Genomic DNA, 54,112 nt, shown 5'->3' on the forward strand with positions numbered 1-54,112 from the left:
GCAGCGACCGGCGCCGCCGAACCCTGCAGGCGCAGTCTCAGCTGATTCAGCACCTCACCCCAAGGAAAGGCCGCTCCCGGATCTTGCTTGCGCTTGATCTTGCGTCCCTGACAGCTGAACGACGCCTGATCCACCTCTTCATGGCCCCGCAACGCCAGCAGTCCGAGCCGATGTCGGGTCAGGATCTCCGCCAACAGATCGACCAAGGCGCGAATCTGCGGTTCAGGAAAGCGGTCCTTGCCATCGCCATCGTTGACCAATTCGATGCCGATCGAATCGGCGTTCTGGCCCCTCGCGTGAAAGGCCACTGCCGACTCAGGCACCATGCGCACCCGCTGTCCATCTCGGCCGATGATGTAATGGATGCTGATCTTGCCCTGATTGGCCCGGAAGTGCTTGACGATGCCCGAGAGCGAGCCGCCCTTGAAGCTCCTCGCCGGATCGCAGTCAGGCCCGCCAGTCGCGTGGATGATCACCCGCTTGATCGGCTCTTGGCGGGGCTCGCCAGGGACCGGGACCGTTTCCATGGCCTGCGACGATGGCGTCAGAACAAGGGTCAGGACAAAGATCAAAGCAGCGCGACACAGCGCGCCGACACGCGATGATTTTGGTTTGACCACCTCGATCACCTCCGCTATTCTTGCCAGTCTTCGCAGATGTCGGGCGCGTAGCTCAGTGGGAGAGCACTGCCTTCACACGGCAGGGGTCGCTGGTTCGAACCCAGCCGCGCCCACCATTCAATTCAATCGCTTGCATCGCCTTTACAGCCCCCTTTTCTGATCCTGAGCAATCGTCGCGCTTCCTGCATCTGTCGTCTTAACGCGAATCTCAGGCGATCTCATATACCGGGTGCTGCTCGCTGATCCTACACAACGCGACCCGACTACCGTAGCGATCGTCTGCTTCCTAGCCCGACGATGTACTGTTGGTGATCGAGATCTGCGCCAGCTCGCTGCGCTACGGCCAGGAGGTCAAGTGCCCCTGTACGCAGCCCACCGCGTCCCCGAGGTCTGGCTGGTCGACCTCCAGCCACGCTCAGGCTTCCAGGGCCTGCTTAATGACCCAACTTATCGACTCAGCTTTCAACGCAGAGGAGAACACATCGTGGATACTGGCTCTTTCAAAGCCCTCGAGTTACTGGTCATCGTCGGCGTCGTCGGCTACTTCTACATCAACCAGCGCAACAACTTGCAGCGTCTCAAGGAGGAGCGCGAGGCAAAGCAGACCAAAGACGCGAACGAGGCCAACGCGACAAAGGCGACAAAGGCGACAGAGGCGACAGAGGCGAACGTGACCAACGCCGACAAGACACCGCCAGCCAACGACTGATGACGATGTCTGCCACCGCAGAGACCCTCTACCAACGTCACCGCCTCAGCGTCGATGACTATGAGCGCATGGGCCAGGCCGACATCCTCGGCGAAGACGACCGCGTCGAGCTGATCGACGGGGAGATTATTGATATGCCGCCAATCGGCAGCCCACATGGCGGTGCCGTCAAGCGCATCGCCAATCGTCTCGCGCGCGCATTCAGCGAGACCGATGCCATTCTGGCCGTGCAAGATCCTTTCCGACTCAGCGACTTCTCCGAGCCCGAGCCCGATATCGCCCTGCTCCGTCCGCGCGATGACTTCTATGCCAAGAGCCATCCAAGGCCCGCAGATGTGCTGTTGCTGATCGAGGTCGCCGAAACCTCGCTGCGCTACGATCGCGACAAGAAACTGCCGCTCTACGCACGCGCCAGCATCCCAGAATGCTGGCTGGTCGACCTCGCCGGCCAAGCCCTTTGGCGCTATCGCGACCCCGGCCCACAGGGCTACGCTCAGGCCAGCCAGGCCGCGGATCTTTCCGCGCTGTGCCCTCTCTGCCTGCCACAAGCTGTGATCGATCTAACCGGCCTGTTCTAGCGAGAGTCTAGCGAGAGGCCGCTGCCATGGCTCAGATTTAGCGCCCCCGTGTCCAACGCCCACGACTGCATCCGCCTGCGCGGCGTCCGTCAGAACAACCTCAAAGACCTTGATCTCGACCTGCCGCTCGGCGAGCTGATCGTCGTTACCGGCGTCTCGGGCTCCGGCAAATCCTCGCTCGCCTTCGACACCGTTTACGCCGAAGGCCAGCGCCGCTATGTCGAGACCTTCTCGCCCTATGCCCGCCAGTTCCTCGACCGAATGGACCGGCCCCAGGCCGACCGCATCGAGGGTATCCCGCCGGCGATCGCGATCGACCAGACCAACCCGGTGCGGACCTCGCGCTCCACGGTCGGCACCATGACCGAGCTGACCGATCACCTGAAGCTCTTGTTTGCCCGTGCCGCGCAGCTGTTTTGCCATGGCTGCGGCCGCGAGGTCCGGCGCGACAGCGCTGAAGCGATCTGGGCGACGCTCCAGCGCCGCGTCCATGCGACAGAACCGACCGACCACAAGCCTCATCGCCAGCCTGTTCAGGATCACTCGCGAGCACCGGCAGCGGGCAGCGCACCCATTGCGACGCTCGAGACAAGCGAGCGCAACAAAGCGTCACCCCCTGTGCTCGTCTGTTTCGAACTCGCGATACCAGACGGCCTCAGCCCCGAACAGCTCAAGGAGCTGCTCGCGCAGCAGGGCTACATCCGCTTCCTGCATGAGGACGACAAACGACTCGAGGTCATCCAAGACCGGCTGCGGCTTGATGAAGATAACCGCAGCCGCACCCTAGAAGCACTCGAGGCGGCGCTCGCGCATGGCGGCGGCCGGGTGCGGGTCTATCCACTCGATGCCGAGCGCAAGCCAGGCCAGCCCTGGCACTTCTCGCGCGACCTGCACTGCCCCGACTGCGACATCGACTACCGCGACCCGATCCCGAGCCTGTTCTCATTCAACTCGCCGGTCGGCGCCTGCGAGACCTGTCGCGGCTTTGGTCGCGTGATCGGCATCGACTGGGACCTGGTGGTCCCGGACGCGCGCAAGTCGCTGCTCGATGGTGCCATCAAGCCGATCCAGTCCGATGGCTATTCGGAAATCCAGGAGGACCTGATCGCCTTCGCCCATCGGCGCGGCATCCCGACCGACATCCCCTGGTCCGAGCTGACCGAGGCGGATCGACAGTGGGTCCTAGAGGGCGAAGGCGACTGGGACGACGACCCGCACAAGCGCGTCTGGTATGGCATCCGCGGCTTCTTCGCCTGGCTCGAAGGGCGCAGCTACAAGATGCATGTGCGGGTGCTGCTCTCGCGCTATCGCAGCTACGATCCCTGCCCCGACTGCGGCGGCGCGCGACTCAAGGACAGCGCCCTCGACTTCCGCATCGGCGATCATGCGCTGGCCGATGCGGCGATGGATCGACGTCAACGCTTCCGCCATGCGCGCAGCCGCTTGCCAGAGCAGGCCTGGCTCGGCCTCCCCGGCCTGAACATCCAGGATCTGATGGTGTTGCCGATTGTGGACTTAGCGCACTTTTTCGATGCGCTCGACCTACCTGGCAGCCTGGATCAGGCGATGGAGCTGCTGCTCGCGAACATCCGCTCACGGCTGCACTATCTGACCGAGGTTGGGCTCGGCTATCTGACCCTAGAGCGCCAAACGCGCACGCTCTCGGGTGGCGAGGTGCAGCGCATCAACCTGACCACCGCGCTCGGCACGGCCTTGGTCAATACCCTCTTCGTGCTCGACGAGCCTAGCATTGGCCTGCATCCGCGCGACCTGGATCGAGTCGTGCGCATCCTCGAGCGGCTGCGCGATACTGGCAACACGCTCTTGGTCGTCGAGCATGATCCGCAGCTGATGCGAGCCGCCGACCGCATCCTCGACATTGGCCCAGGCCCCGGTGAGCGAGGAGGTCAACTGGTGTTTCAGGGGGCGCCGGCAGCCTTGATGCAGGAGCCCGCATCGCTGACCGGCGACTTCCTCGCCGGCCGGCGTCAGGTTGCCGAGTCACGCGATCCGCAGCCACCAAGGCCAGATGAGCCCAAGTTGCAGATTCGAGGCGCGCGCGAGCACAACCTCAAGGAGGTCGACTTAGCGCTGCCGCTGCAACGGTTGGTCGTGGTCACCGGCGTCTCCGGCTCCGGCAAGTCGACGCTGGTGCAGCAGGTGCTGTTCCATCATCTGGCCAAGCAGAAGGGCCATCCGGAGGGGCCGCTCGGCGACTGCAGCGCGGTCGAGGGCGAAGCCTTGATCAAAGACGTGGTCATGGTCGATCAATCCCCGATCGGCCGCAGCTCGCGCTCAAACCCCGCCAGCTACGTCGGCGCGCTCGACGCACTCCGCAAGCTGTTCGCGGCTGTGCCACTGGCGCGCGAGCGTGGCTTCAAGGCCGGCCACTTCAGCTTCAATGCTGGTCCCGGCCGCTGCCCGACCTGCTCTGGCTCCGGTTTCGAGCAGGTCGAGATGCAATTTCTCTCCGACGTCTACCTGCGCTGCCCAGACTGCAATGGGCGCCGCTACCGACCTGAGATCCTGGAGGTGCGTTTACCGCTGCTCGCCTCGCAGCCGGCCGAGGCAGAAACGCGCAAGCCGGCCATCATGAGCCAGACCGGTTCTGCAACAGCTGACGCCGGTGCCAGCGGCGACGGCCACCCGATCGGACGCGCAAGCCAGGCCGAAAGCGCCATTGATGCTGCGAGTGATGCTGCGAGTGATGCCACCACTGCTACCGCCAATGATGACTCTAGCAACGCCTCCAGTCAGGCTTCCAGTGATGCCTGCAATGATGCCGCCAGTGCCAGCGAGGCAGCAGGAGGGGCGAGCCTGATCGATGCCACGCCGCCGATCGGGCTAGCGAAAGGCCCCAACATCGCCGATGTGTTGGAGATGACGGTCGCAGAGGCGCTCATGGCCTTCCCCGATCAGCGCGAGCTGCAGCGATCCTTGCAGCCGCTTGTCGATGTCGGCCTGGACTATCTGCGCCTTGGCCAGCCGGTGCCGACCCTCTCAGGTGGCGAGGCGCAGCGCCTGAAACTGGCCGGTCATCTGGCGAAGACCGCGGGCCGCAAACCAAAGCGAAACACTAAGGATAAGGATAATGACCAGGGCAAGGATAAGGATAAGAGCGAGCAGGACAACAATGCTTCAAGCAGGCTTCAGCCCGGCCTGCTATTCCTGTTCGACGAGCCGACCACCGGTCTGCATTTCGCCGACATCGCCACCCTGCTTGGTGCCTTTCGGCGCCTCATCGACGCTGGCCACTCGCTGATCGTGATCGAGCACAACGTCGATCTGATACGCGCTGCCGACTGGATCATTGATCTCGGCCCGGAGGGCGGCGATGGCGGCGGCGAGATCGTTGCCTGCGGCACACCAAACATGATTGCTGCCGATCTCAGCAGCCATACCGGACGCGCGCTGCGCGAAGCGACTGCGCCGCATCACGCGCCCGAGCTGGCGCCAGCCGTCGCCGAGATACCAGTCGGCTATTCGACCCCGCTCGCGGATAGTCAGCAGGCCCCGGCTGAGTCATCAAGTCAGCAGACGCGGGCTGAGGCATCGAGTCAACAGATCCGGATCGAGGCATCGAGTCAGCAGGCTCAGCCCGAGGCATCGATCCTGATCCGCCACGCCCGCGAGCACAACCTCAAGGATCTGACCCTCTCGATCCCCCGCGGCCAGTTCATCGTCATCACCGGGGTCTCGGGCAGCGGCAAGAGCACGCTGGCCTTCGACATCCTGTTCGCCGAGGGCCAACGCCGCTACCTGGAGTCGTTGAACGCCTATGCCCGACAGTTCGTGCAACCGGCGGCGCGCGCCGATGTGGATGCCCTCTTTGGCATCCCGCCCACGGTCGCGATCGAGCAGCGTAGCAGCCGCGGCGGACCCAAGAGCACGGTCGGCACCACCACCGAGATCCACCATTTCCTGCGCCTGCTCTATGTCAAGCTCGGCATCCAGCATTGTCCCGAATGCCAGGTCCCGATCCGGCCCCAAGGCCGTGCCGAGATCCTGAGCCGCATCAGCGAGGATTTCCGCGGACGGCGTTTACGCTTGCTAGCGCCGTTGGTGATTGCGCGCAAGGGCACTTACGCCGAGCTCGCCGACTGGGCCAAACGGCGCGGTGCTGAGCATCTCTTCGTCGATGGCGAGCTGCAGCCGGTCGACCCCTGGCCCAAGCTCGACCGGTTTCGCGATCACTGGATCGATCTGCCCTTTGCGCCGATCGAGATCGATGGCTCGCACCAAGACCTGCTCTCCGAGCAGTTCGATCAGGCCCTTAGCATCGGCAAGGGGCTGGTGCGCGCCTTGCCTGCTGAGCACCTTGAACCCAGTCCCAGCGGAACTCCTGGTCCCACCGGCGCCAACGGACAGGAGATCAACACGAACGACCAAGCGGCGCCGCGCACCTATTCGACGCAACGTACCTGCCCTAGCTGTGGCACCGGCTTTGATGAACCTGATCCGCGTCTGTTCTCCTACAACTCCAAGCATGGCTGGTGCCCGACTTGCTTCGGCACCGGGCTCAAGCTAAGCGGCTTCGATGCCGAGCAGAGCGGCGAGGAAGGGCAATGGCTTGCCAGCGACGGCAGCAGCCAAACACCCTGCCCCAGCTGCCAGGGTCAGCGACTCCGCCCGGAAGCGCTCGCGGTGACCTTTCGCGAACGCTCGATCGCCGAGCTATCGGCACTCAGCGTGACCGACGCCGGCCAGCTCTTCGCCACGCTGACGCTGAGCGAGCGCGAGGCCGCCATCGGCCGCGACCTGCTCGCCGAGCTGCGCGCCCGCCTCAGCTTTCTCGACCGCCTCGGTCTTGGCTATCTGAGTCTGGACCGGGCCGCGCCCACCCTCTCTGGCGGCGAGGCCCAGCGCATCCGGCTCGCGGCGCAGCTCGGCTCCAACCTGCGTGGTGTCTGCTACGTGCTCGACGAGCCGAGCATCGGCCTGCATGCACGCGACAATGAGCGACTGCTCGAGACCTTGAGCGAGCTGAAAGACAAGGGCAACAGCCTGATCGTAGTCGAGCACGATGCCGCCACCATGCGCCGTGCCGACGAGATCATCGACCTTGGCCCCGGGGCCGGCATCCATGGTGGCGAGATCGTTGCCCGCGGCAATGCCCAGGCGCTCGCCGCCAACCCAGCCTCGCTGACCGGTCGTTATCTCGCGCGCGGCCGCATCGAGTCTTTGCTTGAGCAGGCGCCACTGCGATCCGCACAGCAGTCCGAGCAGCAAGACGGCAAGGACCAGTCCAGTCTCGGCCGCGATCAACGGCCCCAGCATTCGAGCCCATCGCAGACCAGATCGCAAACGAAACACCGGATGCCGGCTGTGGTGAAGCACTGGCTTCACATCGAAGCGGCCTCGCTGCACAACCTGCAACAGCTCAATGTCCAGATCCCGCTCACCCGCTTGGTTTGCGTCACCGGCGTCTCTGGCTCCGGCAAGTCGAGCCTCGTGCGCGATGTACTCGGCGCCTCGCTCAAGGCCTTGCTCAGCCAACCATCCGGCGGCACTAGCAGTAAGGGCAGCAAGGGCACCAACAGCAGCAGCAGCGGCAGCCGCGCCCCCAAGGCAGCGATCAGCCATCTCAACGGCTGCAGCGGCTTAGGCGGCTGGCAGGCCCTAAGCCGCGTGCTCGAGGTCGATCAAACGCCGATCGGCAAGACCCCGCGCTCCTGCCCAGCGACCTACATCGGCATCTGGGATCGCATCCGCCGTCTGTTCGCGGCCACACCCGAGGCGCGCATGCTCGGTTGGGGACCAGGCCGCTTCTCCTTCAATACCGGCGACGGTCGCTGCCCGGCCTGCGAGGGCCAAGGCGTGCAACGCATCGAGATGAGCTTTCTGCCGGATGTCAAACTCCCCTGTGAGGTCTGCGACGGCACCCGCTTCAATGCCGAGACCCGACGTATCCTATACCTGGCGAAGGACATCGGCGAGATCCTGGCCATGAGCGTCGATGAGGCTGTCGCGCTCTTTCACGCGCATCCAGGCATCCGGCATCCGCTCGAACTGCTGCAGGCGGTTGGGCTCGGCTATCTGGCGCTCGGCCAAGCCAGCCCGACCCTATCCGGCGGCGAGGCGCAGCGCCTGAAACTGGTCACCGAGCTGGCCAAGGCGCGCCCGACGGCCGATGGCAGCAGCAGTCGTCCAACCCTCTATCTGCTCGACGAGCCGACGGTTGGCCTGCACATGGCCGATACCGAGCGCCTGATCGGCGTGCTGCGACGCCTGGCGGAAGCCGGCCATTCGGTCTTGGTGATCGAGCACGATCTGGACCTGATCGCCGCCGCTGACTGGGTGATCGACCTCGGCCCTGAGGCTGGGGCCGAGGGCGGACGCATCGTTGCCGAAGGTCATCCCGCCGAGCTGATCGCCCGCGGGGTCGGCTACACCGCCGAGGCGTTGCGCCAGCATGCGATGGCCGAGACTCAGTCGCGATAGAGTCAGTCGCGATAACGACCGGCCATGAACGAACGCCCCGCGGTTCAGAGATCAATACTCAGATTCTGCTCGCTGACCTTGCGCTTCAACGCCTGGCGCCTTGACTGCAGCCAGGGCGTCGGCTCGACGATCCCCTGCCAGCCCCAACGCAGCCAGTCCAGCAAGCGCCAGGCGAGCCAGAGTGCCCAGGCCAGCATCAGCAGCCGGTAGATCCAGATCGGCGCCGAAACCACAGTGACCGGTGCCGTCTTCTCGCCGTTGCGATCGAGGTACCAATTCAGCGCGGTTGCGCTCGAGCCATTGCCGGCGACCTGCATCGACGGACTCCCCAGCAGCCCCTGTTGCACGGCGACTAAGAGCGCACCGAGTGCGACCATGGTCAGCCCCACCAGCGCGACCTGAGTGAGATTGAACCGCCAAGGCGCGATCGCTGTTCCGAGCCGCCGACGCGCGCCGAGCGCAAACAGCCAGAGCACGACGAGCGCGCCGACCCAGACCGAGACCTGACTGAGGCCAACGCCAAGCAAGAGCCAATCAGTGAAGCCCAGCGGTGTCAGACGCGCGCGAACGAGCAACAACGCGATGATGCCAATCACCACCAATAGGCCCCAGAACTGCACGGCCGGACCGATGCCAGGTCCCGAGGTCCATAACAGCCAGCGATCGGCGCCGAGCCGTACCTGGGTTTCGGCATTGACACCAGCCACGCCGAGACCCACCAGGCTCGGGCGATAGACCAGGCCGAGCCCTTCAGACGCCACCCAATCGAGCGCGATCTCCTGCGTGCCTGGCGTCAATGCCAGGTCGACCGCGTTGCCCTGGGTGATCAATGGCCATTGCTGCCCATCAACGCTCAGTCGAGTCGGCTCGGCCCCCTGCGGGAGCCGCAACAGATGCCGACCGCCCTGACTGCTGCGCAGACTCAGCTCGAGCCGGGCCTCGCTCGAGTGCAAGCCTGGCCGCACCTGATAGCGGCTGCGATCCAAGGTCAGGGTTGGCCCAGCGACCGCCAGCGGCCGTGACAGACTCAGGCGCAGCACCTCGCCCGGCCAGGGCCGATAGGTCGGCAGCCAGGAAGCGTTACCCGCGGGTGGCTGCACGGCCGGCACGCCCTCCGCGCTCAGGTGCCAGATCGGGCTGACCTGGAGACGCCATGCTTCGGTCAGCCGTGGGTCCGTCGACGCGTTGAGCACCAGATGATCAACTGGACGCAATGCCGAACTCCAGCGCATGCGTGCACGTCCTGGTGGCAGCGAGACCAGAACCCCGGCCTCGTTGACCTGGGCCCCAGCCGTCGTCACCGACTCACCTGGAATCAAGCCCACTCGCACGCTAACCGGCTGGTCGAGCGACGAAAGCCGCTCGACCTCGGTCGTCAGACCCCAGTCTAGCCCGAAGCGCAGCGTCCGCGTGATCTTGAGCAGCGGCGGTAACCTGGTCTCTGCGTTCGACGCATCCGGTAAACCGGATACATCCGACGATAGGCCCGCATCGAGGCCGTTGCTCGGCATGGTCGGCACGCGATCATTGCGCAGCGCAATCGGCACACCGCCTTCACGGCTAAGACGGCTAAGCCGAAGCTGGTCGCCGGGAACACCATCCGCACCAACGCCCTCCAGCCGCCAGCCTGCATCAAGACTCAACTCGACCAGGCGCGGACGCAACGGCAGCGGGATCTCGATCTGATCAGCGCTGCCCAGCGGCCCGGACAACAGCAGCAGATGGCGACCTTGCGGCATCGGTGCCGCAAGCTCGCCATTGGGCCGTCTCAGCAGGCGACCCAAGGCCGCACCGTCCAACTGCACCAAGGCCGGCGACCAGCCACTGCGGGCGCCGGGAACCGGCAAGGCCACCGCCGCAGCAGCGTCTACGGCCAGCAGCAGGCGCAGCTCAGTCGCCGATGCATCCAGCACCAACTGCGCGATCTCGGCGCAGTTTGGTACGCAATCCGGTGGCTCCAACAGCCGCTCTCGCAGCTGGTCGAGCAGCGCTGCCGAAGGGAATGCGGCATTCGCCAGCGCAGGCACCAGATAGCGATCGGGCTCAGACTCGTGCTCCGCAGCAGACCAAGACGCTGCGAGAGCGGGACTCGGCGCTAGCCAGATGCCGGCGCTGGCGATCAGGCCAACCCCGATCAGGGGCAGGACCCTGCCCTGATCTGCCTTCAGCCGCATCGGTAGCCGATCAGCGAGCCGCAGCCCCAGCAGCGGTACAAGCAGCAGCGTGACGATCGCCAGCACCAGCGTCGCCGAGGCTGGCAACAACCAGAGTCGCAACCGATGCTCGGGCGGCATCGGCCCGCTCCAGCTCAGCTCAAACCGGCTCCAGGTCCAGTTCGGCACCCCAACACCGGTCTGCAGCTGCGCCTGAGGATCGAGGCTTGGCAGCGGCTTCGGGATCACATCCGGGGCAGCCTCAGACAGCGCCCCGGAACGCTTGCTCAGCATCGCCCCGGCTGCCGCTGCCGCCGGTGCGCTCTGCGGTAAGTGGCTCGCGTCGAGATCCGCGACGCGTCCAACGGCGCCATCAGCAAAAATCCCCAGGCCAACCAGACCACCGCCATGGGATTCCAGCTGCGGGAAGAGTCCATCGCGCATCTCACTGACCAGAAAGGGGATTGCAATCAGTGCCAGGGTCAGCAGCGCGAGCCGATAATAGAGCCGCACCAGTCCACCCAGCCAACTCGGGCCGCGCTGGGCGGCCAGCGTTTGCGCATCGACAGCACCCGCGCTCGCGCCCGGCGACGGGCCCGGCGCCATGCTGGGCGTCATATTGGGCGTCATGCTAGGCGCAGAGCCAGGCGTCACGCTAGGCCTCTGATCGGGCGTCGAGTCGGAGCCGGAACGCCCCGGCAGCAGGCTGACCAGCGCCGCCGCGGCGATCAGGTTCAGCCAGGCCCACCGCGGTGCGCCTGGCTCCTGCCAGGTCAGCACCAGTGTCAGCAACGCCAGCAGCCCCCAAGGCCAGCCCCAGACGCGTGCAACGGCCAATGCCGCGATCAGCACCAGAAAGATATCCAGCAGCGTCCAGCGCGCGAGCCAGCTATCGGGCAGATTATCGACGCCGTCGACGGCGAGCAGATCCCAGCCGGGCGGCAGATCGAGCCAGGTCCTGGCACTGCTCAACGGCAGGCTCCAACCCGAGCCGGGGACATCCAACTGCCAACCGACCGGACCGCTGTCGATACGTGCGTCCGCCGTCAGCTCGAGCCGACCAGCGCGCAGCTCAACGCCTTCGCGCTGATCCTGCCCAGCTAAACCCTGCCCATCTATACGGGTGATCAGCCGTGGCTCGCCGTCGACGCGCACCTGCCCGAGCACCAGCGGCGGTTCGGCATCGATCCGCCAGCGCTCCTGCACCACACCACTGAGCCGATCGCGCAGACTCAGCCCAGCGCCATCGAAGTCCAGCCGCAGGGAACGCTCGAGACGAACCTGATCCACCCCTGAGGCGCCACGGCTCAGCTGTTCGAGCCTGAGGGTCTGTCCGGCCTGGAGCAGATAGGCTGGCAGCTGTTGCCAGGCTGGCGGCAGGCGAGTCTGGCGCGGGTCGATCGGGTGCGCACCGCTGAGTTCGACTTGGCGCAGAGATGGCTGGGCCGCGAAGACCCAAACCTCCTGCGCCGGCCACTCAGAGGTCCCGGTTGCCGGCGGCTGCGGCAGGTGAAGTGCAGCCACTGGACCAGGATGATGGCTTTCCAGCGTCAGCTCCCAGCGGCCAGGTCGCAGCTGCAGCTGCAACAGGGACCTGGCTTGATCGGACTGCTGATCCGGCTCGGCATCAGACCTCGCATCAACCAAGCGCGCCGGCAACGGACTCTCGAGGCGCAGTGGGATGCCGCCTGGCAGGACGACCGGCCCCAGCAGCAGCTCGCGCGGCTGACCCGAAACCTCGAGCAACAGACGCGTCTGCACCCTCAGCGGCACCGAGTCCTCGATGCGGCGCATCACCTCGATCGACAGGCTATCCGGCTCCTGCCGCTGCAACGGCTGGCGCTCGGCGCCCAGCCAAATCCCACCCTTGGTATCCAGGCGCGGCTGATCGATCGCGCTCCCATTCAGGCTCAGGCTGAGGAGCCCGATCTCGGCCGGCACCCGCAGCACATCCGGCCGTCTCGGCCAAGCAAAGCGCCCGCGAACCGCGCTTTCACCTGCGTCGAGTTGAATCATCGGCCGCCCATCGCGCTCGACCACCGCGATCGGCAAGCCATTTGCACTCACCTGCTGCGGCCATTGTCCGCGCCCACCGGGCAGCGGCAGCCAGCTCTGCGCGGCCAGCGTCCAGGCCTGCTCAAAACGACCACCGTTGTCGTCGAGCTCGAGCTGCAGCAGACCCGGCCAGGCGCAGACGCGATCAGCCGTGCCATCCGCGCCGATCGGACAAGCGCGTTGATCCTCGCCCTCCAGCACCCAATCGACCCAAGGTGCGAGTGGAGCCGGTATCGTTGGCCCCTCGTCGGCAGAGGCCGTACCCAGCGCGGCGAACAGGCCGAGCTGAAGCAGGAACAGGAACAGGAACAGGGAGCGGAAAAGGGGCTGCTTTTGCCGCGACATCCCGTGCGACACCCGCTGTGGCGCCAATAATGGCAACGAATCGACGAGCCGGATCGGTAGGCCATCGCATAGGCCATCGCCCGGGCTTCGTTGCTGAGCAGCCAGCAAACTCTCAGAAAACAGCATAGCCTGGTGACCCCCGAGAGCTGTCAAGGAACGTCCGAACGCCGCCTGGTATCGGTCTAACGAACATAGCGCGTCGCCACCCGAGACGATGGAGCGCTTGTTTAACCCTACCTGCGCAGGTGGTAAGCGATCAGAGCAAGCGCCTCATCGCCGCCAATAATCGCCGATTCTCGGCCTCAAGGCGCACTGCGATACGCAGATAGCGCGCATCGAGTCCCGCGTAATCGTCACAGACGCGCACGGCGATACCCTCCGAGCGCAGCAACCGCGCAGCGAGCTCGGCCGCCATCGGCGCCTGCTCCGGCAGTCGTAACAACAGATAATTGGCTGCGCTATCAATGACCTCCAGACCAAGCCGGCGCAACGCCTCAGTCAGCCGGCGACGCTCAGTGCCGATCAACGTGCGCGTGCGCTGTGAGAACTCAGGCAACGCCGGGTCGTTGAGGATCGCCGTGCCGGCCGCGGCGGCCAGGCTGTTGACCGACCACTCCGGGAGTAACCGCATGAACGCGGCAGCGCGCGTCGGCGCCAACACCGCATAGCCGAGCCGCAAACCGGCAAGCGCATAGAATTTGGTCATCGAGCGGATGACGATGAGATTCGGAAGCGCCCAGCGGGCAGCTGATTCGGTCCCGCTGACGAAGTCGATAAAGGCCTCATCGATGGCCCAATCGACCCGCGGATGGGCGATTACAGCCCGTCGCAACGCCTCGGGATCGACCAGGCGACCAGTCGGGTTGTTGGGCTGACCGATCCAGACCAGATCGCCCGCGCGAAACTGCGTCGAGAGACGTTCGAGATCGAGCGCGAACCCATCCTCGGGCGGGAGCGGAATCGACACCAGCGGTCGCTGCCAGACCTCAGCGGCGCGCCCGTAATCGAGGTAGGCCGGCGCGGTGACCAGTACCCGCCTGGCATCGAGCAGCCGCGGCAGCCACCAGATCAGCTGCTCGGCGCCATTCCCGACCAGGATCTGATCAGATGCCACGTCCAGATGCTGGCCGATCGCGGCCCGTAACGCCGTGCAGGCCGGATCGGGATAATGACCGAGGGCATCAATGCCAGCGATCAAGGCCGCGCGCGCAGCCGCGGGCATGCCGAGCGGGTTGATATTGGCGCTGAAATCAAGCAGCGAAGCGGCTGCGCGGCCGCTGCGGCGCGCCAGCACCTCAAGGTTACCGCCGTGTCGAAGGCTATCCTGGCCATCCTGCTGAGTCTGCTCAGCCCGAAACAAGCGGCTCATCATCCAAGTTGGTGGCGATGCGCTGCGTTCATGATCCGCACCGGATCAGCAGCCATGAGCGATCAGACTGGGTAGGCCACCCTCGGCGGGCAGCCGTACACGCGAGCGGCAGGCGGTTGGCACCTCGAGCAGGATCAGCCGCTCGGCGGGGATGCCGAGCAGTTCGCCCAGGATCACTCGGATGACGCCGCCATGGGTGATCAGCAGCAGGTGATCTCCGCCCCCGGCCAGCAGTTGGCACCAGCCATCGATCACACGCTGGCGAAAGACCGCAAAGGGCTCCGAACTCGGCGGATCGTAGCCGCTCGGGTCCGCCCAGAAGCGGGCCAGGTCATCAAGCGGGATCTGATCTGCACGCAGCCCTTCCCAGGCACCGAAATCGCGCTCGCGCAAGGCCTCAACCTGCTCGACCTGCAGCCCGAGCCGTTTTCCAAGCCAGTCAGCAAAGCCCGCGCAACGCGAAGCCGGCGAGCAGAGAAGGCGATCCCAGCGGTTGCGTCCTCCGGCTGTCTGATCGGCCGTCGCAGCCTCGAGCTGCGACCAGCCCATCGCGCTGAGCGGGTCATCGCGTCGACCACGAAAGCAAGCACCGCCGGCAACCTCACCGTGACGGATCAGATCGACCAGGCGAGACATTAGCTGGCCTGAGCCGCGACGCCCGCCTCGGCAAAGGTCGCCATCTGCGCGTGCAGCGCACAGGCCAGACGCAACAGCGGTACCGCTGCTGCGGCGCCGCTGCCCTCGCCCAAGCGCATGCCGAGGTCCAGCAATGGCCGCAGCCCAATTGCCTCGACCATCGCCCGATGCCCGGGCTCAGCGGAGGCGTGCGCAAGCAACATCCAATCAACCGCCCCTGGGCAGAGCCGGCTTGCGACCAAGGCTGCCGCCGTGCTGATGAAGCCGTCGATGAGCATCGGTAGCCCTTGCTGGGCACAGGCCACATAGGCACCCGTCATCGCCGCGATCTCGAAGCCGCCAAGCCGCGCTAGCGCACTGAGCGGATCGGCGAGCGGATCGGCGAGTGGATCGGCGAGTGGATCGGCGAGTGGATCGGCGAGTGGATCGGCGAGTGGATCGGCGAGTGGATCGCCAAACTGGTTGCCAGGCAGACCGCCAGGTAGATTCCCAGGCTGATCGCCAAGCTGACGACGATGCAACGTCAGTGCTCGCTCGATCAGCGCGCGCTTGCGCTCGATGCCGCCGCGATCAAGCCCGGTGCCCGGGCCGACCAGATCCACCACCGGCAGCGCGAGCAGGGCGCAAGCGAGCGCTGTTGCTGGGGTCGTGTTACCGATCCCCATCTCTCCCGCGATGAAGAGTTCGGCGCCCGCCGCACGCGCCCGCCGCACCGCCGCTTTACCCTCGGCCAACGCCAGCACGAGCTGCTCAGTCGACATCGCCGCACCTTCGGCAAGGTTGGCGCTGCCGGCGTCTATCACCGCATCCCGAATCAGCGGATGCGCTGGCACGGGGACCACAGTGCCAAGGTTGATCAGCTCGATCCCGGCGCCGATTTCCCGTGCCAGTACACTGATGGCGGCACCACCGGAGGCCATGTTGGCGACCATCTGCGCCGTGACCGCCTGCGGGAAGGCCGAAACACCTGACGCAGCAACCCCATGGTCGGCGGCAAACACGGCAATCTGCACCTGCCCCAAGGCTGGCTGCTCTCGCCCTTGCAGGGCGGCAAGCTGAATCGCGATGTCTTCCAGCCGCCCGAGTGAGCCTAGCGGCTTGGTCAGCTCGCCCTGGCGGTTGACAGCGGCTTCGCGCGCATCTAGGTCGACCGCTGCAGCGGGGGTATGAAGCCATTCGAGATCAAGAGTCAACGGTTATTCCTCGGGCGTTAAACCAAACTGGGATGGACCAAACTGTACGTTTGCGGCTTGATCTACTGTCAAGGCCCTACTGTGCCAAGCGCTCAAGGCAGCTAAGCATGACGACTTGTCATTTCTTATGGCATAGGCTAACAATACTAAGCATTACCTGTCTTCTTCGTCGGCTAAGCCTACCGTTTTGCATGGTTTCACATGCGCTTTACGAATGGTTGGTGCAGGGCTCGTGAACTGAGTGATGAGAACGCGGTTACTGCCGCGCCCCCACGAGATGCGTCTGTACCCCGACCATGCCACCCTGCTCGATGCCATCACAGGCGGTGCCGTCGACCTCACCGAGCTTGGCCCACTGCCGTTCCTGTTGGCGCGCGAGTCTATGCCTCACCTGCAGGCGGTGGCGAAGCAGATCGCCGCCTAAGCGGCGCAAAACCATGCCGAATGATACGCGCCAATACTGCTCGCCAAGCGCGCTCGATGCCTTAGCCATTGACGCCTTAGCACTGGACGCCTTGGCGCTCGACATCAAGGCATGGGGACAGGCGCTCGGCTTCCAGCAGGTTGGCATTGCCGACTGCGACCTTGCGCAGGCTGAGACCCGGTTGCAACACTGGTTAGGCGCATCGATGCACGGCGACATGCAGTACATGGCCCGGCATGGTCACAAGCGCACACGGCCAGCGCAGCTGATGCCTGGAACCCTGTCCGTGATCTCGGCGCGGATGGACTATCTTCCCGAACATCAGCAGGCCATCGACGCGGCACTTGCCGACCCAGCCCGCGCCTTCGTCTCACGCTATGCGCTCGGTCGCGATTATCACAAGGTGCTGCGCGCACGCCTGAAGCGCCTGGCGCAACAGCTCGAAGACCGCATCGGCGCTTACGGCTGGCGAGTCTTCGTCGACTCTGCGCCGGTCATGGAAAAGCCCCTGGCGGAGAAGGCCGGGCTCGGCTGGATCGGCAAGCACACCAACCTGATCAATCCGGATGCCGGCTCTTGGTTCTTCCTCGGCGAGATCTACTGCGACCTACCGCTGCCGCCAGATCAACCCGCGCGCGCGCACTGCGGCCGCTGCCAGACCTGCATCGATATCTGCCCAACCAAGGCCATCATTGCGCCCTTCCAGCTCGACGCGCGGCTTTGCATCTCCTATCTGACCATCGAACACTTCGGGCCAATCCCGGAGGCGTTGCGCCCGCAGATGGGCAATCACATCTATGGCTGCGATGATTGCCAGCTCTGCTGCCCCTGGAATCGCTTCGCCCGGCTGACCAACGAGACCGACTTCTTTGCTCGCCATGGGCTCGATGCGACCACCCTGATTGAGCTCTTCAGTTGGGATGAGACCACGTTCCTGTCGCGCACCGAAGGCAGCGCGATCCGCCGCCTCGGCCATGAACGCTGGCTGCGCAACATCGCTGTCGCCTTGGGCAATGCGCCCAGTTCCGAGGCGGTCCGCAGAGCCTTGCTAGCTCGCCTCAAGCACCCGAGCGCCCTGGTCCGCGAACACGTCAGCTGGGCTCTAGCCCAGCATCGTCTGTAACGACTCGTGCCTCTTCAATCGATACCATCCCATCGAGGTCGCCATCGCCGCGGCCTGCTTCCGCTGCTTGTGCGCGTTGCGCTCGCAAGCGCCATCATTGCGACCATCACAGCCATGCTCAGCCAGCCGCTGATGGCGACAGAGGATCACACCCAGAGCGCCTTGGCACCCTTGCCCTCGGTGGTCAGCACCAACCTCTGCGCCGACCTACTGCTGCTGCGTCTAGCCGCACCTGAGCAGATCTTATCGGTCTCGTATCAGGCGCAAGACCCTGCACAATCGCCGATGGCGCCCTTAGCGAACCACTATCCAGCCAATCGCGGAACGGTCGAGGAGCTGCTCTACTTTAAGCCCCAGATCGCGCTGACCTATCTGGGATGGTCTGGGCGCCCACATGCCGAGCTATTGGCGCAACAAGGGATCGAGCTGGTGCCAATCCCCTACCCCCGCGAGATCGAGGATGCCCTCTCAATGACACTGACGATCGCCCATGAGATCGGACGCGACAGCGCTGGACAGCAGCAGGTGTCGCAGGCCAGGGCTCGAGTCAACAGCCTTGCTGAGCGCGCGGCATCTTATCGGGCGTCACAGACGAGTCCGGCGCCCGGCGCGCTCTATCTGCGCCCCAATGGCGGCACTGCTGGCAGCGAAACCTATGTCGACGCGATGCTCCAGCTGATCGGCCTGCGCAACCTGGCGGCGGAAAACGGCATCCGCGGCTGGGGTAGCCTCCCACTCGAGCAGCTCGTCGCCGATCCGCCCGATCTGTTCTTGCTCGGCTACTTCGATCAGTCACAACCGCAATCGAAATCTCGCTACGGACGCCACCCGTTGTTACGGCGTCTGCTCAAGCAGGTGCCAAGCATCCAGATGCCGAGCAGCAGCGCCTGGGGCTGTGGGGGACTCGAGCTGATCGATGCCGCCGAGTTCATCGCCGATCGCCTCGCGACGATCGAGCGCGAGCTTGAGCCTTGAGCCTGCACCAGATGATGATTGAACCTGAGCGAGAGATGATGGAACTGGCACCTGAGGTGGCGCGGTGAACAGGAAAACACCACGGGTGACCAGGTGAGCGCACGCCGACAGACAACGCCGCTGACCGCTAGAGCGGCGACGCTCAATCTCGGGCTGCTGCTGCTCCTGCTCGGGCTGAGCCTGATGTCGCTGCGCTTCGGTGCAGCGCCACTGTCCCTCAGCGAAGTGGTTGCCGGGCTGTTCGGCAACGGCCCGGACACGCATCAGCTCATCGTGCAGCAGATTCGCTTACCCCGGGTCTTGCTCGCCTGGCTGGTCGGGCTCGCGCTGGGCGCCTCAGGCGCCGCGCTGCAGGGTCTGCTGCGCAATCCGCTGGCCGAGCCCGGTCTGCTCGGCATCTCCTCGAGCGCTGGCCTGGGTGCGGTCCTGACCCTGTACTTCGGTCTCAGCGCGCTCAACGCCTGGGCGCTGCCGGCGGTGGCGATGCTGTTCGCATTGATCGCAACCCTGTTTCTCTACGCACTGGCCCGCGCGGGCTCCTCGAACCTGACCCTGATCCTGGCCGGCGTCGCCGTCTCGGCGCTGGCCTCCGCGCTGACCTCCTTGGCCTTGAACCTGGCGCCGAATCCCTACGATGTGCAAGACATCGTGCTCTGGCTGCTGGGCTCGATCAGCGATCGCAGCTTTGCCGATGTGCAACTGATCCTGCCCTTCGTGCTGATCGGCGTGCTGCTGCTGCTCGCCTCCGCGCCAGCGCTGGAGGTACTTGCCCTCGGTGAAGCGGAGGCCACCAGCCTCGGCGTCAATCTGCCACGGCTGCGGGTCTTGATCATCCTCGGCACGGCGCTCAGCGTCGGCGCCTGTGTCGCGGTCACCGGCGCCATCGGCTTCGTCGGCCTGGTGGTGCCGCACATGCTGCGCCGCTTCGTCCACTATCGACCGGGCCAACTGCTACTGCCGAGCGCCTTGGGTGGAGCCATCTTGGTGCTCACCGCCGATATTGCCCTGCGGCTGATCGGGACGCCAAAGGAGCTTCAGCTCGGGGTGGTCACGGCGCTGGTCGGCGCGCCCTTCTTCCTGGCCCTGGTGCTGCGCTCGCGGCGGGATATGCTATGAATGTGCTGCGAATCGAGGCGCTATCCGTCCAACTCGGCGGCCGAGCGCTGCTGAAGGACATCGATCTGGAGATCAAGCGCGGCGAACTGTTTGGTCTGATCGGCCCGAATGGGGCCGGTAAGAGCACGCTGGTCAAGGCCATCGTGCAGCTGTTGCCCTCTAGCGGAACAGTCAGCCTCGATGGTCAGCCGCTGGCGCAACTGTCAGCGCGCGCGCGCGCGCAGCGGTTGGCCTATCTGAGCCAGGACGACCGCCTGCAATGGCCGATCAGCGTCCAAAATCTGGTCGCGCTCGGCCGGCACCCCTACCGCGGGAGTTGGTGGCGCGGCGCAGGGCTAGGCAGCGCTGGGCTCGGCGGCCGCAAAGGCGGCAATGCCCAGGCCGAGGCCGACGAGCGCGCGATCGAACAGGCGATGCAGGCGACTGACATCTGGTCACTGCGCGAGCGCCGCGCCGATGAACTCTCCGGCGGTGAGCGCGCTCGCGCCCGCCTGGCCCGCGTGCTCGCGGTGGAGGCCGATGTCCTGCTCGCCGATGAGCCGGTCGCCGCGCTCGACCCGATGCATCAGCTTCGGGTCATGGAGCTGCTGCGCGCCCGCTGCCATGCCGGACAGACCGTCGTCGTCGTCCTACATGACCTGACGTTCGCAAGCCGCTTCTGCGATCGTCTGCTGCTGCTCGATCAAGGCGTCGCGGTCGCAAGCGGGCAGGTCGAGACCGTGCTTAGCCCCACGCATCTCGCCAGCGTCTATGGCGTGCAAGCGATCATCGGCGAGCATCAGGACGGCGACCAGGTGCACCGTTACATCGTGCCCTGGGCTTGCCAGCCACCCAACGCAAGCAAAGCCTCAAGCGTTTGATTCAGGGCAACTCAGCCGCGGCACAACCAGGGCAGCAAGCCCCGCTGCATGATAATCTCCGAGTGTCATGCTGGCACGACGGCAAAGACTGTCAGGTTGTTGCAACGGTATCCGAGCGGTACCCTCGGCAATCGACTCGCTCAGCAACACCAATACGAGCCGAAGAAACCACCACTCTGAGCCACGACAACCGAATCCGGGCTGATGCAGCCATTGCCCAGGCTGCGATCGACGTGGGCACAGTACCCCCTCACTGCTGGTCCGCGCACGCGTGCGACGGCAAGATTCATCGGAGCTGACAATGCGCATCCTTTTTGTCCACCCCAACTATAGCGCCGGCGCCGCCGACATCGCCGGCAACTGGTCACCAGCATGGGTCGCCTATCTGGCTGGCTATCTGAAGCAGGGCGGCTACACCGATTATCACTTCGTTGATGGCTTGGTGGACAACCTCGACGAAGAACAACTGCGGGTCGCCATCCGTGACGCCAAGGCCGACATTGTCGCCACCACCGCGATGACGCCGATGATCTACACCGCGCAGCGGCTGTTGCAGATCGCCAAGGAAGAATGCCCTAACGCCATCACGGTGCTCGGCGGCATTCATCCCACCTTCATGTATCAACAGGTGTTCGGCGAGGCACCCTGGATCGATGTCATCGTGCGCGGCGAGGGTGAGGCGGTAACGCTGAATCTGGTGCGCGCCATCGACGAGGGCCGTTGGCCGGCAGAGCGCGAGAAGATCAAGGGCATCGCCTATCTGAACGAGGATCAGCAGGTGGTCGCCACCCCGGTCGAGCCCTCGATCAAGGACGTCGACTCGATCTGGCCAGACTGGGGCATTCTCGACTGGAAGAAGTACATCTACATCCCGCTCGGCGTCCCGGTCGCAACGCCGAACATGGCGCGCGGCTGCCCGTTCACCTGTAGCTTCTGCTCGCAGTGGAAGTTCTGGCGTGACTATCGCGTGCGCGATCCAAAGAAGATGGTTGACGAGATCGAGGAGCTGGTGAAGGTCCACGGCGTCGGCTTCTTCATCCTTGCCGACGAAGAGCCGCAGATCAACAAGGCCAAGTTCGTCGAGTTCTGCCAGGAGCTGATCGATCGCGATCTCGGTATCCATTGGGGCATCAACACCCGTGTCACCGATGTGATGCGCGACGAGGATCTGTTGCCCTTCTATCGCAAGGCTGGACTGGTGCACATCTCGCTCGGCACCGAGGCCGCCGCGCAGCTGAACCTGGATCGCTTCGTCAAGGAGACCACGATCGAGCAGAACCGGCGCGCGATCGAGCTACTGCAGGAGAACGGTATCGTCACCGAGGCGCAGTTCATCGTCGGCCTCGAGAACGAGACCCGCGAGACCCTGGAAGAGACCTATCAGATGGTCATGGACTGGGGCGCCGACATGGCCAACTGGTCGATGTATACCCCCTGGCCGTTCTCGGATATGTTCGCCGAGATGGGCGACAAGGTCGAGGTCTTCGACTACTCCAAGTACAACTTCGTGCAGCCGATCATGAAGCCGGACAGCATCGACCGCGCCGAGCTGCTCGATGGCGTCATGGCCAACTATCGCCGCTTCTACATGAAGCGGATGCTGTTCCAGTATCCCTGGGTCAAGGATCCTTTCCGTCGCAAATACCTGATCGGCTGCATCAAGGCCTTCTTCAAGAGCGCCTATGAGCGCAAGTTCTACCAGCTTGGTCAGCAGAACTACTGGGGTCCGCTGTTCAAGAAGCTGATCAGGTTCGACTACGACAAGAGCAAATCGAAGATCGTCGAGCCCGATCACAACGCCTGGAAGCAGGCGCCAGCCGCTAAGCGTCCGGCGCTCGGCACCAGCCAGGCCGTGCCCATGGCCTGCGGCGGTGGCAATCAGCAGATGGAAGACATCGAAATCGGCGGCGAGGCCTCGCCGAAGTGCCAGCCGGGTGGCTGCGGCGGCGGCATCAAGCCGGCGTCCTCCTCTGCCACTGTTGCGATGCCTGAGTTGCAGACGAGCAAACAGCGCGAGGCGGTGGCCGAGGAGGCTTAGTCGTCAGCGTCCATCTTAGATCGTGCCTGCCGAGAGCCCCGCGGCAAGGCGCGACCTTGTATCATTGGGGAGCCGTCTTTTGAGAGGATTCGCCATGACTGAACTCGCTTCTCTCTATCAGACCGACTACCCCCAATGGACGCAACGTAACGCCGAATTCCTTCCCGAGCGCTTGCCCCTATACCATCAAGCAACTGCTGGATGATGGCTTTTTTCCCGATCGGTGATCGGGGTGAGTAGGCGACCATCAATGCCAGACACCGCACCGACGATCGACCTTCAGCTCCCCCCGCTGCTCGACCATGGCCCACGCCGCGCGCGGACCCTGATGATCCAGGGCACCGCCTCCGATGTCGGCAAGAGCCTGTTGGTCGCCGGCCTCTGTCGCGCCTACAGCCGGCGCGGGCTTGCCGTGCGTCCATTCAAGGCGCAGAACATGAGCAACAACGCCGCGGTGACCGCAGACTCCGATCGACCGCCCGACGCCAATGGCGAGCAACCGCGCGGCGAGATCGGTCGTGCCCAGGCCTTGCAAGCACGCGCCTGCGGCGTCGCCCCTTCGATCCACATGAACCCGGTGTTGCTCAAGCCGCAGACCAACGTCGGCTCGCAGGTGGTGCTGCGCGGGCGCTCGCTCGGCAACTGCCCGGCGCGCGTCTACCACCAGATGCGCCAGGGCATGATGCCGGCCATCCTCGACAGCTTCGAGCGCACCTGTGCCGAGGCCGATCTGGTGCTGGTCGAGGGCGCCGGCAGCGGCGCCGAGATCTATCTGCGCGACTGCGACATCACCAACATGTACTTCGCCGAGCAGGCGCGGGTGCCGGTGATCGTGCTCGGGGATCTCGACAAGGGCGGCACCATGGCCTCGCTGGTCGGCACCTGGCTGCTGCTCGATGAGGCCGATCGCGCGCGCGTGGTCGGCTATCTGGTGAACAAGTTTCGCGGCGACTTCTCGCTGTTCGAGCCGGCCTGCGACACCATCACCCGGATCACCGGCTGGCCCTTCCGTGGCGTGTTGCGCTGGTTCGAGGGCGCCGCGCGCCTGCCCGCCGAGGACTCGCTCGCGCTCGAGCGCCCCGCCGAGGGCGACTGGGCGAATGGCGGCGGCAGCATCAACATCGCCGTGCCACGGCTGTCGCGGGTCGCCAACTTCGACGATCTCGACCCGCTGGCCGCCGAGCCGGCGGTAAACCTGCGCTGGATTCAGCCCGGCGAGCCGATCCCGGCGACCACCGACGTCGTCATCCTGCCCGGCTCCAAGGCCACGCGCGTCGATCTGGAGACCTTGCGCCGCGAGGGTTGGGACATCGACATCCTCGCCCATGTCCGTCGCGGCGGCCGCCTGCTTGGCCTCTGCGCTGGATTTCAAATGCTCGGACAACGGGTTCACGACCCCGAAGGCATCGAAGGCGAGCCCGGCGAGACGCGCGGTCTTGGTCTACTCGACCTCGACACCATCATCGGCGGCGATAAGCGCCTGCTCGACCTTGACCAGACCGACCAGCGCAGCGGCTGCCGCGTCACTGGCTACGAGATGCACATGGGGCGAACCGGCGGTGCCGGACTTGAGCGCCCCTGGCTGCTGCTCGAGGATAGCCAGGGCGGCGTCCGGGCCGAAGGTGCCATCTCCGCTGATGGCCGTGTGATGGGTGGCTATGTGCATGGCATCTTCGCCAGCGATGGCTTCCGCGCCCACTGGCTGGAGCAGGTCGGCGCGCGCGCCGCCGCGCTCGACTTCGAGCAACGTATCGAAGCAGCGCTCGACGCCCTGGCTGATCATTGCGAGGCCAATCTCGATCTTGACGCCCTCCTCGCCCTCGCCTGCTAGGCTGTTTCTCAACTCGCAGGCAACCTAGCCCTTACGGGCCGTGCCAAGGCGGGCAGGCCGCCCACTACCTGTGGCGGCCGCTCCCCGCCGCAATCTCCGAAACCACCGGTCGCCGACCAACTGGATCACGAAAGTTGACGGTACCGAACAGTTGCCGCACCCCGTCAAGATCTCGTGCCACGGAACTCTGCATCGCCGCAACCCGACGACTGACGTCTCTCATCGAGGCGAGACTCAGCGGCACATCGATCTTCTGCCCGCTTCGAGTTTGCGTAACGCGACTGACCATAATGAGAACCTCTATCCCGATGCTAGCAATCGACTAATCCTCCCTAAACTTGACAGCTCGAGTCCTGATAAGCAAGGTCTCTTAATTCTTCTTCATATAAAGGGACAGGCGCAGCTAAATTTCATAGCGCAGCACCACTCTCGAGCATGAATCTGGAACATGAATCTGGAACATAAATCGCGTGAGATTCACGTTAACAGCGCCTCACGCCAAAACTTTACAAAGCTTCATTTTCCAGCACTTGTCGGCCGACAGCGCTCAGTGTTTACTTAGGTATAGCGGGATGATACCTTCCCAGACACGATCATCCGCACGAGGACGGAGGATAATGATCATGAACTTTCAGGGGCTCTTCGAAATGGATGTAAAGCACCTAGGTGCGCATCGTGATAATCATCCTGATCATCAGTCGGAGTTGGCTGGTGGCGATTATACAAAGTCGGCTTACTATCAGGCGCTGATTGAGATATCAGTGTCGCGAATTCCCAGAAATACCCCAACCATCATCAAGCCTCATCCGTATTTAGATTTTGGATGTTCGCCACTGGCATTGGCGACCTTACTTGGTGAGCCCGAACTCAATCTCTACACGATCAAGGAGCATCTCTTATTCTATCGGATTGAAACAGCGGGGTATAAGCAGAGACTCGAATTTCATTTTCATCAATCACGCCTCTTCTACGTTAAGCGCAGTTTCTGCAAACTCAGCTTGAGTGATGCCAACGAGGTATTTTGCGCTTTGAGAGCCAAATATCTCGATGACAGATTGTTTGATCCCGAAAATGAAAAGATCATTGACCCACAAGGCAATGAGATCTTTGCTCGTGATAACGATGTACTGCAACTCGAATACCTGCGCGCGCATCACTCTACCTTCGGCAGTTTGTGAAGCATACAAGCGACCACTTAACAATCAACATGCCGGCTTTTCCAGCCCCAGTGCATGACCGCTCAGCCCACACCAAGATAGCCGCGCCGCTCGTCCCCCGCCATTCAGCGAGCGGCACATGCGGGGCAGCCCCCACTCTTGCAGCCTTGCCCGTTGACAACACCACTGATGCAAGAGCCCGCGCGGCGCAAGGGGGCCCTTATTTACCATCGTCGAGTTCCAGGTCGACTATTACTGCTTTATTAGATAAGGCTCATACGCAAATCGGCTTAGAGCCGCACATCCGCCCCATCCGCCGGCAGCACATATTTCAGATCGTAAAGCACATGCTCCGCCTTGCCGAAGGCCCGGAGCCCTTGTTGGCCTAGCGCCTTGAACTGATCATGCGCCACGGCAACGATCACGGCGTCATAAGCCCCCTGTGCGGGCTGCGCGGTCAGCTCGATTCCATACTCATCTCGCGCCTCCTCCGCTGAGGCCCAGGGGTCGTGCACATCGACTTGGCACTGATAGTCTTTCAGCTCGTCGATGATGTCTACCACCCTGGTGTTGCGCAGGTCCGGGCAGTTTTCCTTGAAGGTGAGGCCGAGCACGAGCAGCCGGCTGTCGCCGATGGGGATGCGTCGACGCGTCATGGCCTTGATCAGTTGCCCGACCACGTAGGCGCCCATGGTGTCGTTGAGGCGCCGCCCGGCAAGGATGATCTCGGGATGGTAGCCGATGGCCTGGGCCTTGTGCGTCAGGTAGTAGGGATCGACGCCGATGCAGTGGCCGCCGACCAAGCCGGGGCGGAACGGGAGGAAGTTCCATTTGCTGCCGGCGGCTTCGAGCACGGCCTGGGTATCGATGCTGAGGCGGTTGAAGATGATCGCGAGTTCGTTGATCAGCGCGATGTTGAGATCCCGCTGAGTGTTTTCGATGACCTTGGCGGCTTCGGCCACCGCGATGCTCTCGGCCTTGTGGGTACCGGCGGTGATGATCGCACGGTAGAGGGCATCGACCTGCTCGGCAATGGCGGGTGTGGAACCGGCGGTGACTTTTTTGATGGTGGTTAGGCGGTGTGCCTTGTCACCGGGATTGATGCGCTCTGGGCTGTAGCCGCAGAAAAAGTCGCGGTTGTAGGTCAGGCCGGAATGTTGCTCGAGCACCGGTACGCAGTCATCCTCGGTGCAGCCGGGGTAGACGGTGGACTCGTAGATGACCAGGTCGCCGGGCTTGAGCGCCTGGCCGACGCTGGCGCTGGCCTTGAGCAGCGGGTTGAGGTCGGGCCGCTTGTAGGCGTCGATCGGCGTGGGCACGGTGACGATGAAGATTCTGCAGGCGCGCAGGGCCTCGGGGTCGCTGGTGTATTGCAGCTGTTGTGCTTCGGCGAGATCCTCTGGGGTGGTCTCGCGGGTGCTGTCGGTGCCGGCTTGCAGCTCGGCGACGCGGCCGGGTTTGATGTCGAAGCCGATGACCGGGCGCTGTTTACCGAATTCGACCGCCAGCGGAAGGCCGACGTAGCCCAGGCCGATGATGGCGATAGGGCTGCTTGGGTCAGTGAGGTAGGCGTGGGTTGGGTCCATGGGGCGGTGCCCTAGGTAAGCCATAGGATAAGCCAAAGCTGCCGCGATGCCCCGGTTGATCTTTTTGATCTTTTTGGGGACATTTGTTGATGCTTGGACACCTTGGCTGGATTGTGTTGGCGAGTGAGTTCATCAATGAACTTGCTCGCCATTTAACTGTTCACGCTCGCTGATGGCAAGGGCTTTTGCCCCTAAAGCATACTCAACCGGCCGCGATTTTAACGCGCGCTCAAAGCGCGCCAGGGTCCGCGGGCACGGTTGCAACAGGCGGCAGATCATGACCTGCGGCGCATCCCGCGCCGCAGGCGTTGGATGGCTTCATGCAGCTCGCATCGGTCGCTTCATGCGCGATCGCGCTAGCGTGCTGCCGGACTGATGATCGAGCCGCCTCCACCACCACCCTCGCCGACGCTACTGGCCAGCGTGCTCACCAGCTCAGCGGCCTCTCCAGGGCCAGTGTCGCCCCCTAACCCAGCCTCATCGCCCCCAGCGGCAGGCATGACACCGGCCAGATCGGCTTGGATGTTGGCCAGCTCTTCGGCCTCAGCGACGCGCTCGTTGAATTCGGGTACGGCGGCGCTGACGGCGTCGTTGGTCTGGGCGAACTGGACCGCCTGCTCGGCGATCTCGGTCCCTGTGAGCGTGACACCTTGGCTCTCGGCCGAGCGCATCGCTAGCGTGACCACGCCCACTACATCCGCTAGGGCCTGCCCAACGCCATTAGGATCGGTGTCAGCAACCCCGGGATAGGTCAGTACGCGGGTCGCTGACCGAGCGACGTCGACCGCCGCCTGCGGATGATCGATCGCTAGCACTTGCGCGCGCGCGACCACGGCACGCGCGGCAACGGCGGCATCGGCTGGCGCATTCACTGCCAGCACATCGAGCGCTCCTTGCAGCGCATTGATCTGATCCGGTCCTGGGTTCTCACCGAGGGCCTCGGCGATGACCTCCTCGAGGTTCCCATCAACAATGGCCTGGCTCAGGATCTCAGGCGAGATGACGACCTGAGCGCTGACAGATTCAGCGCTTGTGGCCGCTGTTTCGAGCCCGGGCTGGGCTTGGGCGCTGATGTGAACGCCAAAGGACATCAGCATGCTCAGAAGCGGAACAGCGATGCGGAGGTTCTTCATTAGGGCACCTTCGTTTTAGCGGTAACCGAGATTGTCAGAGGAAGCCCTATTATCTAATGAAGCCTAGGCCGATAAAAATGAAGAACGGTGAAGATGAAGAACGATGAAGATGTTTACAAAACTTCATCATTGAGTGCTTGTCGATCGCCAGCGCTCCGTGTTTATTTACTTGGCGCCTGATGAAGCCTTCTCGGACCGAGACGATTGACCGTTTCTCCAGAAGCAGATCCAACCTTGGTTAAAGGGGCACTGTTTTGCGAACACGTATTAGCAGCCTAGCGACTGCCTTCGCCTGCCTACCGCTCATTGTGCCCCTCGCTAGGGCGCAAACTGATCCCGCCGAGATTGCCTATGATCTCAGCGTCATGCAGCGCCCACTGAATCATCAAGACCCTGGATTTCTCCGCTTGGGCGGATGGACGCTGACGCCACGCCTCGACTTGGGCCTGCGCTACGACGACAACATCTACGCAACGCCAAACGATGAGATCGATGATCTCATTACCGCCATCGTCCCCGTCGCAAGCCTTGCTTCGAATTGGAATCGGCACCAGGTCGAATTTGAGGCTGGCGGCAACCTCGGTCTTTATGAGACCAACAGCGACGAGGATTATCACAATTACTACTTCCAGAACAGCACTGTTCTGGATGTCGTACAGGGCACCCAGCTCTCCACCGACCTGCTCTACCGCCATGCCTCCACGCCGCGGTCTTCATCGTCCAACATCGGTGCCGCCAAGGAGCCGCTCACCTATGATCAACGCGCCGCCAGCCTCGGCCTCAAGCGCGACATCAGCATCTTCACGCTGAGTCTCAGCGGCGGTATCGAGCGTCTAACCTACGCCAAGAGCCAAGCCATCGGCGGCGGCACCCTCAACAATTCAGACCGAGACCGAACTCAGACCAATCTCGGCATGCGCCTAGGCTATGAGCCCATTCCCACGGCCACGGCCTATCTCGGAATCGGTTACCAAGACGTCGACTACGACGACTCCACGCGCTTTGGCGGCCCCAACCGCAACAACAGCGGGTTCAGTATCGATCTGGGTGCAAGCAAGACCATCAGTGATCTCTGGGTCATTGACCTCGCCGTTGGCTATCAACCACGCAATTTTGCTGACAGCAGCCTTGAAGACATCAGCGGCCTCAATGCGCTGACCCTGCGCGGCGATGTCCTCTGGAATCCAACCGCGCTCACCTCCGTCATGGGCACGCTCTCGCGCCAAACCTATGAAACCACCGAGGCCGGCGCCTCAGCCATCGTCAGCACCTTTGGCGCCCTCAATGTCGAACACCAGCTCTTGCAGTCGCTCGTCATCACAGCCGGACTCGACTACAACGACAGCGAATACGACGGCTCCTCCCGCAACGATCGCGATTTCGGGCTCAGCACCGGACTCAATTACACACTCACCCGCTTCGCCAGTATTCGGGCTGAGTACAGCTATCGCGAGCGCGATAGCACCGACAACAGTGCTGATTACGACAAAAATCTAGTGCAGATCGCCTTACGTCTGAGTTTTTAAACCTCTAAATCTTAAAATCTTTAAACTTCCAAGCCTCGACAAACGATATGGACAGAGTGCGACACGCCATCACCCAACCACCGGCTCGGTTCAGCCTGCGGCCGATACGACTCCTGCTCGGCCTATTGCTGCTGATCACGGCTCAATCCCTCATCGCGCAGGACGCCGATTATCAACTGGGACCCGGCGATAAGCTACGCGTCACCGTCTTTGGCGAGCCCTATCTTTCCGGTGAATACAACGTCAGCGCCAATGGCTCGGTCGCCATGCCCTTGATCGAGCCCGTTGCCGTTGGTGGTGGTACCGTCTTCGAGGCCCAACAACTCATCGAGCAAGCACTGCGCGCTGGCTTCTTCGGCAATCCAAGCGTCGCCGTCGAGGTGCTCGACTATCGCCCTTTCTTCATCATCGGCGAGGTCAAAAAGCCGGGCAGTTATCCCTACATGGCCGATATGACCGTCTTACACGCGGTCGCCATCGCCGGTGGATTCACGCCCCGCGCGGCCAAGAATAAGATCATGGTTCAGCGCGGCGACAAAGAGATCGGCCAGGTCCGCAACACAACGCCGATCAAGCCTGATGACGTCATCACCGTTAAAGAGCGATTCTTTTAATTGAAACCTGAAAACGTATGGACGTCGCCCGCAGGTCCGCCATTACCGACCGTGCCACAACGGCCTTCAACCGCAATGGACACTGCCCCTGCCAACCCGGCAGGCGCCGAACTCATCGACATCCGCGAGTTACTGAGTGTGCTCTGGCGGCGGCGAGTCGTCATCCTCGGCACGGCCATGTTCCTCTGTCTGCTGGCGTTCATGGTGCTGGTGCAGCTCACCCCGCGCTATACCGCCTCGGCCCTGCTCAGCCTGCAGACGCGCAGCGAATCCGTGATCGATATCCAAGCCGTCATCTCCGGCTTGTCGGCCGATGCCAGCGCCATCCGCACCGAACTCGACATCATCTCCTCACGTCGACTCGTCAGTCAGCTCGTCGAGCGGCTCAACCTGATCAACAATCCGGAGTTCAACGCCGCGCTGCGCGATGAGCGCTCGATCTTACAGTTCCTCGACCCGCGCACCTACCTCTCCTCAGACTGGCTGATCGCATTGGGGCTGAAAAGACCCGCCGAGCCCCTGAGCGAAGAAGAGCGCCTGGCGCGCGAGCGCGCGAGCGTGGTCAATGCGGTGAGCAGCGCGCTGACAGTCACAAACCCCAAGCTGTCTTATTCGATCAGCATCGACTTCGAGACCGAAGACCCAAAGCTGTCCGCACGTCTGGCCAATACCCTGGCCGACATCTATCTAGACGACCAACTCGAGGCCAAATACGAGGGCACTGAGCGCGCCACCAACTGGCTCAGCACCCGCATTGCCGAGCTGCGCAAGCGCGTGCAAGACGCCGAACAAGCCGTGCAGGCCTACCGGGAACAATTCTCCATCATCGAATCCGGCCAAGGCACCATCAGCGAGCAGCAGCTCGCTCAGATCAACATGGACCTGGTCAACGCCAAGACCCAGCTCGCCGAGGCACAGGCACGCTATCGCCAAGTGCTGGCTCGTGGCCAAACCAGCGCCGTTGCCCTCGCCGAGGTCTTGGATTCCTCGATGATCCAAAACCTCGGCCAGCAAGAGGCGCAAGTCCGCCGCAAGCTCGCCGAGATCTCCGAGCGCTACGGCCCGCGCCATCCCGACAGCATCGACGTCCGCTCCGAGCTGCGCGACATCCGTAGCAAGCTCGATGAAGAGGTCAAGAAGATCACCCAAAGCCTCGAGAACGAGGTCCAGGTCGCACAGGCCCGGGTCGCCGCCCTCAGCGAAAACCTCGAACTCCTCAAAGACGAAAGCGCTGACCTGCAAAAGGCCAGCATCCAACTGCGCGAGCTCGAGCGCGAAGCCGAAACCAGCCGCGTGCTGCTCGAGACCTTCCTCGCCCGCTTCAAAGAGACCAGCAATCAGGACCAGATGCAGCAGGCCGACGCCCGCATCATCTCCAAGGCCCAAGTACCCACAGGCCCCAGCTTTCCCAACAAGAAACTGATCCTGGCCGTCGCCCTCGTGTTATCGCTGATGATCGGCCTGGGCCTCGCCTTCCTGCTCGAGGCTCTAGATAACGGCTATCGCACCCCAGAGCAGCTCGAAAAGGCACTGCACATCAAAGGGCTAGGCATGGTGCCAAAACTCAGCCCACTCAAGCTCAAAGGCCAAGAGCCACACCAGTACGTGCAGAGGAAGCCCACCTCCTCCTATGCCGAGGCCTTGCGTTCGGTGTACACCTCCATCGCCTATGCGTGCCCGGCCGGCGAGAAACCAAAGCGCCTGCTAGTCACCTCCGCGCTGCCCAATGAAGGCAAGAGCACCTTCTGCCTCAGCTTTGGGCGCCTGCTCGCCCTGGCTGGCAATAACCGCGTGCTGCTCATCGAGGCCGATCTACGCCGCGGTAAGATCGGTAAGACCCTGTTCAATAGCGCCGCCGCCGACAACACCGATGTCCTCGCCGCTTATCTGACCGGCGAGGTCACGGATTGGCGCCAATGCCTGCAGACCGACCCCGCCAGTGGTCTCCACGCCCTGACCTCGAGCGGCAACATCGAGCATCCACAGACCCTACTGCAGTCCGACAACATGCGGCGCCTGCTCGACGAAGCTGGACAAGACTACGACCTCATCCTCGTCGATACCCCACCGTTGCTGGCCGTCTCAGACGCGCTCCTGCTCAGCCACCAGGTCGACGCCGCCGTCTTCGTCGTCAAATGGGAATCCACCCCCCGCGATGCCGTGAAGCATGCCTTGGCCCTGCTCCGCAAGGCCCATGCCCCGGAGGCCGGCGCCCTGCTCACCCAGGTCAACTTGAAAAAACACGCTTACTATGGCTACGGCGACTACGCCTCCTACTACAACCGCTATGGTAACTACTACCGCAACTAAGCACTGGACGCCGGGCGACTCCGTGCGCGCAACCTTGGTCGCAGCCATCGCCCTCGCCTTATTCTTACTTGCCGGCAACCAACTACTCAGCCAGCTCAGCCGCATCCCCGCCAACAGCTATTTCGAGCAGCAGCAGGCACGCTTCACCGATAAAGAACAAGCGCAGGCTGTCCTCCGCGACAGTGCTGAGCGTTATGCACGCATCCCGCCGCAACGCCGTGGCGCACAAGAATGGCGCCGCCTGGCCAGCACAGCACTCCTGCTGCGCCAGTACAGCCATGACCCACAGACGCGTGAACAGCAACACGCCGCCATCCACAGCGCCCTCACCGCCAGCCTGGCTCGCGCCCCGGTCCAGCCGCTGGCCTGGGCCTACCTGGCCAACCTGCGCCTGCCACCGGCCGGCGACTGCGCACAGGCCATGGCCGCCCTGCAGCAGTCCTACCGGGTCGCGCCGATCGAGCCCAACCTCCTCACCTACCGCCTCGAGCTTGCCACCCACTGCCCCAGGCACTGGAACAGGGTCTTACTCAAACGGCTGCGCACCGACGTGCAATCGGCTTACCTGGGGCCAGCGAAACACGGAGTCCCGCGCGCGATCATCACCTGGGTCAGCAATCGGCATCGCCGAGCCACGCTGATCAGACAGTTGCTCAGAGACCAGCCCCAGGCCCTGGCCCAATTCGAGCAACAACTGACGCGCGCCACACAACACTAATGATCTTTCTTATTGATCGAGCAGCCCATCCTTCATCTTTCTTCATGGACCGCTATTCTTCATCCTTGATTTACATGTCTTCATAAACACTATCTTGATTAAGCTTTAGCATAGGCCAATAATCAGTCTGTCACAGCGCATCATCAGCTTGCCAGACCAAAGGCAGGTCGTTTCTCGTCGGTAATGGAGAAGGAGCGTCATGCAATTATCATCAACGATAGCCATGCCCAAGCAATGGCCGATCAGTTGGCAAAAACCAGCCTGGATCAGCCGACCAAACTATCTACTGTTCCTTGCCGATTCAGTAGCGCTCATCCTCGGCGGGCTGCTCTTCTTCCTCATCCTGCTTCCCGAATCCAACCAGGCCACCTGGATTCGCTATGGCGGCGCCATACTCATCGCCTGGATCGCCTTTGCAACCTACAGCTTTGCCAGTAAATTCTACGACTGGCGCCACTTTGCCGAACAGATCGCATGTACCACCAAGGCGTTCGCCGCCATCCTGGTAGCCTTTGGCACCCTGCTGCTGATCGGTTTCATCCTCAAGTGGACCGATGACTACTCTCGTCTCTGGGTCGGCAGCTGGCTGCTGCTCTTCACCTTCTACGTGCTCGCCAGCCGCGTGGTGCTGACCTGGTACCTGGCCCGAACACGGCAAGGCCAGATCCTACACCGCCGCGCCGTCATCGTCGGTGCCGGCCCCCAAGGCCAAAAGGTCTATCAGCAGCTCAACAGCTTCAAAGGTCATGGGATTGACATTGTTGGATTCATCGACGACCGCGAAACCCGACATGCCATGCATCGCGCCCCCGATGCGCCTCTACTCGGCGATACCGACATCATCCAGTCCTTGGTTGCAAATCAAAGTATTGATCTGGTGATCATCGCCCTACCGCGCACCGCCGTCGCACGCATCCATCAACTGGTACAAAAGCTCTCCCATTGGGCCGTCGACCTCTACATGGCGCCCGACCATATCGAGCTCAGTTACGCCGATCGCCCGATGTATCGCATTGGCGGCATGCACGTGCTCAGCCTCAAAGACCGGCCCATCAGCGACTGGAGCGCACTGCTCAAGCGCGCTGAAGACCTCGCCATTGCGATACCTGCTGTCATGCTCTTACTGCCGCTGCTTGGGCTCATTGCTCTGGCGATCAAGCTCGAATCGAAAGGCCCGATTCTCTTTGTTCAAGAACGGCTCGGATTCAACAACAATCTAATCAAGATCTATAAATTCCGCTCCATGTTTGTCGAGCAGACCGATGCCCATGCCGATCAACAGACCCAGCGGCACGACCCACGCGTGACACGAGTAGGCCGTTGGATTCGCCGAACTAGCCTCGACGAGCTGCCGCAATTGTTCAATGTCATTGAGGGCTCGATGTCAGTGGTTGGACCCCGCCCCCACGCACTGAATACGAAAGCCGGAGGCCTGCTGTTTCAAGAAGCCGTCGACGCCTACGCCAGCCGCCATCGCGTCAAGCCCGGCATCACTGGCTGGGCCCAATGCAACGGTTGGCGCGGCGAAACCGACCATGTCCACAAGTTGGTCAAGCGCGTCGAGCACGATCTCTACTATATCGATCACTGGAGCCTCTTCCTTGACCTGGTGGTGCTGCTGAAGACCGCCAAGATCCTGGTCAGCCAACAGCAAAACGCTTACTGAATCGCACTCCAGAGATCATTGATGTTGACCCGCAACAAAGACCAGTTCGACGACGACGCCCCTAGAGTCGTGATCGTCTCACTCTGTTATTGGCCAGAAAAGGCAGGTGGTGCGCCACCCGTGCAGCAAATGGCCGAGGCCTTTGTCGCCGCCGGCGCCCAGGTCACTGTCTTGACCACTCGCCCGTCCTATCCCGAGCAAGCCATCTTCCCGGACTATCGAGACGGCGCGCGCGATCGCGAAACCCACCAGGGAGTCTCGATCATCCGGGTTCCAGCACCGCCCCAGACCGGCGGTCGTCTGCGATCGATCCTCATGGCCGAGGGTCTGCATGCGCTTGGCTCCTGGTGGCACCTTGTCAGACGCCCCAAGCCAACCGTTGCCATCGCCATCTGCCCCTCCATCTTGGCCGTGGCCGCCATGCAGCTAGCAGTGCCCGCGAGCACCCGCCGCATCGCCATCGTGCACGACATCCAGTCCGGCCTCGCCCAATCGCTCAAGATTACGCGGCCATCGCCGCTGACCCAACTGCTCGAACGCCTGGAACGCATCGCCCTCAATCGCGCCGACCAGATCGTGACCCTGTCCTCGGCCATGAAGACGACGATCGAAAGGCTTGGGGTGCGCACACCAACCAGCATCATCCCACCCACCGTCGACGACCAACGGATTTATCCGCTGCCCGAGCCACCGGGACCCATTACCCTGCTCTACAGCGGCAACATCGGCCGCAAACAGGGCCTGGACCAACTCATCGACCTCGCCGAGCAGCTACAGCACCAACAGCCCCAGGCCAGACTGATCATCCGTGGCCAAGGCAACTACCGCGAGACGCTCCAACAACATGCCGAGGCACGCAGCCTCAACAATCTGCACTTCGAACCCTTGCGACCAGCCGAACAACTCAACGCCGGCTTAGCTGAAGGTCACATCCACTTGGTACCGCAAGAACCCGCCGGCGCAGCCTTTGCCGTGCCGAGCAAGATCTACGCAATCATGGCCGCGGGCCGCCCCTTCATCTGCACTGCCGCCCCCGGCTCACCGCTCGACCAGCTCCGCTACGAAACCGATGCCTTCGTCACCTGCGCACCGAATCAACCACAAGCGCTAGCCGACGCCGTTTATCTGCTGAGTGCCGACCCGGCCGAGCGGAAGCGTTTGGGACGGAATGGGCGTGAGTATGTTGAGCGGCATGCTGGGCGTAAAGCCGCAAGCGGTGACTATCTCACACTTATCGCCAAACTGAAAAATACTGAGGCAAAGAATCTAAATCATGCCTACAAAGGCATTGGTTAAACTATGCCAAAATAATCAATTTTCAGCACTGAAAAAACATGAACACCATCAAGCAGTATTTTTATCCGGAAACCACCGTCAGGGGTTTCTCATCTGTCGACAGAACCATTCAATTCTATCAGAGAGTCAATGCGTTGCTAAGAAAGGATATGGTCGTTCTCGACCTTGGCGCTGGGCGTGGCGCAGCTGCATACACAGAAAGGTCAGAGTATAAAAAAGCGCTGATGACACCTACCGGGAAGTTCGCGACTGTCATCGGCGTAGATATCAAATGCTGAGCCAGCATATTTTGGCTCATCTGAATCGGCATGGTTTATGATGAAAATACTATTTCGCCTAACACCTGAAGCATTTGGAGCAATTTGGAACATTTTCGTCAAAAAGAAATAAAACCAGGCATCAATACGTGTAGTTTGAGCAGATTTCAGGCAAGACAGTGAGTGTAGCACCTCAACAGTCCATGGCGCATCACCAACAAATGCCTAATCAAAGCCTTTAGCAACTCGATAAAGCCTTGGTTTTTACAATGAGCAACCGCTCGCCTGCAAACAAGGCCCCAACCCTCGCAAGCACGAAATCTTCGCTACTGCCATTTCAGCATCATCATAAAACTAATCTTTAACAGTTACCGCCTGATCATAAAATACAGAATGGGTGGACTAGAGGCAATTGGCATCTAGGAGAAGTTCACCCGATGTGCAGCAATTTGCTAAACGCACCTAATCACGCCGTCACCGAATCCCGTTTATAGTTATGATTAAGTTGTGACTATCGTATTCGGCACAGGTGTTCCATCATCAGTCAAAAGAAAGATTGTCATTAGCGCAAATGCATCGCCGAAATTGATCAGTTGCGGAATAAAAAAACCTGAAAATAGCCACGCGCACCAGCATCCAATCCTCAACAGGTCTCGACGATTCCATTCGTGCCGGACCCGCACCACACATTGCAATAAACGCGCAAGTATAATGACAAAGAAGAGCGCGAATAATAATACACCATTCTCAAGCATATAATCCAAGATACCATTATGCGTCGGGAAATAAGCGTTGCGATTCCGAAAACCATAGCCAAACAGCGGACGTTGATTGATCTGGGGGTAAAAGTCAGAATACATATCCAAACGCCCACTGAATCCACTACCAATACCACGTGAAGGATCATCAGTTTGCAGAAGAGTCTGCAGGAAATAATCAAATCCTATGGCTAATATAAAAACAACAGCAGAGAAACTAATCATCAACAGTAGAAGCTTAGTCATTGACAATCTCAGATTAACCGCCAACGCATCCGAGATAATGACTAGAGTTATCGCTACGATCGCATAACGAGAAGAGACAATGGCAGAGAAAAAAAACGCGATTGCATACATAACCCAGCGTAGATTACTAGATGAACGAGCAGCAAAATAGGTAGCAGCTAGGGCAAAAGCTCCAGTAAAACCTGGGTGAAGACCGCCAATCCAACGCCCATCAGGAAAACCATGAACCATAACAAGGACAAGCAGTATGGCAATAAGAGCACTAGATAATGCAAAGTAATGTTGACAACTAAAAACTCTATTAGCATGCATCGCGACCAGAACGAAAACTAAAAAAATTATAGAGTACCCCGAAGCTTCAAGGTTCAACTGAATTAGATTTATAATAAAAATAGCGAGCGCAAGTACAATAATTAGAAAATTCGCAATACTGCCTTTAATGACACTGATAGTCTGGCTGAACATTCTAACCAAGATCAACAATGCAGTAGCCCCAAACAATGCCGCAACGGCTAGCATCATCGACCGGGATCGTTCAATCTCGACCAACACACCATCAACGTATAGTCGCGGCGGTGCAGTCAATGCTTCATAAAATAGCGCTAACACCCAAAAAAATATGACTACTGCTATAACCTGCCTAAGAGAAATTCTCACGTCCATTACTCCAAAATGAGTTTTAGCTGCAAGATTTCAATACCCCATCAACAAATTGACACACATCCCCCTGCGGCGCACTTGCAATCGCCTCCTTGCACATCCGTCGCCATAATCCATCATCCTCGCTCAAAAGCCTCATGAAATACGCCATGCCGCATGGATTATCAGGCTCAACGACAAAACCGTTGACCCCGCTACGCACCAGCAGATCTCGTGCGCCGCAATTATCGGAGAGGATGACTGGTAGCCCCATCGCCTGCGCCTCGATCACGACAATGCCAAATTGCTCCTCAACACTTGGTAACAGCAAGGCGAGGGTTTTCCCAAGCGTCTGGCTGATCGCCTCATCCTGTAACCAGCCGCTAAAGACGAGATAATCAGTGATGCCCAAGGTATCAGCCTGTTGCCTCAGAGCAGCTTCGCCTGGTCCTGAACCGCAGAGATACAATGGGCGTGGCTTATCAACCGTCTTCCAATATATGGCGTAGGCGGACAAGAGCATAGACAGGTTTTTCTTCGGCACGAAACGCGCAATCACAGTGAAATGCCGTTCTTGGAATACTGGTCCATCTGGGGCAGGCGGCACACCAGCTTGACGACGGATACGTTCTAGGCTAACTGTGTTGCATTCACCATGAATTGTCTCAGGCTTCAAGCCGAGAAATTGCCAATACTGCTTAGAGCGCACGCCATTAGAGAGCGCCCCGTGATAGGGCCAAAGATAAAAAGCTTTACCGATCTCGCGCCAAACCTGCCTAGGCTTATCATCGAATTTCGAGTCGTTTATCGTGATAACTCGACCGCCGCGTAAATGTAGAACGATCGCCAGCAGGAAAATAGCGGAATTCTGATAATGACAAAGGAAAAAACAGGTCTCATGCGGTGGCGGCAGATGAGCGAGGATTCGGAGCAATCGCAAAATCGGCGATTTGGGAACCTTGCCTGTGAAGACGGTACGCTTCTCAAAGGTATCGGATATCCTTGACGCCCAAGCATACGTATCACTTTTCGGCGTCAGCTCAATCCCAATAACCTTAAACCGTTTTGCAAGATGTCGTTGCACAGCCTCAATCCGATCCATGTGATAGGGGCCAAAGTTATCCCAGAGAAAAACAATTGTGGTTTTATCCCGTCCTATTTGCATTATTAATCTACCACTTGTTCTCTCAGAGACGACCTTTTGCTGCAAACATTACCGTAACTTAAGTATCACAATCACTTCCTTTGAATCTATCACTCCAATACGTTTAATCATCTATTAATCGCCGGTACTCTTGACTTAGTTTTTCAACGATACTTGGCCATGTATATCGCCTATGTGAAGCCTGCCGACCTGAAACACCCATCCGCTTTCGCCGTTCTGAATCATTAAGCAGTTCTAGTATTGCACTTGCAACATCATCAGCATCACAGTCTGTTACCAAGCCAGCGCCCTCCTCCGCTACCTCTCGATGAATGTTGACGTTACGTGAAATGACCACTGGTAATTCACAGGCCATCGCTTCGACAACCGTCATGCCAAAGCTTTCTGTGTAAGATGGCAACACGAAGACATCGGAATCCACATAGGCTTGGATCACGTCAGCACCGGTCATAAAGTCAACAAAGATCACAGCGGCTTCGAGTTCCCGTTCCCGCACCCAAACACGCACCCGCTCGCCATAGTCGTCGTTAACTGGACCAACAATGGCTAAGCGGGCATCTGGATGTAACTGGTGTACTCGATCGAAGGCTGTGATCAAGATATCAAGCCCCTTTACGTAATGCAGGCGACCGAGGAACAGCAATAATGGGGCTTCACCAAGCGAGTGTGCCGCTCGAAAATCACCACGGGTTGGTAGATGTTCAAAAGGTGCCCAATCCAGGCCATTGGGCACCACGAAGGACGGCGATCGCAGGTTCAAGAAACCGGCGAGGCGGCGCTCGTCCTCTGCGGTGTAATGAATGGCGCTGGCGCCGTTCAGATTGGGGCGGTCGAACCAGCGTTCATAGCGACGTTTTAGCCAGAGGGATTTCCCGCTGCGGGCATACAGATAAGGGTCTAGCGCCCCATGCGGCATGACGATGTAGGGGATACCGAGTTTTCTAGCAAGCCATGCGCAGTAAGTAGGGGGAAAGCGGTACAGACCATGGATATGGATAAGATCAAAGCGCGGCAGCGTTTTCCTTGCCCAGCGACGCAGAGTGTGCGAAACGACCAATGGCTGAAAATCGACCGAGAAATACCAAGTGGTGACACCTTCTTCCTCTATCGGGACATTGGGCTGTACATCCAGGACACCTCTGGGATGATCAGCGTTTGTGGTGCAAATCGTCACCTTAAGGCCCGCTCGCGCCTGCTGTTGCGCCAGCGCCTTTAAGACTGTGGTGGGTCCTCCGTAACGAGGGGCCAGGGTGGTAATGACATGCAGGATGTTCATTCAAAGCCCTTGGGGGGAAATGAAGCGAGTAGGTATGACATCAACCTTTAACGCTGAAACAGCCAATCGGCTTGAATGCGCTGCCCCTTTTCAAGTTGATCATTGAAATGCCCTGCTTCGTCAAATCCGGCCTCAGTGAGCAACTGTTCGACTTCGCCCCTGAGCGCTTGACCATGGTAGAGTTCCAAATCTGAGGCCTCGACATAGATCGTATCGATCTCGGGCAACAGCGCGGTTGCGCCCTTGAGCACTTCCAGTTCAAAGCCCTGAACGTCGATCTTCAGCAAACTCGGCCGCGCGATCGGCGGGCTAATGCAGGTATCCAGGCGTTGGATGGGAACTCGCAGTGTCCCTGATTCCTCCATCCCGAAGATGGCCTTTTGGCGGTCACCCAGCGCCAGCAGCGAGGAAGAGTCGGTGCGTGTGGCGATATGCATGTCGCCTTCACCTGAATCAGCACCAAGGGCGCAGTCGTGAATCTCAGCCTGACCACGCATGACGCGTTCAAGCTTGGCCCTGGCCTCAGGTAGGGGCTCGAAACAGATCCGACGAGCATCAGGCCAGCGCAACCGGGCGTAGGTGGCGAACTGGCCCTTGTTGGCGCCGACATCGATGACGGTCGCGTAATGCTCACCACCCAGGGCACTGTCGTGCTCCAGCGTCGCGGCAACGCCTTGCATCAAGGCTGGCCAGCAGGCGGGACACTGCAGAAGCTTGAGATATTTGTGCATACGTGGAGACATCAGCATTTCCTTTTAGGAGGCAGCAGATCATTACCCTCGAGCCGTATATCACAGTTGGCCCGGTTACGGCCGCCAGCATATCTTAATTGGGCTATACCCGGCTGATACAAAAAATTCACATTGCGCATGTCTATTATTAATTCTTTAGAAAATTATTATTAAAAATGTTTAGAGCAGCAACTTTACAAAGCAGCACCAGATATTATCAGACAGCCTTTGCTTTCTGGACTAGCTCGATAATATATCTATTAACTTGGCGCTCTCAGATTCAAAATTAACTTTTGACGCTAAAATTGACGAATTGCACTTCATCTTTAAAATACTTTCAGGGGTACAGGTGACTATTGCAGACCTAAGATCTTCGACAGTGAATGCCTTTGTCACCAGGCCAATATCATACTTATTAATTATTTCGCTCATATCTTCCGAGGGCCCTGATATAACAGCCAAGCGAGCCTGAACATACTCAAAGAATTTATTCGGTAATGCATCCTCTAGGCTGGAGTGCAATGGAGGGAAAAACGCCAAGCCTACATCATAACTATTTGTTTCAGTAATAAGGCGTTCATACGCTATTGGTTCATGGAAGTGTATTTTTTTAGATGCTATTTTTCTAAGAGACTCAAGATATTCAACAGAAATGTCTGTTAAATACAAATGTAAGGATATGTTTTCTGGTGATAAATTCACTGCCTCAATCAACATATCTATACTTCTTTGACGGTTGCCGATTCCGTGGTATACCAGCTTTATATCTTCTGAATTCACCGGCTGCGGGGCCAAGTCTTGCCGGTATTCAACAGCGCTTAAAACAACGCTTGAATTTATATTAAAAATATTTCTCAACTTTTTTGAGTGGCCATTACTAACACAAATGACTTCATCATATTTTGGTAGAAACTCTAAGTAGGTCTTTTTGGTAAGCAAATGATCTAGCGCCTTGACCGCAATGGCTATAATTTTAGTCAAGCCTCGCTCTGAACTAGACCCTATCAAATCGTTGCGCCAATAGAAGTCTCTTAGATCAAGTACAAATTTTGCGTGACTGATAGATTTTATCTTCAGCCCTAAAAGGCTGAGACTGATATCCTCAACTAGAATAAGATTTACATCACTTAATGCCTCAATCTTATATGGGCTTAGAATTTTACTTTGAGTAGTTAAAAACCAAGACAACCAAAAGCCACCAAATAAAGCAGCCATTAAAGATAAAGGGAGTGTAGTAGCAAACCATAATGTAGTTGTGATTTTTTTTATAAAGCTACCTGCTTGCAAATCGTTGATGCTACGGCTTTGAAGCGGCCAATATAGTAAATGCTTATCAGTCGGCACATGTGGCGAAGACACAAGCAGTTTATACCCCATATCTTCCAATACCTTAATATTCCTCGAAATTCGTTTTCTTGATTCAAAATTAGCATTAGTCAAGACAATAGCGATCGGCTTTTTTATTGTTTTGCCAGTCATCTTTTCCATAAGTTTTCCATGCGAAAGCGCGAGTTGGTCAAGTTGAATATGGTTGTGATGCGTGTATGAGCGCTATAATCCCGCTGCGATAGCCGAGACCACGGTACCTGCTCTCCTGGAGGCCGGAGTGCGGATACTCGCGGCAGGTGCCACAGCGGAAGTTGGGGAGCGCTGCGTTGGGCACCAGATTCGATAGAACTACACCGATGACGGCATACCATCATCTGCATCTAATACATCGGGATGAAAGGCGTCTGACTTCTTCTCATCGTCAACAAACCATACACACAAGATCTCGGTGTCAGACTTTATGAGTGCGACGGTCATCAACGGGCCGCCGGTTTTTAACCTAACAGTATCTCCAATCTTAAACATTCAATTTTCCTCTAGAATGAAATGTTAAACCAACAATCAAAAACTTCTCGCATCACGAGAAGTGATTTTTCCCATGCATATTCAGAACGTTAAAAATAAGAAACTTACTCTAACATTCTGAGGCCATCTGAGAGATGGACTAAGCCCTGACAGGTCCAGATGAGCACTTCAGTAACACTCAACGCTGCTTGGTTTGGCTGTACCTGTGTTTTCAACTTGACATAAACATGCGCCCTCTCATAGCGAGGGTGCAAGCTGCTTATGATTAAGAAGTATTAAGAGCCCTCGCTCGCCCCTTAGGGGGTTGAAGATCAGGCGTAAAGTGACCAGGCTCGAATGGCAGTAAGATAAGCGCAGCTTGTCGCCTCGACATCGCGCTTGAGCGAGGCTGGTTGCCGGGTCCCTGGCCTGTGGGGGGAGGGTAAGGGGCGGTTCGCTGCTGAGCTTTGTTACCTGCTGCGAGGTTGCTTTCCCTGCGCTGGATTCCGGCTTCCCGGCCGGAATGACGGAGGGGATGACGGAAGGAAGGTGGCAGGGAAGCCGGGACCTAGGCCAGTGAGGGTAAGCGGGTGGTCTGCTTAGAGATAGCGTATCGCGGTGATCACCAGGCCAACGCCAGTGGCGATGAATCCGATCAGCCACAGGAAGTGTTTGTCGTGGCGCTTGAGCATCTCGTCGAAGCGCTTGTCCATGTCGGTTTTCATGAGCTCCAGGCGCTTATCGACCTGCTCCAAGCGCTTGTCGACCTGCTCGAAGCCTTGGCGCATCAACTCGCGTTGGTGCTTGAGCTCTTCCTCGACGCGCACCATGCGCTCACGTAGTTCGATCTCATAGACCACGGGCGGTTTTCCAAGGCTTTGCTCGGCGATCCATTCACCGATGTGGTTTTTGACGTACTCGCCGATTTGTTGAAGGTCTTCCTGGGCCAGGGCCATGGTGGTGTCTCCGGATGACTCGCGGTGCGTGGGCGCTATGCTTGGGGCACGGGGCTGCGCCAAGGCTTGCTATTGACATGCTAGCAGTGCGCTAACCTTTGGCGCTAGCTGGACATCCGCTGCGCAGCCCTGTTAAGTGCGCCCGCTGGAGGGACGGACGTGAGGTGGCCGGATGCCCTCCTTCTCTCGTCGTCCCGGCCGGGAAGCCGGGACCCAGGCCAGGGATGCCCTCCTCCTCGAGTACGCAGCGCAGGGTGGCGACGGATCGGGCCATGGCCTCGGGCTGGCGATAGCTGTTGTAGCCGGGGCGGATGCAGACATCGTCGCGCGCGGCTTGCGTCAGGCGATAAGGCAGGCCAAGCCAGTCGTCGAGGAGCACGCCGAGGACGTAGGCGCGCTCAGTCTCGCGGCCGGGTGGGGGCGCTCGACCAGACCAGCACCCCGTTGATAAGCCCGCAAGGTCGCATGCGTCGCCCGCGCAATCATGAGGCGTCGGACTGATCGCCCTGGGTTTCTCGACGCTTCTCGATCAGGTCGCGCGCCAGCGCGATTTCCCGGGCCTGCAACAGTTCCTCAAAATATGCGTGGATGGAGGTCAGGGTGATGCCCACATCGACGGGGTCCAGTCCTTCGTCATCGGTATCCAACGGCAGCAGCCCGAGCAGTTTGTGCTCAACCACGGTCGGCACCTCGGGTCCGGCGTCGGCAGCCTGGGCGGCGGCAACGATGTCAGTCAAGGTCTTACCCTGATGCTGGCAGAACCACATCAGGTCGAAGTAATCGCGAGCGCGTGAACGCTTGAGTAGCAGGGCGCTCATCATGGCGAACAGGGTCGGCAAATCTGCCAACCCGAAACGCCAGCCGGGCTGCGAACGCACACCTATGGCATAGCGTTTTCCCCGGGGATCGGCAAAACACTGCACTTTGACGCCATCAAGGACGTAATCCTGCACATGGGCCAGCAGGTCAAGGCCATTGATCTTGGCGGCCGAGATCATGGACGCCGGCGTCACCAAGGTGGCGCCTCTCGACTGCATGGCGCTGAACAGCGCGTGTTTATCGAGCGACGCTTCAAAGGTGATGAGATCGACATCGAGACTTCGACGGTGACCGGCCTGCAGCGCCATCGCGGTGCCGCCCACCAGACAAAAGCCAGACAGCGCTTCTTCATTGGCGAGCTTGTCGATCACCGCGATCGTCGCCTGGGGCAACGACTCAGGTTTGAGCGCTGTCATGCCGTGTGGCGCTGGCTAAGCTCTTCTGACAGCGCAATATCGATGCTGCGCAGCATGCGGGCGAGGATGCGCTCGAGAATGGGGCGCTCAGCCGCTGGCACCAGACCCAGCGCCGTTTCGACGCGCCCCTTGACCCTGTCCAGGCCTTGATCGATGCAGAGTTGCACCAGGTCTGCAAAGTCTGCTCGCCGCAGGACGGCAAGGATCAGGGCATTGTCGGTCATGGCAGGATCGGACCAGTCATAGGGTTTGCTAAAACCGCTCGACTGCCGAACGCCATAGTGCGCGGCCAACAGGCGCAGGGCTGTTTCGGGCATGCGCCGAAAATCACCCGAGGTTTCAGGCAGTAGCCATTTATCCAGTGCGCGCCGCGACACGCCGAGGCCCTCGGCCATCCGCTGGCGTGTCTGGCCGCTCTGTTTCATGGCGGTGCGGAGCATCTCTTGTTGACGCATGCGTAAAGACTATCCCCAGTGGGGATGCACTTGCAACGCACGCGGTGTTGAAACCAGCGCCCTGCCGTACGGCAGTGCCTGCTGCTTCAGTGCCTGCTGCGAGGTTGCTTTCCCTGCACTGGATTCCGGCTTCCCGGCTGGAATGACTAACGTGAAGTGACTGGAATGACTAACGTGAAGTGACCGGGAAGCCGGACGATGGTGGCCGGAATACCCTCCTTCTCTCGTCGTCCCAGCCGGGAAGCCGGGACCTAGGCCGATTTGTTGAAGTCTTCCTGGGCCAGGGCCATGGTGGTGTCTCCGGATGGCTCGCGGGCCTTCATAAGTCTTCATCTTTCTCGCCTTGTCGATGTTGCAGACAGAGTGTTTACTGGAACAGATGGCCATCTGCTTTTGCGTCGGAAAGGCCGTGACTAACTTACCGCTAGTAGCCTGTGCTATCAAACGCCTGTCTGGCACAGGTTATCTTTATCGCAGCGCCTAAATCTATTGCAACTGAACTTATTGAACAAACATGTTTGAGCGCTATCTTCATTTCTCACACTACCAGAGTATTGTAAAAGACTCACGGATGCGTAGACCAAAGCGCACCCGGTCAATCATCAATCCTCACCCCAATCTCGACTTCGCCAGTTCGACACGGGATCTGATACGCAAACTCGGCCAACCGAGCTTGAAGCTATCGCCGCAAAACACCTCAAGCGAGCAGCTGTATCTCTATCGCCGAGAGATCTCTGGCTATAAGGTCAACTTTGAGTTTCACTTACACGAAGATCAGCTCTACTATACTAGGCATATCTTTCGCCATACCAGCGCCAAAGAGACTGAACTCATCATCAAGGCGATTGGGAAAAAGTATAGTGAAGACGCCACTTTCAACGACCGCCAGGATAAGATCATTGACCAGCAGGGCAATGAGCTAATCATCAATCGTGGTCTCTATCTCAGTATCGATTATCTCTATGCGCAGGGTACGACCTTACGCGAGTTCCAAGCTCCAGAGGCCGTGTACGCAATGGCCTAATGCCAGCGCGCGGCTGTCCCAGCGCGGCACGAAGTGCAATCCAGGGGCGGACCACCTACCAACGCCCGATAAAACCGCCGATCGGCCCCGGACCCTAGATGCGAGTTATGCCAGAGCAGCGTGAAGTCACCACCAAAGCGCTGGCAGGTGTTGCGATAGCGCTGCATCAGGGCCAGGGCCTGGTCGCTGTAGCCTAGCCCCAGGTAGCGCTCGGCGATGACGGAACATTCCATGACGATCAGCGGGCGCTCGCGCAGGCGCAGGGGGCGGCGCTGCTGGAGGTCGTAGAGCGGATACTCTCGACAGGTGCCACAGCGGAAGCCGGGGCGGTCGGCATAGCTGAGGGTGCTGTCGTAGTCGAGGCCGTTGTCGTCCCAGAGGCGCGCGGTGGTGGGCGTTTCCCAGCGCAGATAATGCTGGCGGCCGCCGAGCTGGGGTTGGTCGATGCCCTCCTCCTCGAGCACGCGGCGCAGGGTGGCGACGGAACGGGCCATGGCCTCGGGGTGGCGATAGCTGTTGTAGCCGGGGTGGAGGCCGATCTCGTGGCCGCGGGCGTGGCGCGGCTTGCGCTGCAGGCGGGGCCAGCGTCGCTGCATCGCGGCTTTGTCAAAGATCAGGTGAGCTTTAATGTCGCTCGCTTGAGCATTCGCGTCACCGCATCGGTTTTGTTGATGGCATGCAATTCAATCCGAGGGTTTTTGTGTCGGTCTTCACGCAGGCCATGACACTGAGTGCCATCCGCTCATGCCGTGGCTTCGAGCGCTTCAACCAGAGCCTCCGGTTCCGACCAGCGCCGTACCTCAGACAGAGAATCCAGAAGGGTGAAATCCTCGTCCTGCCAGACATCGGCCGTGTCATCGAACAGGCTGATCAACCTCAATGCCTCAGCCCCGTAGGTGAGCTGATTCAGATCGTGCCACATCGCCAGCGTATGCTCTGCAACGGGGCGCGCCGATGCGCGATTCCCAGTGCTGAGCACCGAAACGAGCGAGCCCTGCTGTGGCAGGATGATATGGAAGTCGGGCCTCCACCCGCGACCTGAGCGACCCATCAGCTTCGGTCGGCGATCAAACGGAATGTCGCGTTCAGCCAGGAAATCCGACACTTCGTCGGCCGTGGATTCAACAGCTCGGGTTCTGAAAGTGAACCAGAGATCGGAAACTCTCAGGCACGCCTGTGCCACGCGCAGCGTCACGGCGGCCAATGTCATACCGGATCTACAGCGGGCCAGAAGCGTCCCTTTGTACTGCTCGATACCATGCGTCAGGCAAACGTCTGCAATCATGGCGTTCTGTTTCGGTGTCCGCTTGGGCGATAGGGTCTGCGAGCGCAGCCAGCGCAGGGTTTCGCCAAGGTCAGAGACGATCAGTCCACCGTGTTTCTCGGTGATGAACAGATCAATGTTGTCTCCATCCGGATACAGGAAGGGCGTGCGGATTCTTGTGTGACGTTCGCTCGTGACGCAAGTGAAGAGTTCACTAAGCTCATTCGCTAGTTCTTTACAGGGCGTTGTCATCACGGCCAGAATCGATCATCTGAGTACGATGGCGGAGGAAACATGCGGCCGTTATGGGCGATCGCCGCTTCTGCACAGAATTGGTTCCAAACCGTGACGGGATCTTCCGCCGTGGCGGTGATGTCCTCGGGTATGTAGGCATCTTTGTCGCGACATGCTTCCGTCCAGCGATGCTTGTGGCACTCACCCACTTGGCTGCACTGAGGATTATGGTGATCCTTCCCGAGGTCGAGGCCGTAGATTCGTCCATCGCTTTTGAGGATCAAGCTGTAGCTCAATGCCGGTATGAGCGGATTGTACGTGCCCTTGATGAACAAGGGCCAGCCCCCTGCTGACGAGACCTCCATGCGAAACTCGACACAGTGCGAGTGATCTTCGTCTGTCGTCCATCGAATGTCCCCAAGGATCTGTTTTGTCTGATCGTTAAGGATGCTGTCGAACTCAGCGCTGTTTAGCATGATGTCGTTCCCTATCGGAATCTATTCGTGTGCCACGTATGCTGATCAGCCATCTGGGCCGACGCGGTTGTCGAGCTTGGGGTCGGTGTTCTCCGGGATGAAATAGAAGGCGACGGCGCGGCCGCGCGCGAGGCGATAGCCTGCCGCGGCCGTTGTTTTGCCACGGAAGAACACGGAAGTCCACGGAAACGGTGCTTCTTGTCCCTTCCGTGTTCGTCCGTGGCCAGTCTTTCGCGTGACCCAGACCCGGCGTTGAAGGCGAACGGGCTGTCGACATCACAGCTGACCAGGGTGCTGGCTTGGCGCGGCTTGCGCTGCAGGCTGGGCCAGCGTCGCTGAGCCAGGTCTCAGGTGCCTGCCGGAACTGGCTGAAAAAGCCGTCAGGCAGCCGCAGCTCGCCGGGCTGATCGGTTAGGAGGATGCTGACATCCTCGCGCGCGGCTTGCGTCAGGCGATACGGCAGGCCAAGCCAGTCGTCGAGGAGCACGCCGAGGATGTAGGCGCGCTCGGTCTCGCAGCCGGGTAGGGTTTGGATTTCAAGCACCAGGGAGCCCTGGATTGCGATGCCTATGCCGCATAGCGTTCAACGGGCACCACACGGGCATCATGGTGACCCCGCTCACGCAGCCTTTCGATTTCACTCAGCGTCTGTGCCGTCAAATAATGCTCGTGGCAAGCGCGACACGCAATAACAGGAATATCTTCAATCACCAACAGGTCATTGCCTTGGCCGAATGCCTTGGTGACATGCTTGATGGTTGCAGCACCGCCGCAGACAGGACAAAGACTTTCATTCATAGCAAATACACCGTAATAATAACAACCGTACCCTTAATCATTGCCACGATCTCGGCGTCCAGCCCCTGAGTAGTTGGGCCATACACTTTGAGTAATGAACGAGTTATTGAAAATCAAGGCACTGGCAAGACTGCAACCGCAGGACGTTGAATTTTCAAGGGCTTCGCCGTCCGTCCTGGGGTCTTGCCCATGCGTGCGCGCAGCTCGGCATAATGCAGCGCTTGTGCGCTGAGCTGCGGATAGTCTTCGGCGATTTCTGCCACCGGCACGCCGGCGCGAAATTGCTCCACCACCTGCGTTACCGGCACCCGTGTCCCTCGGAACACCAGTTCGCCTGAGCAAATATCCGCGTGGCGCTCCACCAGATCGGCACCCCGTTGATAAGCCCGCAAGGTCGCATGCGTCGCCCGCGCAATCTTGGTCAGATCCATGGTCACCGGCACCTCGCCCGTGCGTTCCAAAATACCAACTCAGTGTGAGTCTTATTTTAGCAGCAATCATCTGATGGCGATCGCCCTTTGTGGGAAAAGCACCAAGGCCATTTGCCACTCGCATTTCGGCAACACGGAGTTTCTCAGCGGCTTTCCGCAATACCGGCTCGATTTGAGGGGTCATAATCGCCGCCCTTCGCGCTCATAGTCAGGGCCAGCGGAGTGCCTTGCCGCTGTAACCCAGCCCCAGGTAGCGCTCGGCGATGACGGAGCATTCCATGACGATCAGCGGGCGCTCGCGCAGGCGCAGGGGTCGGCGCTGCTGGAGGTCGTAGAGCGGATACTCACGGCAGGTGCCGCAGCGAAAGCCGGGGCGGTCGGCGTAGCTGAGGGTGCTGTCGCAGTCCAGACCGTTGTCGTCCCAGAGGCGCGCGGTGGTGGGCGTTTCCCAGCGCAGATAATGCTGGCGGCCGCCGAGCTGGGGTTGGTCGATGCCCTCCTCGTCCAGCACGCGGCGCAGGGTTTGCACGGAGCGTGTCATGGCCTCGGGGTGGCGGTAGGTGTTGTAGCCGGGGTGGAGGCCGATCTCGTGACCGCGCGCGTGGATCTGACGCAGCAGAGCGCGCAGGCGCGGGTCGTCGAGGCTGACGCGGTTGTCGAGCTTGGGGTCGGTGTTCTCCGGGATGAAATAGAAGGCGACGGCGCGGCCGGCGCGTTCGTTGAGGTCCATGATGTGCTCAAGGCCGAGACGATGCGGGTCGAGGCTGTGATCGCCGCGACGGGAGCGCCACTGGCCGCGCAGATTGCGCCAGGCCAGGCTGGGCGAGCGGCGTTTGAGCAGGTCGCCGGTGAGGCCGCGCGCGAGGCGATAGCCCGCCGCGGCCGTTGTTTTGCCAGGGAAGAACACGGAGGTCCACGGAAACGGTGCTTCTTGTCCCTTCCGTGTGCGTCCGTGTTCTTCCGTGGCCAGTCTTTCGCGTGACCCAGACCCGGCGTTGAAGGCGAACGGGCTGTCGACATCGCAGCTGACCAGGATACGGGCTTGACGCGGCTTGCGCTGCAGGCGGGGCCAGCGTCGGTGCATCGCGGCCCAGAGGGTCTCGACGTACTCGTCGATAATCGGCCGATCGAGAAAGCCGGCGCGCTGGGCCAGCGAGGCGGTGGCCGGGAAACGGTCGTGGTTGTCGCGCTCGGGCAGCACGGCCTCTTCGTAGCGCGAGAGCATGAAGAAGGCGGCGCCGAAGACATCGAGTGGCAGATCGATGCGGTCGCCCTGCTCGGCCGCGCGCCCAGGTCCGGGGCTGGTGTCAGCGTCGCCATAGAGGATCGGCAGCCGCGGATCGGTGAGCAGGATGTCCTGCGCTAGCGCGCGGCTATCCCAGCTCGGCAGTTGGCCTGCGGGCGTTAGGGCCGGCAGCGAGGCGTCGCTGAGCCTGCCAGTGCTTGAAGAAGGTGATCCAGGCGCGCAGCGGTCCGGGTGGGTGAACGGCTGTTGATGATAAGCGTCTCACAGACCGCAGAGATGATGTCAGGGTGCGGCTATACTCGCTCCATGACCACGACACCGACACCGCACGATTGCTTCTTCCGCGAGAACTTCGCGCGGCCTGTGATTGCGCGCGACTTTTTGCAGCATCACCTGCCCGCCGCATTGCTCCCCGAGCTGGACCTCGAGCGAATGAGCATCTCGCCGGATACCTTCGTCACCGAGGCGCTGCGCAAGGTCTACTCCGATCTGATCTACCAGATTCCCTATCGCAACACTCAGCTCTCGGTCTATCTGCTCTTCGAGCACAAGAGCCGCTCCGAGCATTGGGTGCTGTTGCAACTGTTGCGCTACGTTGTCGCCAGCGGCGAGCTGTACCGCGACCAGAATCCTGAGGCCAAGAGCCTGCCACCCATTTACCCGCTGGTGCTCTACCATGGACAGGAACACTGGCGCGCACCCGCGCACTTTCACGACCTCATCGATCCCCTGCCTGAGGCGCTCAAGCCCTTCGTGCCCCAGTTTGGCTATGCGCTGCACGATATCTCGGCCAGGAGCAACACCGAGATCAAGGGTGCGGTGCTGTCACGACTCGTGCAACTCGCACTGCGTTACATCTATAGCGACCAACCCGCAGAGCGCTTCCGAGAGCTGCTCGAATTGATCGCCAAGGTCAGCCGCGACGAGACGGCGATGGCGATTCTCGAATCCCTGCTGCGCTACTTTGTCCAAGGCACTGGGCGCCTGGATGAGCAGCAAGCGCGCACCTTACTTGAACAGACCTTCTCCGGAGAACCGCTAATGGAAACCTTCATCGACCGTTACATTGCCCAAGGCGAACAGCGTGGCGAACAGCGTGGCGAACAGCGCGGCCGAGCAACCACCCTACTGCATCTCATCGAGCGCAAATTCGGCCCACCCAGCGAGCCCATCCGCGAGCGGATTACGCAGGCTGATCCCGACACCCTCCTGCGCTGGTTCGACCGTGCCATCGACGCCCGCAACCTCGACGAGGTCTTGCACTGAGCTCGGTCCGGCACTGAACCCGACCGCACTGCCGTCCATCTAGCATCATCGCAAGATCAATGTGTCAGGCTTGCAACATCTGCCGCATTCTCGCCAACCAACGCCGCATAAAACCGCCGATCGGCCCCGGACCCTAGATGCGAGTTATGCCATAGCAGCGTGAAGTCGCCACCAAAGCGATGGCAGGTGTCGCGATAGTGCTGCATCAGGGCCAGGGCCTGGTCGCTGTAGCCCAGGCCCAGGTAGCGCTCGGCGATAACGGAGCATTCCATGACGATCAGCGGGCGCTCGCGCAGGCGCAGGGGGCGGCGCTGCTGGAGGTCGTAGAGCGGATACTCACGGCAGGTGCCGCAGCGAAAGCCGGGGCGGTCGGCGTAGCTGAGGGTGCTGTCGTAGTCGAGGCCGTTGTCGTCCCAGAGGCGCGCGGTGGTGGGCGTTTCCCAGCGCAGATAATGCTGGCGGCCGCCGAGCTGGGGTTGGTCGATGCCCTCCTCGTCCAGCACGCGGCGCAGGGTTTGCACGGAGCGGGTCATGGCCTCGGGGTGGCGATAGCTGTTGTAGCCGGGGTGGAGGCCGATCTCGTGACCGCGCGCGTGGATCTGACGCAGCAGAGCGCGCAGGCGCGGGTCGTCGAGGCTGACGCGGTTGTCGAGCTTGGGGTGGGTGTTCTCCGGGATGAAGTAGAAGGCGACGGCGCGGCTGGCGCGCTCGTTGAGGTCCATGATGTGCTCAAGGCCGAGGCGGTGCGGGTCCAGGCTGTAATCGCCGCGACGGGCGCGCCACTGGCCGCGCAGGTTGCGCCAGGCTAGGCTGGGCGAGCGGCGTTTAAGCAGGTCGGCGGCGAGGCCGCGCGCGAGGCGATAGCCCGCCGCGGCCGTTGTTTTGCCACGGAAGAACACGGAGGTCCACGGAAACGGTGCTTCTTGTCCCTTCCTTGTGCGTCCGTGTTCTTCCGTGGCCAGTCTTTCGCGTGACCCAGACCCTGCGTTGAAGGCGAAGGGGCTATCGACATCGCAGCTGACCAGGGTGCGGGCTTGGCGAGGCTTGCGCTGCAGGCTGGGCCAGCGTTGGTGGAGCGCGGTCCAGAGGGTCTCGACGTACTCGTCGATAATCGGCCGATCGAGAAAGCCGGCGCGCTGGGCCAGCGAGGCGGTGGCCGGGAAACGGTCGTGGTTGTCGCGATCGGGCAGCACGGCCTCTTCGTAGCGCGAGAGCATGAAGAAGGCGGCGCCGAAGACATCGAGTGGCAGATCGATGCGGTCGCCCTGCTCGGCCGCGCGCCCAGGTCCGGGGCTGGTGTCAGCGTCGCCATAGAGGATCGGCAGCCGCGGATCGGTGAGCAGGATGTCT

The 54,112-nt window shown here is 60.6% G+C and carries 45 protein-coding genes and 1 tRNA gene; 21 read left to right on the forward strand and 25 right to left on the reverse strand.

Translation table 11 applies throughout. The features are described 5' to 3' along the window. Window positions 1-527 (reverse strand): N-acetylmuramoyl-L-alanine amidase (locus CCR96_RS12445; protein WP_201220432.1); only part of this gene is annotated, 527 nt, incomplete at its 3' end. Window positions 528-661: 134 nt separating this feature from the next. Between CCR96_RS12445 and CCR96_RS12450 the strand changes: the two genes are divergently transcribed. The 4 genes from CCR96_RS12450 to CCR96_RS12465 all read left to right on the forward strand — a co-directional run bounded on the left by CCR96_RS12450 (window position 662) and on the right by CCR96_RS12465 (window position 8,348). Next, a tRNA-Val gene (locus CCR96_RS12450) sits at window positions 662-736 on the forward strand. A 368-nt stretch (window positions 737-1,104) separates the two neighbouring features. Beyond that, window positions 1,105-1,329, forward strand: coding sequence for a hypothetical protein (locus tag CCR96_RS12455; protein ID WP_201220433.1), 225 nt, complete (start codon window positions 1,105-1,107; stop codon window positions 1,327-1,329). Window positions 1,330-1,334: 5 nt separating this feature from the next. Next, window positions 1,335-1,907 (forward strand): Uma2 family endonuclease, encoded by a 573-nt coding sequence (locus tag CCR96_RS12460; RefSeq protein WP_201220434.1) that lies wholly within the window; start codon window positions 1,335-1,337, stop codon window positions 1,905-1,907. Window positions 1,908-1,955: 48 nt separating this feature from the next. Beyond that, window positions 1,956-8,348, forward strand: coding sequence for an excinuclease ABC subunit UvrA (locus CCR96_RS12465; RefSeq protein ID WP_201220435.1), 6,393 nt, complete (start codon window positions 1,956-1,958; stop codon window positions 8,346-8,348). 44 nt (window positions 8,349-8,392) lie between these two features. On the opposite strand, the gene CCR96_RS12470 is transcribed toward CCR96_RS12465, so the two are convergent. The 4 genes from CCR96_RS12470 to CCR96_RS12485 all read right to left on the reverse strand — a co-directional run bounded on the left by CCR96_RS12470 (window position 8,393) and on the right by CCR96_RS12485 (window position 16,099). Beyond that, on the reverse strand, window positions 8,393-12,901 hold the full coding sequence (locus CCR96_RS12470; RefSeq protein WP_201220436.1) for an NADH dehydrogenase subunit 6: 4,509 nt from the start codon (window positions 12,899-12,901) through the stop codon (window positions 8,393-8,395). Between the two features lie 256 nt (window positions 12,902-13,157). Beyond that, on the reverse strand, window positions 13,158-14,270 hold the full coding sequence (gene cobD, locus CCR96_RS12475) for a threonine-phosphate decarboxylase CobD (protein ID WP_201220437.1): 1,113 nt from the start codon (window positions 14,268-14,270) through the stop codon (window positions 13,158-13,160). 45 nt (window positions 14,271-14,315) lie between these two features. Then, window positions 14,316-14,906 carry a histidine phosphatase family protein gene (locus CCR96_RS12480; RefSeq protein ID WP_201220438.1) on the reverse strand — a complete coding sequence of 197 codons (591 nt, stop codon included), beginning with the start codon at window positions 14,904-14,906 and terminating at the stop codon, window positions 14,316-14,318. Next, window positions 14,906-16,099 carry a nicotinate-nucleotide--dimethylbenzimidazole phosphoribosyltransferase gene (locus CCR96_RS12485; RefSeq protein WP_201220439.1) on the reverse strand — a complete coding sequence of 398 codons (1,194 nt, stop codon included), beginning with the start codon at window positions 16,097-16,099 and terminating at the stop codon, window positions 14,906-14,908. The genes CCR96_RS12480 and CCR96_RS12485 overlap by 1 nt, the downstream gene beginning before the upstream one ends. Before the next feature lie 244 nt (window positions 16,100-16,343). On the opposite strand from CCR96_RS12485, the gene CCR96_RS12490 reads away from it, so the two are divergent. The 8 genes from CCR96_RS12490 (at window position 16,344) to CCR96_RS12525 (ending at window position 25,644) form a co-directional block, all read left to right on the forward strand. Continuing rightward, window positions 16,344-16,523: a hypothetical protein gene (locus CCR96_RS12490; protein ID WP_201220440.1), complete on the forward strand. Its 180-nt coding sequence runs from the start codon at window positions 16,344-16,346 to the stop codon at window positions 16,521-16,523. Window positions 16,524-16,536: 13 nt separating this feature from the next. Beyond that, window positions 16,537-17,646 (forward strand): tRNA epoxyqueuosine(34) reductase QueG, encoded by a 1,110-nt coding sequence (gene queG / locus CCR96_RS12495; RefSeq protein WP_201220441.1) that lies wholly within the window; start codon window positions 16,537-16,539, stop codon window positions 17,644-17,646. A gap of 132 nt (window positions 17,647-17,778) precedes the next feature. Beyond that, window positions 17,779-18,621 carry an ABC transporter substrate-binding protein gene (locus CCR96_RS12500; protein ID WP_201220442.1) on the forward strand — a complete coding sequence of 281 codons (843 nt, stop codon included), beginning with the start codon at window positions 17,779-17,781 and terminating at the stop codon, window positions 18,619-18,621. 93 nt (window positions 18,622-18,714) lie between these two features. Next, entirely contained in the window at window positions 18,715-19,737 is a 1,023-nt protein-coding gene (locus CCR96_RS12505) for a FecCD family ABC transporter permease (protein WP_338035873.1), read from the forward strand. Further along, window positions 19,734-20,597, forward strand: a complete 864-nt coding sequence (locus CCR96_RS12510) for an ABC transporter ATP-binding protein (protein WP_201220443.1) — start codon at window positions 19,734-19,736, stop codon at window positions 20,595-20,597. Before CCR96_RS12505 ends, CCR96_RS12510 begins: the two co-directional genes overlap by 4 nt. Before the next feature lie 301 nt (window positions 20,598-20,898). Continuing rightward, entirely contained in the window at window positions 20,899-22,635 is a 1,737-nt protein-coding gene (gene bchE, locus CCR96_RS12515) for a magnesium-protoporphyrin IX monomethyl ester anaerobic oxidative cyclase (RefSeq protein ID WP_201220444.1), read from the forward strand. Window positions 22,636-22,885: 250 nt separating this feature from the next. Then, complete coding sequence (locus tag CCR96_RS12520) at window positions 22,886-24,466, forward strand: cobyric acid synthase (protein ID WP_201220445.1); 1,581 nt, start codon at window positions 22,886-22,888, stop codon at window positions 24,464-24,466. A gap of 617 nt (window positions 24,467-25,083) precedes the next feature. Continuing rightward, window positions 25,084-25,644 (forward strand): hypothetical protein, encoded by a 561-nt coding sequence (locus tag CCR96_RS12525; protein ID WP_207191951.1) that lies wholly within the window; start codon window positions 25,084-25,086, stop codon window positions 25,642-25,644. A gap of 269 nt (window positions 25,645-25,913) precedes the next feature. Here CCR96_RS12525 and tviB read toward each other — a convergent pair whose 3' ends face one another. Then, window positions 25,914-27,209, reverse strand: a complete 1,296-nt coding sequence (gene tviB, locus CCR96_RS12530; RefSeq protein ID WP_201220447.1) for a Vi polysaccharide biosynthesis UDP-N-acetylglucosamine C-6 dehydrogenase TviB — start codon at window positions 27,207-27,209, stop codon at window positions 25,914-25,916. Window positions 27,210-27,565: 356 nt separating this feature from the next. Continuing rightward, the gene (locus tag CCR96_RS12535; RefSeq protein WP_201220448.1) at window positions 27,566-28,300 is read right to left on the reverse strand and encodes a hypothetical protein; all 735 of its coding nucleotides are present in this window, start codon (window positions 28,298-28,300) and stop codon (window positions 27,566-27,568) included. 407 nt (window positions 28,301-28,707) lie between these two features. Between CCR96_RS12535 and CCR96_RS12540 the strand changes: the two genes are divergently transcribed. The 7 genes from CCR96_RS12540 (at window position 28,708) to CCR96_RS12570 (ending at window position 36,750) form a co-directional block, all read left to right on the forward strand. After that, a complete protein-coding gene (locus tag CCR96_RS12540; protein ID WP_201220449.1) occupies window positions 28,708-29,868 on the forward strand; it encodes an outer membrane beta-barrel protein in 1,161 nt (386 codons plus the stop codon). 47 nt (window positions 29,869-29,915) lie between these two features. After that, a complete protein-coding gene (locus CCR96_RS12545) occupies window positions 29,916-30,482 on the forward strand; it encodes a polysaccharide biosynthesis/export family protein (RefSeq protein ID WP_201220450.1) in 567 nt (188 codons plus the stop codon). A 75-nt stretch (window positions 30,483-30,557) separates the two neighbouring features. Next, window positions 30,558-32,792 (forward strand): GumC family protein, encoded by a 2,235-nt coding sequence (locus CCR96_RS12550; RefSeq protein WP_201220451.1) that lies wholly within the window; start codon window positions 30,558-30,560, stop codon window positions 32,790-32,792. Between the two features lie 22 nt (window positions 32,793-32,814). Next, the gene (locus tag CCR96_RS12555) at window positions 32,815-33,510 is read left to right on the forward strand and encodes a hypothetical protein (protein ID WP_201220452.1); all 696 of its coding nucleotides are present in this window, start codon (window positions 32,815-32,817) and stop codon (window positions 33,508-33,510) included. A 199-nt stretch (window positions 33,511-33,709) separates the two neighbouring features. Beyond that, window positions 33,710-35,176, forward strand: a complete 1,467-nt coding sequence (locus CCR96_RS12560) for an undecaprenyl-phosphate glucose phosphotransferase (protein WP_201220453.1) — start codon at window positions 33,710-33,712, stop codon at window positions 35,174-35,176. Between the two features lie 21 nt (window positions 35,177-35,197). Next, a complete protein-coding gene (locus CCR96_RS12565) occupies window positions 35,198-36,472 on the forward strand; it encodes a glycosyltransferase family 4 protein (RefSeq protein ID WP_201220454.1) in 1,275 nt (424 codons plus the stop codon). A gap of 38 nt (window positions 36,473-36,510) precedes the next feature. Then, the gene (locus CCR96_RS12570; RefSeq protein ID WP_201220455.1) at window positions 36,511-36,750 is read left to right on the forward strand and encodes a hypothetical protein; all 240 of its coding nucleotides are present in this window, start codon (window positions 36,511-36,513) and stop codon (window positions 36,748-36,750) included. A 479-nt stretch (window positions 36,751-37,229) separates the two neighbouring features. Here CCR96_RS12570 and CCR96_RS25325 read toward each other — a convergent pair whose 3' ends face one another. The 10 genes from CCR96_RS25325 to CCR96_RS12620 form a co-directional block, all read right to left on the reverse strand. Next, window positions 37,230-38,390, reverse strand: a complete 1,161-nt coding sequence (locus CCR96_RS25325) for an O-antigen ligase family protein (RefSeq protein ID WP_201220456.1) — start codon at window positions 38,388-38,390, stop codon at window positions 37,230-37,232. A gap of 22 nt (window positions 38,391-38,412) precedes the next feature. Next, window positions 38,413-39,537: a glycosyltransferase family 4 protein gene (locus CCR96_RS12580; protein ID WP_201220457.1), complete on the reverse strand. Its 1,125-nt coding sequence runs from the start codon at window positions 39,535-39,537 to the stop codon at window positions 38,413-38,415. A 103-nt stretch (window positions 39,538-39,640) separates the two neighbouring features. Further along, window positions 39,641-40,813, reverse strand: a complete 1,173-nt coding sequence (locus CCR96_RS12585) for a glycosyltransferase (protein WP_201220458.1) — start codon at window positions 40,811-40,813, stop codon at window positions 39,641-39,643. A gap of 47 nt (window positions 40,814-40,860) precedes the next feature. Then, window positions 40,861-41,556 (reverse strand): FkbM family methyltransferase, encoded by a 696-nt coding sequence (locus CCR96_RS12590; protein WP_201220459.1) that lies wholly within the window; start codon window positions 41,554-41,556, stop codon window positions 40,861-40,863. Window positions 41,557-41,784: 228 nt separating this feature from the next. After that, complete coding sequence (locus tag CCR96_RS12595) at window positions 41,785-43,032, reverse strand: glycosyltransferase family protein (protein WP_201220460.1); 1,248 nt, start codon at window positions 43,030-43,032, stop codon at window positions 41,785-41,787. A gap of 189 nt (window positions 43,033-43,221) precedes the next feature. Beyond that, window positions 43,222-43,398: a YodC family protein gene (locus CCR96_RS25575; RefSeq protein ID WP_201220461.1), complete on the reverse strand. Its 177-nt coding sequence runs from the start codon at window positions 43,396-43,398 to the stop codon at window positions 43,222-43,224. A 578-nt stretch (window positions 43,399-43,976) separates the two neighbouring features. Continuing rightward, window positions 43,977-44,333, reverse strand: a complete 357-nt coding sequence (locus CCR96_RS12605) for a hypothetical protein (protein ID WP_201220462.1) — start codon at window positions 44,331-44,333, stop codon at window positions 43,977-43,979. Window positions 44,334-44,424: 91 nt separating this feature from the next. Beyond that, complete coding sequence (locus CCR96_RS12610) at window positions 44,425-44,712, reverse strand: hypothetical protein (RefSeq protein WP_201220463.1); 288 nt, start codon at window positions 44,710-44,712, stop codon at window positions 44,425-44,427. A 103-nt stretch (window positions 44,713-44,815) separates the two neighbouring features. Next, on the reverse strand, window positions 44,816-45,568 hold the full coding sequence (locus CCR96_RS12615) for a nucleotidyl transferase AbiEii/AbiGii toxin family protein (protein WP_201220464.1): 753 nt from the start codon (window positions 45,566-45,568) through the stop codon (window positions 44,816-44,818). Continuing rightward, window positions 45,565-46,023 (reverse strand): hypothetical protein, encoded by a 459-nt coding sequence (locus tag CCR96_RS12620; RefSeq protein WP_201220465.1) that lies wholly within the window; start codon window positions 46,021-46,023, stop codon window positions 45,565-45,567. Before CCR96_RS12620 ends, CCR96_RS12615 begins: the two co-directional genes overlap by 4 nt. Window positions 46,024-46,537: 514 nt before the next feature. Between CCR96_RS12620 and CCR96_RS12625 the strand changes: the two genes are divergently transcribed. Next, on the forward strand, window positions 46,538-47,047 hold the full coding sequence (locus CCR96_RS12625; RefSeq protein ID WP_201220466.1) for a hypothetical protein: 510 nt from the start codon (window positions 46,538-46,540) through the stop codon (window positions 47,045-47,047). Here CCR96_RS12625 and CCR96_RS12630 read toward each other — a convergent pair. The 7 genes from CCR96_RS12630 to CCR96_RS12655 all read right to left on the reverse strand — a co-directional run bounded on the left by CCR96_RS12630 (window position 47,044) and on the right by CCR96_RS12655 (window position 51,667). Continuing rightward, window positions 47,044-47,643 carry a polysaccharide deacetylase family protein gene (locus CCR96_RS12630; protein ID WP_201220467.1) on the reverse strand — a complete coding sequence of 200 codons (600 nt, stop codon included), beginning with the start codon at window positions 47,641-47,643 and terminating at the stop codon, window positions 47,044-47,046. The genes CCR96_RS12625 and CCR96_RS12630 overlap by 4 nt on opposite strands. 146 nt (window positions 47,644-47,789) lie before the next feature. Continuing rightward, a complete protein-coding gene (locus CCR96_RS12635) occupies window positions 47,790-48,563 on the reverse strand; it encodes a DUF1828 domain-containing protein (protein ID WP_201220468.1) in 774 nt (257 codons plus the stop codon). Continuing rightward, window positions 48,563-49,021, reverse strand: coding sequence for a DUF6978 family protein (locus CCR96_RS12640; protein ID WP_201220469.1), 459 nt, complete (start codon window positions 49,019-49,021; stop codon window positions 48,563-48,565). Before CCR96_RS12640 ends, CCR96_RS12635 begins: the two co-directional genes overlap by 1 nt. Before the next feature lie 45 nt (window positions 49,022-49,066). Continuing rightward, on the reverse strand, window positions 49,067-49,195 hold the full coding sequence (locus CCR96_RS25090) for a hypothetical protein (RefSeq protein ID WP_274601112.1): 129 nt from the start codon (window positions 49,193-49,195) through the stop codon (window positions 49,067-49,069). Window positions 49,196-49,588: 393 nt separating this feature from the next. Continuing rightward, window positions 49,589-49,819: a type II toxin-antitoxin system MqsA family antitoxin gene (locus tag CCR96_RS12645; RefSeq protein WP_201220470.1), complete on the reverse strand. Its 231-nt coding sequence runs from the start codon at window positions 49,817-49,819 to the stop codon at window positions 49,589-49,591. A gap of 113 nt (window positions 49,820-49,932) precedes the next feature. Further along, window positions 49,933-50,280, reverse strand: a complete 348-nt coding sequence (locus CCR96_RS12650) for a DUF433 domain-containing protein (RefSeq protein ID WP_201220471.1) — start codon at window positions 50,278-50,280, stop codon at window positions 49,933-49,935. Between the two features lie 178 nt (window positions 50,281-50,458). Next, on the reverse strand, window positions 50,459-51,667 hold the full coding sequence (locus CCR96_RS12655) for a DUF7033 domain-containing protein (protein ID WP_420827270.1): 1,209 nt from the start codon (window positions 51,665-51,667) through the stop codon (window positions 50,459-50,461). 135 nt (window positions 51,668-51,802) lie between these two features. Between CCR96_RS12655 and CCR96_RS12660 the strand changes: the two genes are divergently transcribed. After that, window positions 51,803-52,762, forward strand: a complete 960-nt coding sequence (locus CCR96_RS12660; protein WP_201220473.1) for an Rpn family recombination-promoting nuclease/putative transposase — start codon at window positions 51,803-51,805, stop codon at window positions 52,760-52,762. Between the two features lie 56 nt (window positions 52,763-52,818). Here CCR96_RS12660 and CCR96_RS12665 read toward each other — a convergent pair. Further along, window positions 52,819-54,112: polysaccharide deacetylase family protein (locus CCR96_RS12665; protein WP_201220474.1), on the reverse strand; the 1,294-nt coding region annotated here is incomplete at its 5' end.

The sequence above is a fragment of the Halochromatium roseum genome, from assembly GCF_016653315.1.
GTDB lineage: Bacteria > Pseudomonadota > Gammaproteobacteria > Chromatiales > Chromatiaceae > Lamprobacter > Lamprobacter roseus.

Bases quoted from the DNA above. Each gene is read 5' to 3' on its own strand.
- CCR96_RS12640 (WP_201220469.1), bottom strand. From the start codon at position 49,021: ATGCTAAACAGCGCTGAGTTCGACAGCATCCTTAACGATCAGACAAAA.
- CCR96_RS12510 (WP_201220443.1), top strand. From the start codon at position 19,734: ATGAATGTGCTGCGAATCGAGGCGCTATCCGTCCAACTCGGCGGCCGA.
- CCR96_RS12500 (WP_201220442.1), top strand. From the start codon at position 17,779: ATGGCGACAGAGGATCACACCCAGAGCGCCTTGGCACCCTTGCCCTCG.
- CCR96_RS12525 (WP_207191951.1), top strand. From the start codon at position 25,084: ATGATCATGAACTTTCAGGGGCTCTTCGAAATGGATGTAAAGCACCTA.
- CCR96_RS12560 (WP_201220453.1), top strand. From the start codon at position 33,710: ATGCAATTATCATCAACGATAGCCATGCCCAAGCAATGGCCGATCAGT.
- CCR96_RS12635 (WP_201220468.1), bottom strand. From the start codon at position 48,563: ATGACAACGCCCTGTAAAGAACTAGCGAATGAGCTTAGTGAACTCTTC.
- CCR96_RS12605 (WP_201220462.1), bottom strand. From the start codon at position 44,333: ATGGCCCTGGCCCAGGAAGACCTTCAACAAATCGGCGAGTACGTCAAA.
- CCR96_RS12460 (WP_201220434.1), top strand. From the start codon at position 1,335: ATGTCTGCCACCGCAGAGACCCTCTACCAACGTCACCGCCTCAGCGTC.
- CCR96_RS12570 (WP_201220455.1), top strand. From the start codon at position 36,511: ATGAACACCATCAAGCAGTATTTTTATCCGGAAACCACCGTCAGGGGT.
- cobD (WP_201220437.1), bottom strand. From the start codon at position 14,270: ATGAGCCGCTTGTTTCGGGCTGAGCAGACTCAGCAGGATGGCCAGGAT.
- tviB (WP_201220447.1), bottom strand. From the start codon at position 27,209: ATGGACCCAACCCACGCCTACCTCACTGACCCAAGCAGCCCTATCGCC.
- CCR96_RS12620 (WP_201220465.1), bottom strand. From the start codon at position 46,023: ATGCGTCAACAAGAGATGCTCCGCACCGCCATGAAACAGAGCGGCCAG.
- CCR96_RS12585 (WP_201220458.1), bottom strand. From the start codon at position 40,813: ATGAACATCCTGCATGTCATTACCACCCTGGCCCCTCGTTACGGAGGA.
- CCR96_RS12520 (WP_201220445.1), top strand. From the start codon at position 22,886: ATGCCAGACACCGCACCGACGATCGACCTTCAGCTCCCCCCGCTGCTC.
- CCR96_RS12535 (WP_201220448.1), bottom strand. From the start codon at position 28,300: ATGTCCTTTGGCGTTCACATCAGCGCCCAAGCCCAGCCCGGGCTCGAA.
- CCR96_RS12580 (WP_201220457.1), bottom strand. From the start codon at position 39,537: ATGCAAATAGGACGGGATAAAACCACAATTGTTTTTCTCTGGGATAAC.
- bchE (WP_201220444.1), top strand. From the start codon at position 20,899: ATGCGCATCCTTTTTGTCCACCCCAACTATAGCGCCGGCGCCGCCGAC.
- CCR96_RS12590 (WP_201220459.1), bottom strand. From the start codon at position 41,556: ATGTCTCCACGTATGCACAAATATCTCAAGCTTCTGCAGTGTCCCGCC.
- CCR96_RS12565 (WP_201220454.1), top strand. From the start codon at position 35,198: ATGTTGACCCGCAACAAAGACCAGTTCGACGACGACGCCCCTAGAGTC.
- CCR96_RS12595 (WP_201220460.1), bottom strand. From the start codon at position 43,032: ATGGAAAAGATGACTGGCAAAACAATAAAAAAGCCGATCGCTATTGTC.
- CCR96_RS12630 (WP_201220467.1), bottom strand. From the start codon at position 47,643: ATGCAGCGACGCTGGCCCCGCCTGCAGCGCAAGCCGCGCCACGCCCGC.
- queG (WP_201220441.1), top strand. From the start codon at position 16,537: ATGCCGAATGATACGCGCCAATACTGCTCGCCAAGCGCGCTCGATGCC.
- CCR96_RS12660 (WP_201220473.1), top strand. From the start codon at position 51,803: ATGACCACGACACCGACACCGCACGATTGCTTCTTCCGCGAGAACTTC.
- CCR96_RS12470 (WP_201220436.1), bottom strand. From the start codon at position 12,901: ATGTCGCGGCAAAAGCAGCCCCTTTTCCGCTCCCTGTTCCTGTTCCTG.
- CCR96_RS25575 (WP_201220461.1), bottom strand. From the start codon at position 43,398: ATGTTTAAGATTGGAGATACTGTTAGGTTAAAAACCGGCGGCCCGTTG.
- CCR96_RS12625 (WP_201220466.1), top strand. From the start codon at position 46,538: ATGTTTGAGCGCTATCTTCATTTCTCACACTACCAGAGTATTGTAAAA.
- CCR96_RS12550 (WP_201220451.1), top strand. From the start codon at position 30,558: ATGGACACTGCCCCTGCCAACCCGGCAGGCGCCGAACTCATCGACATC.
- CCR96_RS12480 (WP_201220438.1), bottom strand. From the start codon at position 14,906: ATGTCTCGCCTGGTCGATCTGATCCGTCACGGTGAGGTTGCCGGCGGT.
- CCR96_RS12545 (WP_201220450.1), top strand. From the start codon at position 29,916: ATGGACAGAGTGCGACACGCCATCACCCAACCACCGGCTCGGTTCAGC.
- CCR96_RS12490 (WP_201220440.1), top strand. From the start codon at position 16,344: ATGAGAACGCGGTTACTGCCGCGCCCCCACGAGATGCGTCTGTACCCC.
- CCR96_RS12645 (WP_201220470.1), bottom strand. From the start codon at position 49,819: ATGAATGAAAGTCTTTGTCCTGTCTGCGGCGGTGCTGCAACCATCAAG.
- CCR96_RS12615 (WP_201220464.1), bottom strand. From the start codon at position 45,568: ATGACAGCGCTCAAACCTGAGTCGTTGCCCCAGGCGACGATCGCGGTG.
- CCR96_RS12540 (WP_201220449.1), top strand. From the start codon at position 28,708: ATGCAGCGCCCACTGAATCATCAAGACCCTGGATTTCTCCGCTTGGGC.